51 protein-coding genes and 1 other annotated feature (2 of these 52 cut by a window edge) are annotated in these 57671 nt (G+C 37.0%); of the genes, 10 read left to right on the top strand and 41 right to left on the bottom strand.

Features of this window, described 5'->3' with window-relative positions; genetic code table 11:
• Positions 1-11 carry the end of a type I glyceraldehyde-3-phosphate dehydrogenase gene (gene gap, locus IGJ90_RS06635; protein WP_438767833.1) on the top strand. The gene continues 1000 nt to the left of window position 1, outside the view, so only the last 11 of its 1011 coding nucleotides appear in the window; its start codon lies beyond the left edge, outside the window; its stop codon occupies positions 9-11.
• Between the two features lie 50 nt (positions 12-61).
• Here gap and fur read toward each other — a convergent pair whose 3' ends face one another.
• From fur to IGJ90_RS06575, 12 genes are all read right to left on the bottom strand, one after another.
• Positions 62-511 carry a ferric iron uptake transcriptional regulator gene (fur, locus tag IGJ90_RS06630; RefSeq protein ID WP_002357640.1) on the bottom strand — a complete coding sequence of 150 codons (450 nt, stop codon included), beginning with the start codon at positions 509-511 and terminating at the stop codon, positions 62-64.
• Positions 512-626: 115 nt separating this feature from the next.
• Entirely contained in the window at positions 627-1508 is an 882-nt protein-coding gene (locus IGJ90_RS06625) for a CvfB family protein (RefSeq protein WP_002361792.1), read from the bottom strand.
• A gap of 73 nt (positions 1509-1581) precedes the next feature.
• Positions 1582-3645: a cell division site-positioning protein MapZ family protein gene (locus IGJ90_RS06620; protein WP_438767830.1), complete on the bottom strand. Its 2064-nt coding sequence runs from the start codon at positions 3643-3645 to the stop codon at positions 1582-1584.
• A 151-nt stretch (positions 3646-3796) separates the two neighbouring features.
• Positions 3797-4903, bottom strand: coding sequence for an RNA polymerase sigma factor RpoD (rpoD, locus tag IGJ90_RS06615; protein WP_002360364.1), 1107 nt, complete (start codon positions 4901-4903; stop codon positions 3797-3799).
• A 108-nt stretch (positions 4904-5011) separates the two neighbouring features.
• A complete protein-coding gene (dnaG, locus tag IGJ90_RS06610) occupies positions 5012-6898 on the bottom strand; it encodes a DNA primase (protein ID WP_002366663.1) in 1887 nt (628 codons plus the stop codon).
• Positions 6899-7214: 316 nt separating this feature from the next.
• Positions 7215-9551, bottom strand: coding sequence for a cation-translocating P-type ATPase (locus IGJ90_RS06605; protein ID WP_002366662.1), 2337 nt, complete (start codon positions 9549-9551; stop codon positions 7215-7217).
• 128 nt (positions 9552-9679) lie between these two features.
• Positions 9680-10297 carry a lysozyme family protein gene (locus tag IGJ90_RS06600; protein ID WP_002357646.1) on the bottom strand — a complete coding sequence of 206 codons (618 nt, stop codon included), beginning with the start codon at positions 10295-10297 and terminating at the stop codon, positions 9680-9682.
• Positions 10298-10523: 226 nt separating this feature from the next.
• Positions 10524-12521: an N-acetylglucosamine-specific PTS transporter subunit IIBC gene (nagE, locus tag IGJ90_RS06595; RefSeq protein ID WP_262120421.1), complete on the bottom strand. Its 1998-nt coding sequence runs from the start codon at positions 12519-12521 to the stop codon at positions 10524-10526.
• A 36-nt stretch (positions 12522-12557) separates the two neighbouring features.
• Positions 12558-13391: a PRD domain-containing protein gene (locus IGJ90_RS06590; protein WP_438767827.1), complete on the bottom strand. Its 834-nt coding sequence runs from the start codon at positions 13389-13391 to the stop codon at positions 12558-12560.
• A gap of 309 nt (positions 13392-13700) precedes the next feature.
• A complete protein-coding gene (locus IGJ90_RS06585; RefSeq protein ID WP_438767825.1) occupies positions 13701-15353 on the bottom strand; it encodes a peptide ABC transporter substrate-binding protein in 1653 nt (550 codons plus the stop codon).
• Between the two features lie 17 nt (positions 15354-15370).
• Complete coding sequence (locus IGJ90_RS06580; protein ID WP_002366658.1) at positions 15371-16747, bottom strand: transglutaminase-like domain-containing protein; 1377 nt, start codon at positions 16745-16747, stop codon at positions 15371-15373.
• Between the two features lie 16 nt (positions 16748-16763).
• Positions 16764-17828: a dipeptide epimerase gene (locus IGJ90_RS06575; RefSeq protein WP_002360381.1), complete on the bottom strand. Its 1065-nt coding sequence runs from the start codon at positions 17826-17828 to the stop codon at positions 16764-16766.
• Positions 17829-18102: 274 nt separating this feature from the next.
• Between IGJ90_RS06575 and IGJ90_RS06570 the strand changes: the two genes are divergently transcribed.
• Positions 18103-18447, top strand: coding sequence for a metal-sulfur cluster assembly factor (locus IGJ90_RS06570; protein ID WP_002357660.1), 345 nt, complete (start codon positions 18103-18105; stop codon positions 18445-18447).
• 97 nt (positions 18448-18544) lie between these two features.
• Here IGJ90_RS06570 and IGJ90_RS06565 read toward each other — a convergent pair whose 3' ends face one another.
• Positions 18545-19084: a GNAT family N-acetyltransferase gene (locus IGJ90_RS06565; RefSeq protein WP_438767823.1), complete on the bottom strand. Its 540-nt coding sequence runs from the start codon at positions 19082-19084 to the stop codon at positions 18545-18547.
• 212 nt (positions 19085-19296) lie between these two features.
• Complete coding sequence (locus IGJ90_RS06560; protein WP_002366656.1) at positions 19297-20151, bottom strand: hypothetical protein; 855 nt, start codon at positions 20149-20151, stop codon at positions 19297-19299.
• A gap of 286 nt (positions 20152-20437) precedes the next feature.
• Here IGJ90_RS06560 and IGJ90_RS06555 point away from each other — a divergent pair, with 286 nt between their 5' ends.
• Positions 20438-20971 (top strand): hypothetical protein, encoded by a 534-nt coding sequence (locus IGJ90_RS06555; protein WP_002365632.1) that lies wholly within the window; start codon positions 20438-20440, stop codon positions 20969-20971.
• Positions 20972-20986: 15 nt separating this feature from the next.
• On the opposite strand, the gene IGJ90_RS06550 is transcribed toward IGJ90_RS06555, so the two are convergent.
• On the bottom strand, positions 20987-21979 hold the full coding sequence (locus IGJ90_RS06550) for an alpha/beta hydrolase (RefSeq protein WP_002392399.1): 993 nt from the start codon (positions 21977-21979) through the stop codon (positions 20987-20989).
• Positions 21980-22124: 145 nt separating this feature from the next.
• Positions 22125-23435 (bottom strand): diaminopimelate decarboxylase, encoded by a 1311-nt coding sequence (gene lysA / locus IGJ90_RS06545; protein ID WP_002408527.1) that lies wholly within the window; start codon positions 23433-23435, stop codon positions 22125-22127.
• A 197-nt stretch (positions 23436-23632) separates the two neighbouring features.
• On the opposite strand from lysA, the gene IGJ90_RS06540 reads away from it, so the two are divergent.
• Together IGJ90_RS06540 and IGJ90_RS06535 are read left to right on the top strand one after the other, a co-directional pair.
• On the top strand, positions 23633-25513 hold the full coding sequence (locus IGJ90_RS06540; protein ID WP_002419301.1) for a fructose-bisphosphatase class III: 1881 nt from the start codon (positions 23633-23635) through the stop codon (positions 25511-25513).
• Between the two features lie 154 nt (positions 25514-25667).
• Complete coding sequence (locus IGJ90_RS06535) at positions 25668-26555, top strand: serine hydrolase (protein ID WP_002366651.1); 888 nt, start codon at positions 25668-25670, stop codon at positions 26553-26555.
• A gap of 110 nt (positions 26556-26665) precedes the next feature.
• Here the strand turns inward: IGJ90_RS06535 and IGJ90_RS06530 are convergent, their stop codons facing one another.
• The 12 genes from IGJ90_RS06530 to IGJ90_RS06475 all read right to left on the bottom strand — a co-directional run bounded on the left by IGJ90_RS06530 (position 26666) and on the right by IGJ90_RS06475 (position 37393).
• Positions 26666-27763: a hypothetical protein gene (locus IGJ90_RS06530; protein WP_438767820.1), complete on the bottom strand. Its 1098-nt coding sequence runs from the start codon at positions 27761-27763 to the stop codon at positions 26666-26668.
• On the bottom strand, positions 27764-28273 hold the full coding sequence (locus IGJ90_RS06525) for an RNA polymerase sigma factor (RefSeq protein WP_002366648.1): 510 nt from the start codon (positions 28271-28273) through the stop codon (positions 27764-27766).
• A gap of 137 nt (positions 28274-28410) precedes the next feature.
• Positions 28411-28800, bottom strand: a complete 390-nt coding sequence (locus tag IGJ90_RS06520; RefSeq protein WP_002357671.1) for a hypothetical protein — start codon at positions 28798-28800, stop codon at positions 28411-28413.
• A 74-nt stretch (positions 28801-28874) separates the two neighbouring features.
• Complete coding sequence (locus tag IGJ90_RS06515) at positions 28875-29510, bottom strand: V-type ATP synthase subunit D (RefSeq protein WP_002357673.1); 636 nt, start codon at positions 29508-29510, stop codon at positions 28875-28877.
• 4 nt (positions 29511-29514) lie between these two features.
• Positions 29515-30891, bottom strand: coding sequence for a V-type ATP synthase subunit B (locus tag IGJ90_RS06510; RefSeq protein WP_002357674.1), 1377 nt, complete (start codon positions 30889-30891; stop codon positions 29515-29517).
• Positions 30884-32665 carry a V-type ATP synthase subunit A gene (locus IGJ90_RS06505; protein ID WP_002366646.1) on the bottom strand — a complete coding sequence of 594 codons (1782 nt, stop codon included), beginning with the start codon at positions 32663-32665 and terminating at the stop codon, positions 30884-30886. The genes IGJ90_RS06510 and IGJ90_RS06505 overlap by 8 nt, the downstream gene beginning before the upstream one ends.
• Before the next feature lie 17 nt (positions 32666-32682).
• Positions 32683-32994: a V-type ATP synthase subunit F gene (locus IGJ90_RS06500; RefSeq protein WP_002357676.1), complete on the bottom strand. Its 312-nt coding sequence runs from the start codon at positions 32992-32994 to the stop codon at positions 32683-32685.
• Positions 32984-33985, bottom strand: a complete 1002-nt coding sequence (locus IGJ90_RS06495) for a V-type ATPase subunit (protein WP_002366645.1) — start codon at positions 33983-33985, stop codon at positions 32984-32986. The genes IGJ90_RS06500 and IGJ90_RS06495 overlap by 11 nt, the downstream gene beginning before the upstream one ends.
• Before the next feature lie 16 nt (positions 33986-34001).
• Complete coding sequence (locus IGJ90_RS06490) at positions 34002-34583, bottom strand: V-type ATP synthase subunit E (RefSeq protein ID WP_002365627.1); 582 nt, start codon at positions 34581-34583, stop codon at positions 34002-34004.
• A 16-nt stretch (positions 34584-34599) separates the two neighbouring features.
• Complete coding sequence (locus tag IGJ90_RS06485) at positions 34600-35073, bottom strand: V-type ATP synthase subunit K (RefSeq protein ID WP_002363905.1); 474 nt, start codon at positions 35071-35073, stop codon at positions 34600-34602.
• 27 nt (positions 35074-35100) lie between these two features.
• Positions 35101-37080 (bottom strand): V-type ATP synthase subunit I, encoded by a 1980-nt coding sequence (locus IGJ90_RS06480; protein WP_002366644.1) that lies wholly within the window; start codon positions 37078-37080, stop codon positions 35101-35103.
• A complete protein-coding gene (locus IGJ90_RS06475; RefSeq protein ID WP_002419305.1) occupies positions 37070-37393 on the bottom strand; it encodes a hypothetical protein in 324 nt (107 codons plus the stop codon). Before IGJ90_RS06475 ends, IGJ90_RS06480 begins: the two co-directional genes overlap by 11 nt.
• A gap of 116 nt (positions 37394-37509) precedes the next feature.
• Positions 37510-37557: a sequence feature (sodium ion sensor (DUF1646 type); this cis-regulatory element may regulate processes involved in with the transportation of sodium ions), on the bottom strand.
• 208 nt (positions 37558-37765) lie between these two features.
• On the opposite strand from IGJ90_RS06475, the gene nrdI reads away from it, so the two are divergent.
• Both nrdI and IGJ90_RS06465 read left to right on the top strand, forming a co-directional pair.
• Positions 37766-38209: a class Ib ribonucleoside-diphosphate reductase assembly flavoprotein NrdI gene (gene nrdI / locus IGJ90_RS06470; RefSeq protein ID WP_010715174.1), complete on the top strand. Its 444-nt coding sequence runs from the start codon at positions 37766-37768 to the stop codon at positions 38207-38209.
• Between the two features lie 58 nt (positions 38210-38267).
• Positions 38268-38447, top strand: a complete 180-nt coding sequence (locus IGJ90_RS06465; RefSeq protein WP_002357684.1) for a hypothetical protein — start codon at positions 38268-38270, stop codon at positions 38445-38447.
• Between the two features lie 65 nt (positions 38448-38512).
• Here IGJ90_RS06465 and IGJ90_RS06460 read toward each other — a convergent pair whose 3' ends face one another.
• Both IGJ90_RS06460 and gdhA read right to left on the bottom strand, forming a co-directional pair.
• Positions 38513-39862, bottom strand: a complete 1350-nt coding sequence (locus IGJ90_RS06460; RefSeq protein WP_002357685.1) for a glucose-6-phosphate isomerase — start codon at positions 39860-39862, stop codon at positions 38513-38515.
• A 181-nt stretch (positions 39863-40043) separates the two neighbouring features.
• On the bottom strand, positions 40044-41390 hold the full coding sequence (gdhA, locus tag IGJ90_RS06455; RefSeq protein ID WP_002360402.1) for an NADP-specific glutamate dehydrogenase: 1347 nt from the start codon (positions 41388-41390) through the stop codon (positions 40044-40046).
• A gap of 137 nt (positions 41391-41527) precedes the next feature.
• Between gdhA and IGJ90_RS06450 the strand changes: the two genes are divergently transcribed.
• The gene (locus IGJ90_RS06450; RefSeq protein ID WP_002361770.1) at positions 41528-42814 is read left to right on the top strand and encodes an NAD(P)/FAD-dependent oxidoreductase; all 1287 of its coding nucleotides are present in this window, start codon (positions 41528-41530) and stop codon (positions 42812-42814) included.
• Between the two features lie 40 nt (positions 42815-42854).
• Here IGJ90_RS06450 and abc-f read toward each other — a convergent pair whose 3' ends face one another.
• A complete protein-coding gene (gene abc-f, locus IGJ90_RS06445) occupies positions 42855-44321 on the bottom strand; it encodes a ribosomal protection-like ABC-F family protein (protein WP_002366638.1) in 1467 nt (488 codons plus the stop codon).
• Between the two features lie 245 nt (positions 44322-44566).
• Here abc-f and IGJ90_RS06440 point away from each other — a divergent pair, with 245 nt between their 5' ends.
• On the top strand, positions 44567-45073 hold the full coding sequence (locus tag IGJ90_RS06440) for a hypothetical protein (RefSeq protein WP_002366637.1): 507 nt from the start codon (positions 44567-44569) through the stop codon (positions 45071-45073).
• 25 nt (positions 45074-45098) lie between these two features.
• Here IGJ90_RS06440 and IGJ90_RS06435 read toward each other — a convergent pair whose 3' ends face one another.
• Positions 45099-46493 carry a 6-phospho-beta-glucosidase gene (locus IGJ90_RS06435; RefSeq protein ID WP_002357694.1) on the bottom strand — a complete coding sequence of 465 codons (1395 nt, stop codon included), beginning with the start codon at positions 46491-46493 and terminating at the stop codon, positions 45099-45101.
• A gap of 141 nt (positions 46494-46634) precedes the next feature.
• Between IGJ90_RS06435 and IGJ90_RS06430 the strand changes: the two genes are divergently transcribed.
• Positions 46635-47633, top strand: coding sequence for a LacI family DNA-binding transcriptional regulator (locus IGJ90_RS06430; protein ID WP_002363900.1), 999 nt, complete (start codon positions 46635-46637; stop codon positions 47631-47633).
• Positions 47634-47668: 35 nt separating this feature from the next.
• On the opposite strand, the gene IGJ90_RS06425 is transcribed toward IGJ90_RS06430, so the two are convergent.
• From IGJ90_RS06425 to IGJ90_RS06385, 9 genes are all read right to left on the bottom strand, one after another.
• Positions 47669-48931, bottom strand: a complete 1263-nt coding sequence (locus IGJ90_RS06425; protein ID WP_002357698.1) for an ABC transporter permease — start codon at positions 48929-48931, stop codon at positions 47669-47671.
• Positions 48924-49823 (bottom strand): ABC transporter ATP-binding protein, encoded by a 900-nt coding sequence (locus IGJ90_RS06420; RefSeq protein WP_002366635.1) that lies wholly within the window; start codon positions 49821-49823, stop codon positions 48924-48926. The genes IGJ90_RS06425 and IGJ90_RS06420 overlap by 8 nt, the downstream gene beginning before the upstream one ends.
• Positions 49824-49927: 104 nt before the next feature.
• Positions 49928-50185: a DUF3884 family protein gene (locus IGJ90_RS06415; RefSeq protein ID WP_002366634.1), complete on the bottom strand. Its 258-nt coding sequence runs from the start codon at positions 50183-50185 to the stop codon at positions 49928-49930.
• A gap of 151 nt (positions 50186-50336) precedes the next feature.
• Complete coding sequence (gene uvrC, locus IGJ90_RS06410) at positions 50337-52133, bottom strand: excinuclease ABC subunit UvrC (RefSeq protein WP_002366633.1); 1797 nt, start codon at positions 52131-52133, stop codon at positions 50337-50339.
• 164 nt (positions 52134-52297) lie between these two features.
• The gene (gene trxA / locus IGJ90_RS06405; RefSeq protein WP_002357703.1) at positions 52298-52612 is read right to left on the bottom strand and encodes a thioredoxin; all 315 of its coding nucleotides are present in this window, start codon (positions 52610-52612) and stop codon (positions 52298-52300) included.
• A 97-nt stretch (positions 52613-52709) separates the two neighbouring features.
• On the bottom strand, positions 52710-55076 hold the full coding sequence (locus IGJ90_RS06400) for an endonuclease MutS2 (protein WP_002369462.1): 2367 nt from the start codon (positions 55074-55076) through the stop codon (positions 52710-52712).
• A 110-nt stretch (positions 55077-55186) separates the two neighbouring features.
• A complete protein-coding gene (locus IGJ90_RS06395; RefSeq protein WP_174121076.1) occupies positions 55187-55735 on the bottom strand; it encodes a CvpA family protein in 549 nt (182 codons plus the stop codon).
• 19 nt (positions 55736-55754) lie between these two features.
• Positions 55755-56198, bottom strand: coding sequence for a cell division protein ZapA (gene zapA / locus IGJ90_RS06390; RefSeq protein WP_174121077.1), 444 nt, complete (start codon positions 56196-56198; stop codon positions 55755-55757).
• A gap of 268 nt (positions 56199-56466) precedes the next feature.
• On the bottom strand, positions 56467-57671 hold the 3' portion of the coding sequence (locus tag IGJ90_RS06385) for a heavy metal translocating P-type ATPase (RefSeq protein ID WP_010712414.1). The gene runs 898 nt beyond the window's last position; 1205 of the gene's 2103 nt are visible here — the last part of the coding sequence; its start codon lies off the right edge, out of view; it ends in the stop codon at positions 56467-56469.

Raw genomic sequence — 57671 nt, 5'->3', positions numbered from 1 at the left:
CTAATTTATAATTCCAATGAATAAAAAACTGCCTTGCATAAATTAATGCAAGGCAGTTTTTTTAATGTTTACTTTGACAACTTTGACAAATACCATGAAAAGTTAGGCGATGATCTTTGACTAAAAAATGATACCGACTTTCAACAATTTGCTCTACTTCACCAAGCAAGTCTTCTTCCACTTCCTCAATTGTGCCACATTCTAAGCATAACAAATGGTGGTGAAAGTGTTTGGCGCCTTCTTTTCTTAAATCATAGCGAGCTAAACCATCGTTAAAGCTCACTTTATCAACGACTTTTAAGTCTGTTAAAATTTCTAGCGTTCGATAGACTGTTGCTAGACCAATTTCCGGACTTTTTTGTTTTACCAAGAAGTAAATTTCTTCTGCTGATAAATGATCTTTTTCATTTTCCAATAATACAAGTACGGTTGCTTCCCGTTGTGGTGTTAATTTAAAGCCTGATTCATGTAATTGTTTTTTTGTCTTTTTTAAAGCAGCAGTCGAATCCATTATTACAGCTCCTTGTTTAGAATGATTACAAATTAAGAAACCTAATTTATCAATCAAATTAAAATAATTATAAAAGAAATAACTGTAATTTGCAAGATATTCTCAATTAGCTACCTTAATTTTTTTCTTTTGATTGTTCCAACGAGCCAATTAGAATTGTTTTACCATCTTCTTGTTTAATTAATTTTTGTTTCATTAAATGGCCTAAGGCGCGTTTAAATTGAGCTTTACTAATGCCAAAGGTTTGTTTAATTTCATCAGGGCTTGATTTATCGGTGAAAGGAATTTGGTGATCGTTTGCTCTTTCTAAGAAAGTTAGAATCATTAACGCATCATCGCTGATTACTTCATGACTTCTTGGTTTTAATGAAAGATTCAATACGCCGTCCGGCCGCACGCCAATCACACGTCCCACTACTTTTTCACCTAAACGTGGTTCCTGGAATCGTTCAGAAGGATGGATAAATCCAATGTATAAATCATCAGTTAAAATATACGTTCCTGCAAGTTTCAGACGATACACATGCCCAGTTAAGTTTTGGTTTTGCATTTCAGCATTCCCGCGTTTTGCCATGGCTTTAAAAACTTTTTCATCTGCTAATTCGCCCCAAATGCGGTCTTTACTGTCCACTTTTAAAGTAACCATTACTCGGTCTTCTTTTTTAGGCCAAAGTTCCCGCATGGTTGGTAATTCATCCAACGAAATAACGACATCTTTATCTGGTAAGCCAACATCCACAAAGACACCTAAATCACGTCTCGTTCCTGTGACAGTACCAAAGCCATAGCTACCAATGCGCACAGTAGGAATTGTAGTTGTCAGTGCTGGCTCTTGTTTTTGATTTAAATAACCAAACCCTTCTACAGCCTCCCCTATAGCATGCGTACCTTCTTCTTTTTTTAAACGGAATGTGATGCCATTTTTTTGAACAAAATAAAATTGTTCATTTTCATCGACCACAATGCCGGTAAATGTTGTTGCTAGTAATTCTCTCATTTATCATTAACTCCTCAAGGAAAATCAATCGAACAAAAGATTTCCGCTTTTGTTCGATTGTTTCTATTTTCTTTTATTGCCCTGCATTACGAGAAGCGTTCCCTTTGAACCAACCTGTTTTAGCATTGATTGTAACTAAATACATGTGAACATTTTTCTCTGTAGTGCCTTCTAATAATTTTGATTGATTGTTTGTTGCATAAAGATTGTAGTAACCTTCGCCATTCACAATTTTGGCAGGTTCTAAAGAATATCCACCAGGAACCACATAGCCACGAGCAATCACTGTGTCTAAGACTTTTTCTTTCACACCTGGTGCCCATGTCCACGCTGGATTGCTACTATCAGCGATATCGGCAGCATCTGGCGCATAAAGCGGACTAGTGTACACCCCGTCACTGTTCGGTGCCGTGTAGCCATTCGCTTCTGTTTTTGCTGTTTCTTCCTTCTTAGCGTTCTCTTTTTTCGCGGCAGCAGCTTGTTTCGCTTGTTCTTCTGCTTGTTTTGCTTGCTCTGCGGCAGCTTGTTCTTCTGCAATTCTTTTCTGTTCTTCTTCAACCTTGGTTAACGCTTGGTCAGCTGTCTTGACTTGTTTGACCAGTTCTTTTTTCAGCTTATCACTTATTACTTTATCTACTTCTGCCTTAGCAGCTTGATACGTGTCTCGATTCAGCTGATTGGTAGTTTTTCCATCTTTATAAATGACCTCGACTGCTTTTTTAGCTTTTTGTAATTGGTTGTATTGTTGGTTCGCTTGATCGATTGCTTGGTTCATCAATTGGTCAAATGGATTATTTCCTGTTAATTTCTTTACGGAAATTGGTTGATCAGCAGCTAGAATCGCCGGTTTCAACTCATTGCCATTGACAATCGGCGCCTCAAATAATTGGTTGATTTGTTGAATGGTTTGTTGCTTCTCTTTCAATGTTTGAATTTGTTTATTTAATTGAGAATACTCTTCTGAATCTTTAATTTCCGCGACTTGTTTTGAGAGTTTTTCTGGACTAACAGTCACCATATCTGGTTTAATAAAAACTTGCTCCTTCGTGGTATAAAAGGCTGCTAGTTCATCTTTCAGTGTATCTGTTTTCTTGGTTAGTGCCGCCGCCTCTTGCGCGGCAGCTTTTTGCGTTTGATCATGATACGCCCAAGCACTACCTCCAGCTAATAAAACAACCGCAAGCGCAACAAAAGCCACTTTTTTTGATGGTTTCTTCGGAGCAGGCGCTGGTTGAGTATTCCCAGTTTCATTCATCGGTGGTATCACACCTGAATCTGAAACTTTTTCCTCGGTTGTATCAGCTTCGCTCGGTTCCTCTAGCGACGCTGCACTTGTTAGCCCTTCTTCAGAATCTGAAATGGATTCAGTTGGTGTTTCGGCTTGGGTTAATACTGCCTCACCGCTGTTTTCTAACTCTTGGGTCTCTGCTGTTTCTTCTAATGGATTTTCAGACATTTCTGTATCTGCTCGATGCGCTTGAATATAAGCTTGCAAAGTTTCGTTTGGTGTTACATCTTGATCTTCTATCGGTGGTTGTGAAAAAATTTCTTCTTCAGAAGTAGTAGAGATAACTTCAGTTCCTGAAATCTCTGTTAAAGCTTCCTCTTCTGATTTCACTGTCTCAGATACCTCAGCTGTTTCTTCTTCAACAGTAGTTGTTTCTTCTGTTGTTTCCTCTAAATTAACTGCTTCGTCCGTTGCTAGTTTTTCTTCTGTTGAATGAGTAGGCGTCGCTTCTGTCGCTGGTATCGTTTCCTCCACCGAATCATGAGTCTCCTCACTAGCCCCTTCTTGAAGCGATGCTTCTAGACCAGAAACATCCTCTGAATCAGAGACTATTAAGTTATCTTCTGTCGACTCTTCTTTTTTGTCATCATTACTTTCTTCTTCTGGTGATTCGCCAAACAGTTCCATCACATGGCCTAAGCTCATATCTTTTAACTCAGACCATTCAATATTCTCATTTAATTGATCTTCATGTTGTTCATTTTCCTGTGTTTTAAAATCTATATTTGTTGAAGTCGTTTCCGCTTCTTCTTTATCAACTGTTGTGTCAGTTAGTGAATAGCCACATGTTGGGCAGGTCGTTAATTCTGCATCGAATTCGTTCCCACACTTCGGACATTTCTTTGTCATTCTTCCGCCTCACATTCTGCTAATATTCCATTACTTCTAATTTACCACAACTTGCGCCTTCTTCCAATAACTAGCAATGACATTTAGAGACTTTTTAAAAAACAAAAGCGGCTCTTCTCGCATGCACGAAAAGAGCCGCTAAACGGTATGTTTATTCTAAAAAGTCTTTTAATTGTTTTGAACGAGAAGGATGTCTTAGTTTTCTCAACGCTTTTGCTTCAATTTGACGAATACGTTCGCGAGTGACACCGAAAACTTTTCCGACTTCTTCTAGCGTACGTGTCCGACCATCATCTAAACCAAAACGTAAACGTAAAACATTTTCTTCACGGTCTGTTAAAGTATCCAGAACATCTTCTAGTTGTTCTTTTAACAATTCATAAGCTGCATGTTCAGCAGGACTGGTAGCATCTTGGTCTTCAATGAAATCACCTAAATGTGAATCATCTTCTTCACCAATTGGTGTTTCTAAAGAGACTGGCTCTTGTGCGATTTTTAGGATTTCACGAACTTTTTCTGTTGGTAAATCCATTTCCGCACCAATTTCTTCTGGCGTTGGTTCTCTACCTAAATCTTGCAATAGTTGGCGTTGAATCCGAATCAATTTATTGATTGTCTCAACCATGTGAACAGGAATTCGAATCGTTCTAGCTTGGTCCGCAATTGCCCGCGTAATCGCTTGACGAATCCACCAAGTAGCATACGTAGAGAATTTGAACCCTTTACGGTAGTCAAATTTTTCAACAGCTTTCATTAAGCCCATATTACCTTCTTGAATTAAATCCAAGAATTGCATACCACGACCTACATATCGTTTGGCAATTGAAACAACCAAACGTAAGTTGGCTTCTGCTAAACGTTGTTTTGCTTCTTGATCGCCTTCTTCAATTTTAAGTGCCAATTCAACTTCTTCTGCGGCAGTTAATAATTGAACGCGCCCAATTTCTTTTAGGTACATACGCACGGGATCATTAATTTTAACACCTGTTGGCGCAGATAAGTCTTCTGCTTGGGCCTTTTCCGCTTCTTTTTCATCTTTTTTCAAGCTATGTTCACTTGGGTCTCCATTTTCATCGACCACGCTGATACCAGCATCTTCAACTTTTTGGATCAATTTTTCCATAGCTTCTGCATCCAAAGTATACGGTGTGGCTAATTGATTCGCTAAATCATCATAAACCACTGTTCCTTTAGGCTTGTTTTCTTTGATAAATGCTGCCACTGCAGCTTCATATTTTTTACTTGTTTCTTTTTCCATGAAAGAAGGCCCCCTTCATTTTTCGGTTCACGCTTGAAATAACTGATAAATCACTGGGACTTATCAAAATAAAATGAACAAAACGCTTAGTTCTATTCATTATATTGCTTAAGTAAATGTTCGTTGAGCTTTAAGCTGTCGAGCCAATTGGATAATCTCCATTGTTAATTCGGCTTCAAGCTGTTGGTTGCCCACTCGTTTTGCTTCTTGCTGTTGAATCTTTTTCTGCTCAATTGCCTCTGCAATACTTGATAAGGCAATTACATGTAATAAATCGGCAACTTCTCGCTCAGAGCTTTCTTCCGATAAATTCTGATACGCAATTTCAATTGCTAATTGTTTGGTTTGATTATCTTGCAAGAAATTAATAAAATCGGCAATGTCGAAACTTTGATGCAGTGTCGCATAACTTTCTAGCAAGAAATATAATTCTTGGTATTCATCATGAGCGAACGAAAAATCTGGCAATTGTTGAACGGTTTGCCGTACTCCTTGTTCATTCATTAAACGAAATAATAAAGAACGTTCTGCTTTTTGAACTTGTGTTAACGGTAACTTGTTCTGGACGTGATTCTCTTCAAAAACAGGTTCTTCCATTGGTGGTGGCATCATTTCATCTTGATAAAATTGTTGCCTTTCTTGCCGTTGGACTGAACGTTGCTCTTGCTTCAATTGATTGAATTGTTCTTCTAAACTATGAACAGAAAGTTGAAATTCCTGAGCAATTTGGTTTAAATAACGATCACGTTCCAAGGGAGATTGAACATTGGTTAACTCCCGTAACAATTCGTTCACATAATCCAATTGTTCTTTTTCGTTATTCATGTTTCTAGTTAACCGATGATAATTCATTTTAAAACTAAAAACTGTTTCTCGGCCATGATTGGCTAAATTTTGAAAAGCTTCTGCGCCATATTTCCGCACATATTCATCAGGATCCAGCTTTTCAGGGATGCTGACAATACTCAAGTCAAAATGACTGTTTTCTTGCAATAATTGAATCGCGCGGTTTGTGGCTTTAACACCGGCATTATCGCCATCGTAACAAATAACTACTTCCTTAGCGACCCGTTCCAAACGCCGAATTTGTTCATTGGTCAAACTAGTCCCCATTGAAGCCACGCCACTTTTTACGCCTGATTGCCAAGCAGCGATAACATCCATGAATCCTTCAAAAAGCAAGACTGTATTTTCTTTACGAATTTCTTTTCTGGCTTTATCAAAGTTAAACAGCGTTTCTCGCTTATTAAAAAGTGTTGTTTCAGGACTATTCAAGTATTTAGGCATCTCATCCCCTGGAAAATCAGCTGTTTTTAACAAGCGACCAGAAAAGGCGATGACATTGCCTTGGGGATCATTAATTGGAAACATGATTCGTTGATAGAAACGATCCAAAAACGTACCGTTATCTCTTTGGACAAACAGCCCAGAAGGCTCAAAAAGCGTTTCATCCAGTTGTTCATTTTTAAAAACTTGACTTAAGAAATCACGTTTTTGCGGCGCAAATCCAATTTGAAAGGTCTCAATTAGTTCTTGTGTTAATCCCCGCTCTAATAAATAGTTTAATGCGGGTTCGCCAATTTTAGTATTCACTAAAATATGATGGTAAAGTTCTGCGGCTTTACTATGCAGTTGTAACAAACTCCGTTTTTGTTGGTTTTCTGGGGTATCCGCTACTTCACGCGGCTCTGACCAATCAAAGTCCACAGATAAATGTTCCAAATCTGCAACACGTTTCACGGATTCTGGAAAACTAATGCCTTCAATTTCTTGCAAGAAATTAAAAACAGTTCCACCTTTCCCGCAGCCAAAACAGTGAAAAATTTGTTTGTCTTCTGCTACTGAAAATGAAGGGGAACGTTCTTCGTGAAACGGACATAAACCCATATAATTTTTACCGGATTTTTTTAACTGGACATACTGCCCAATAATATCTACTATATTCGTTCGGTGACGAACTTCCTCAATGACTTCCTGAGGAATGCGTTGTGCCATTGTCCTCACCTCCTAAGAATAGCATTGTGCTAACTCATGTGATTGACCGTTTAAAAAACGCACTGTCATTTCAGTGCGAATTCCAATGGACACATTTACACATGATTTATTGTATCACATAATCTCTGTTTTTCAAGTATCTTGTTTCAACTCAACAAAAAAAGAAAGTATCTAGGACAAAAGTCATCCTGACTCCTGCCCCAGACACTAACTCTTAAAATAATCAGTTAAACATCAAGCTTGCTCCGACTTCCTTCAAGATTTAAAGAAGAACTGCATTTCTGGAGACGAATGCTTTTAGATCAACCTCTGCTTTTTATAAATCTTTAATTGTTTTTCCAGCACGTTTCATTTGTACGAAACCAATTGCTACACGCACCACAATATTAATGGCCATCATAATAAAGAAGAGACCCATTGTTTGCGAAGTTAAGAAACCAATTTCTAAAATGTTGTGGAATAACATAGCTGCTACATAAATACCAATAATGGTACTGAAAACCAAGAAAATGCGTAATGGATTTAAAGGCAGACATGCTCGAACAACAGCCATACAGCTAATTCCAACTAATAAATAATACATTAACGTCGTGGTGTCTAAAGAAGAAAATCCTTGATTTTGTCCAATCAGATAAACAGCAATGATATTCGCTACAACTAAAAGCGCATTAACAGACGCATTTTTCAAAGCCGTTGGTAAAAACTTCCCGACAACTTTTCGTTTGTCCCCTTCGAAAGATAAGAAGAAGGCTGGATATCCTTCAATTGCTAAATCAATCAAGGTCACTTGAATCGGAATGAACGGGAACGCAATGGCTGTTAAGGCACAAATGATTGAGAGAATAAACGAATAAATCGTTTTAATGAAGAAAACGCTGGAAACTCGGGTTACATTATTTACCACACGTCGTCCTTCAAACAAGACATCTGGTAACGTTGTAAAATCAGAATCTAGCAAAACTAGATTAGAAATTTGCCGAGTAGCGCCATCTCCTTCTGCCATGGCGATACTACAATCCGCTTCTCGTAACGCTAAAACATCGTTGACGCCATCGCCGGTCATCGCCACCACATGCTCTGTGTCTTTCAACTCACGCACAATGGTTCGTTTTTGCTGAGGCGATACACGTCCGAACACTGTGTATTGCTGAACCGCTTCTCGCACTTCTGCTTCTGTCGTTTTGGTCGACAAATCAATATAAGACTCATAACCGGGTAGCCCAGCACGACGAGCAATATTTGAAACAGTTACCGGATTATCACCAGAAATTACTTTTAAGTCGATTCCTTCTTCTTTTAGATAAGCCAGTGTTTCTTTGGCATTTTGGCGAATTGGATCATCAATTTCTAGAATCGCTAATGGCTCTAAATAAGGCATTTTTGTTTCGTTTAACGGTTGTTGCTCCGCAATAGCTAACATCAAGACGCGATACCCATTCTCTTGTGCTGTAAAAACAGCTTCCGGCAACCGACTATCGTCTACCAAACGCTCAGGAGCCCCTAAATAAACCGTCCCAATTTCTGGAAATTCAATAGCTCCCCATTTTCGTTCAGAAGAAAAAGCCAAGACTTCTTTTGCGCCAAATCGATTGGATACTTCATAATGATCACGAATTGCTTGCATTGTAATATTATTATCTGTACTTTCAGATAGGTAGCTTCCGATAATCTGCGGGAAGAGTTCTTCATATTTGTCATGCAAGATAATCGCCTTTTGCACTTTCATTTTACCTTCTGTAATCGTTCCAGTTTTATCTAAACACAAAGTGTCCACATGGGCCAATGTTTCAATTGAGTACATATCTTGTACTAGAATACGTTTTTTGGCTAACTTAATGACACCTGTTGTCAGCGCAATACTAATTAATAGTACTAATCCTTTTGGTAACATCCCTAACAAAGCAGCTGCAGAAGCAACAACAGATGTTTTAATGCCAGCATCTCTTAGCCAAAAAGCTTCAACAAATAAAATAATCCCTAGAGGAATAATCACCCAACTTGTAAATTTAGAGACTTTACGAATCGAATTGACTAACTCTGATTGAATTGGTTTATGCACTTTAGCTTCTTGGGTGATTTTCACAGCATAGTTTTCGGCACCAACGTGGATAACACGGGCATAGGCTTGTCCGCTAACAATGAAACTTCCAGAAAGCAAGGTATCGCCGATTTCCTTTTCAATTAAATCTGATTCACCTGTTAACAACGCTTCATTCGCTTCGACTTTACCGTCAATAACTTCCATATCAGAAGGAACTTGTTCCCCTGCAGAGATAATAACAATATCTTCCATAACTAGTTCTTTTGTATCAATTTCTTGTTGTACACCATTTCGAACAACATGAACATTTTCTTTTGCCACAATAGATAATTTTTGAACTAAATTACGGGCATGAATTTCTTGGAAAATCCCGATTGACATGTTCACAATAATAATCGCTAAGAAAGCCAGATTGGAATACGCTCCGACAAATAGTAAACAAACAGCGATTGCAAAGTTTAAAAAGTTGAATAACGTCATGACGTTATCAAAAATAATATCTTTTGTAGATTTCGCTACATTTTCCTCATAATTATTTTGAAGGCCTAACTCTTTCTGCTTGGCAACTTCTTCTGTACTTAACCCTTTTTTCAGGTCGACTTTATTCAACATCCAGCTCTTTCCCTACCTTTTCAATTAATCAGTTACATCCCTTCTAGTTTACTTGCATTTTCATGAAACTGCAAGAAAAGCCTAAAAAATTCCTGTAAGTTGAAAGAATTCTTTAGACTTTTCTCGTTTTAATTTAACTTTTCAATAAACCAACGATTCATTTTGACAATTTCCGCATAGAACATATTGCCACCATTTTGATAAAGGTAACCACCATTGTAAACTAACGCTTGCCAACGATAATAACGATATTTCGTATTTTGGTCATTCCCTAACAACGGTGAAAGGACTTCTCTTGAATATTCTTCTGCTAATTCTGTCGTGTGTTTCCCGCCGCGTTCTTTAACAAACTGAATATAATCCAGTCCATAATTATATGCTTGTACGCCTGTCCATTCATCACAGCCAGCTTCTTTTGCTTTCGCTAACGCTTCCGCGAGAAATTTGACCCCATGTGCGATACTTTCCTCTGGTGTTTCAATCACTTCTTGTTGTCCATAAACACTTTCACTGCTCTGCATAATATCGCCAGATTTCCCTTTAGATTCTGTATAGATAATCGCTAAAGCTAATGTTTTGTATTCAGGTATTTTATTTTTTTTGACTTCTGCTTCTACTTGTTTTTCAAAGGTCATTACCGTTTCAACATTTTGATGTATTTTATAGCCAAGATAGCCAAGACCAGCAACTAAACCAACAAACAAAAGTAGCATGATTTTATAAATTATTTTTCTTACTCTACGCATCGAATCATCCAAACTTTTTCTTTTAAGATACGTTCTATGTTACTTGAAATAACTGAAAAAAGCGAAGTTTTTGTTACTTCTTTAGTTTTATTTAATAAAAGTAACTTTTTTGTGAACAAACCGTAACTTCGCAAGATTGAACGTTTTCACCTAGAATAGAATAACAAGTAATTTTATCGAATTTCATCAAAAAAAGGGCTGCCTTGCGGCTAGCCCTTTTTTACTTTTATTTTACGGTAACATTTCCGATTACATCATTCATTGAAGTCGTTTGACCTGCTTTTTGTAAATCGTATTGAGCAACAATATCTTGATTTGTGAAAACAACAATTAAATCTGATTTTTTGCCAGCTTGTTCTAATGCCGCTAAATCAATGGTTGCAATTTTATCGCCTTGTTTTACAACTTGGCCTTCTTCAACATGTAATGTAAATGGTCCACCTTGTAACTCAACAGTATCTAGACCCATGTGTAATAATACTTCAATGCCTGAATCTGTTTGGATACCTAACGCATGTTTTGTTGGGAAAATGCTAGTAATTTTACCAGCAACGGGTGTTGAAACTTCGCCGTCTGTTGGTACGACAGCAAAACCGTCACCCATCATTTTTGCTGAGAAAACATCATCTGGTACTTCAGAAATAGGAATAACTTTCCCATTCGCTACAGAATATAATTCAGTTTCTTTTGTTGAAACTGGTGCTTTTTCTTCAACAACTGGTTGAGAAACGGGTGTTTCTTTGACTGGTGTTGCTGGCGCTTGGTGGTTATATAATCGTTGCATTTCGTCAGCAACAAATTGTACTTCCGTACCAACGATCACTTGGATATTGGTGTCATCAATGACTTTCACACCAGGAACCCCAGTTGCTTTAATTTTTGCTTGATCCACTTTGCCTGTATCTTTCACTGTTAAGCGTAAACGAGTTGTACAGTTATCAATAGAAGTTACATTAGCATCAGCGCCTAAACCATCATAAATACGACGAGCTAGAGAAGCGAATTTGTTGTCGCCGTCTGCAACATCTGGTGTTTCTTCGCCATCGCCTTCTTCGCGTCCTGGTGTCATTAAGTTAAACTTAGTGATTGCAAAACGGAAACCGAAGTAGTAAATTGCTGCAAAGACAAGTCCTTGAACCACCAACATCATTGGGTGATTTGCGACTGGGTTTTTCAAACTTAAGAAGAAGTCTACAAAACCTGCACTAAAGGCAAAGCCAGCTGTCCAATGCATAAACGCAGCGAATGCTAAAGAAATACCTGTAAAGACTGCATGCAAAACATATAAAGGCCAAGCAACGAACATAAATGAGAATTCTAAAGGTTCAGTAACGCCTGTAAAGAAAGCCGCAAAACCAGCAGCTAACATTAATGAAGCTGTAACTTTTTTCTTCTCAGGACGTGCACATTGATAAATAGCAAAAGCGCCTGCTGGTAAACCAAACATCATTACTGGGAAGAAACCAGCTTGATACATCCCTGTTTGTCCTACAATTGCTTTACCAGTATCTAACGCTTGTTGACCAGCTAAAAAGTTCCCAATATCATTGATACCAGCAACATCAAACCAGAAAACAGAATTCAAGGCATGGTGTAACCCTGTTGGAATTAATAGTCGGTTGAAGAAACCATACAAGCCAGCTCCTACGAAACCTAAGCTAGAGATTCCTTTACCAAAAGCAACTAATCCGTTATAAACAACTGGCCAGAAGAAGAATAAGACAGCTGAGATTGCTAACATCGAAATAGCTGACATAATAGGAACTAAACGTTTTCCACTAAAGAATGATAAAGCCATTGGCAATTTCACACCAGAGAAACGATTATACATTGCCGCGGCAACTAAACCAGCGACAATCCCGACAAAGACATTGTTGTCCATGCTGTTGAAGGCTGGGTTTACTTCAGCAATATCCTTGAAGCCTTTAATGGCTTGGATAGAAGCAGGCGCTAAAACAGTTTTTGGCACTAAATAAGCGACTAAACCAGCTAATGCTGCCGATCCATCTTTATCTTTTGACATTCCTAACGCTAAACCAACCGCAAATAATAATGCTAAGTTGTTTAAGATAGCCAAACCACCATTCATTAGAAAAGTTGTGGCTGGACTAGCGCCGATTGTTCCCACGATCCAGTTAGCAATACCGACTAATAAAGAAGCCGCCGGTAATACAGCAACTGGTAACATTAACGAACGTCCCATTCTTTGCATATACGCTTTCATTATACGTAACTCCTCACATAAACTATTTAATTTTTATTATTTGGTCATTCTTAATCGTTCAATGTGAATCGATAAATAACCAAGTTCTTCATTTGGTACTTGATAATGAAAATTTCTCATTAATAAGACTTGTACTTTTTTTGAGATTTCATAGCTTTCATCATACTTTTTCTTTACGACTTCCAAAATTTCTTCATCTAAAACAGCATATTGATTTTGTTGGAAGCGATGAATAAACAAACGTAAATGATTCACCAAACGTGAATAACTGAGACTATTTTTATCATCATGAATATCAATAGCCAATTCCTGCTCGATTAAATGAATAATTTCAGAAACGATTGTAACTTCACGGATACTTTTACTATTATCAGTACGCCCGCTGCGAGCACTATGGATATGAATTGCAATATATCCCGCTTCATCATAACTAAATGGAATCTCTAAGGTTTGTGTTAAATATTCTACAGCCCATTGAGCAATAGCAAATTCTTCACTATATAAAATCTCAATTTCACTTAAAAGCTTGTTCCGAACAATAATATTATTTTGAATATTTTCAGCTGCAAAAGCAATGTGATCACTCAACCCAATATTAATATGTTCATTCAACTTTTCACCCAATACCGTTTCAGCATGTTGGATAATTTCTTCACTCGCTAAAAAGTATTTGTCTTCAATTTGTGATAGCAATACTTGAAGTTTTTTCAGTCCTTCTGGCTCCATCACAAACATCCGCTCCACCAATTGTCGAGATAAGACATCATTTTTAGTCTTATTAAACCCGACGCCTTTACCGACAGCTACTTTCTCCTGTCCTTCGTCAAGAACAAGTACAGCATTTTGATTTAGCACCTTTTTAATTTTCATAAATGACCCTCTTCTGCAGAAGTAATTCTAACATTTTCAGTGAAAACAACAAAAAAAGCATAGAACAATCCCGTTAAACATGTTGCGTAACCATTGTACACCACATTGTATTACGAAATTCTTCCATGCCTAGTATTATCTAGTCACATGAAAACGCTATTCATTTGTTAACAGTGCTTATTCTAACGAGTATCATTATTTTTGTCAACCTTTTTCAATTATTTTTTTATTAATTGTTGACTATTAACAAAAAAGAAGCTCTTATCGGGAAAAAAGTACCTTCAGCTAAAGGTACTTTTGTTCACTAATTTATTCTTTATAGGCATACTTATATGTGCTCGTTGCACCGAAGTTATGATACTGAATGCCTTTGACACCTGGTCGTATAAGCTGACTACGGGCCTCTTGGTATAAAGGAATTAAAGCGGCATCTTCTTCCACCAATACTTTTTCAGCTTTAATTAATGTTTGCCAACGAGTTTCAGGATCATTTGCGTATTTAGTTGTTGCTTCTTCAATTAGTTGATCAAACGTTGGGCTAGAATAGTTCATACGGTTACCACTAACTGAGCTTTCTAAGAAAGTCATTGGATCCTGATAATCGGGTCCCCACATGCCAACAGACAATTCATAATCCCCTTTTCTCATTAATTCAATCGCATTATTTAAAGGAACTGTTTTGACATTAATAGTAAGACCTGGCAACGTTTCTTGTAACTGGCCTTGGATAAATTCAGCAACTTTTCGGTCACTATCACCATCTCTTGAAAGAAGTTCAATGGCTACATCTCCGTTTAGCTCTGCTTTTGCTTTATCTAAATACTCTTTGGCTTTTTTGGCGTCTGTTTTGACAAGGGCGCCTGCTTCTTGACGAAAATCTTCATTCGTTTCTGGGTTATATACAAATTTTTCTGGAATGTACCCATAAATTTCTTTTGAACCATCTGCTAAAATATTGTCGACTAAACTTTTTTTATCCAAAGCATAAGCTAAAGCTTTGCGGACATTCTCATTTGCAAAAATGGATGGTTTTTCGTTTCTTTTTTGGTTTAAACGTAAGGAATAGACTTTTGACCGTTCGATTGCTTCATAGTCTGGGTTGTCTCGATTTTGTTTAGCAAAATCTCCTGTTAAGACAGCCACATCTAATTCACCTGATTCGTACAAATTATAAACGGTATTGGTTTCTTTAAGAACTTCAAAATGAATCGTTTCTGATTTTACTTTTTCTTTATCGTAATAGTCGGGATTACGCACAAAATCCCACGACATCGCTGACTGATCCCAATTTTTCATTAAAAACGGACCATTAGATACAATCATTTCACTAGAAGTGCCATAGGCTTGTCCTTTTTCTTTCACGAATGCTTCGTTTTGTGGGAAAAATGGAGAAAATGCCAATAAGGACGTAAAATATGGTACAGGCTTTTCTAAAGTAACCTCTAAAGTATAATCATCAAGCGCTTTGACACCCAATTCCTCTGGTGCTTTTTCCTCTTTTGTAATAGCTGTTCCGTTCAGAATCGTTCCTTCTAACAAGAAAAAGTAATTGGCTTGGTTTTTTGGATTCGCTAATTTACGCCAAGCAAAAACGAAATCATTGGCTGTTACAGCATCACCATTAGACCACTGGCCATCTTCTCTTAGTTTAATGGTATATCGTTTGCCATCTTCAGAAATTTCTGGCATCTCTTTAGCGGCAGCAGGTATCAGTTGATCCTTCTCATCTAATTGATATAACCCTTCAAAAACATTGGACTGTGCGTTAATACTGGCTTCATCTTGTGTAAAAATAGAATCCATTGAACCGATTTCCGAGTTCTCCATTAAATTTAAAACTTTTTTCGAGACACTGGTTTTCTCAGTTGCTTTCTCGTCTATTTTTGTTTCTGCTGTTGTGCCACAACCTACCAAGACCGTACTAACAAATAACATAATCCCCATCATTTTTAACTTTTTCATACTATTCCCCCTATGTGTCAATCAAACGGCAACTCTTCCATGGAAAGCCGTTCTTGCGAAACTATCAAGCATGCGTAGGGCAAGCCCTCATTTTCGTACTCAAATTCTCCCCGCTGGTTGTCAATTGGGTCTGCACGCAATTGCATTTTTGCCGGCTGAAAGTCTGCCTGGATCTCACTATTTGCGACCATTCTAAAAACATCTAAATTGCCGAAATAATGATTCCACCGCTGTCTATCCCCGTCTCGGTAAGCACCTCCGCCAAAAGATAAATCCGCAAAGAGCCAGCCGTACGGTTCTATATAAAATTGTGCCCAATCATGACAGCCTGTATAATGTGTAGAAACATATAATCCCGATTGCCATTTGGCTGGTATCCCTGCAATCCGACAAAGCGTGATAAACAAAATCGCTTGCACGCCGCAGTCACCTTTTAAATTAGTTGCAGCATACTCTGAAATATTGGAAATTGTAAAATATTCACGCATGAAAGAATAATGAATCTTTGTCGTCACAAAGTCATAAATCAAGCGTGCCTTTTTTAAGGGATTACTTTCATCGCCCACAATCTCATCTGCTAAATTTCTTAAATAAGGCGTGAATCGAATATGCGGTAACTGTTCCTCTAAATCAAAGCTTGGTTGCATTTTGTCTACGTTATTTTCTTCTAACTGTTGGTAAACCATCCGATTAACATAACAATATTCAACTGTAAACGTTTGATTTTCTTTTAAGATTGTTTCAAAACACAGTGTTCGTTGAGGCGCATCTTCTGCCGCAATATAGGTTGCTTCAGGTGACGCAGCTAGGATTTCAATTTCTGATTGTTGTTGACACGCTTTGGGCAGCGGCAAATGGACACGAACACGCTCACCTGGACGCTCAAATTCTTTTTTCACCTGAATGGTGGCTTTAATTGTTGTTCTCACTTTTCTACCACCGTTTTTTTGCATTTGTTCGATGTTCTCTTTTAGTTCTTTTTTGCGGAGAATTTCTAATTGATTGCTTTCTGCTTCCCGCAAACGTGCAACATATGCCGCATTTGTTTTAATTAAATTGGCCAAAAATCGAAGTTGGAAATACGGTTCACCATCAATATAAACCCAGTCCACTAAACCCGTTTCTTTTAAACGAATTAATTCCTCTGTTTGATAATCCTGAAAAGTGTCTCTCATCATTTGATCAGCTTTTGCAAAGCTATGAGGATACTCATTCATACGCATCATTTTAATGACATCTTTTTCAATTATCAAACGTTCTTTTAATGCCTGCGGAAGTTCTTTTGTCAACCAAAAATCAATGGCAATATCCGCACTTGCAAAATCGCCAAATTCTTTCACCCTTTGAATTTCCTCAGGCAAAGGGACACTAAGATACTTTAAATCATACTTCATTTGCTTTACTCCTTTTTTAATGAGAAATGCCTAATCCAGCTGCTTCTCCTAATTCCAATAATGGTTTTGCTTCTAAGGATACGCCCCCAGTTACGGGCGCAGTTTCTAAACCGAATGTCGCATCTAAATCTGCTCGTGTGATATTCTTTTGAGCAGCAGCTAAATGGGCAGCAGCCGTGATGCCAATGGTTGTTTCTTCCGCCATGCAACCAATCATGCATTCGATGCCTGCTGTTTCACAAATCTGATTAATTTTCAGCGCTTCATGAATGCCGCCACACTTCATTAATTTTATATTGATAACATCGACTGTGCCTTTTTTAACTAATTCCAACGCATCTTGAGCATCAAAACAGCTTTCATCAGCCATAATTGTCGTATTAACTTGTGAAGTAACGTATTTTAGACCTTCTAAATCGCGTCTTTTAACTGGCTGTTCCACTAATTCAATTTGATAATCTGCTAATTCTTGAATCGCTTTAACTGCATCTTTGGGCGTCCAAGCCTGATTCGCATCTAAGCGGAGCTTGATATCAAAGCCAACTGCTTCACGAATCGCTTTTACTCTTGCGATATCAGCTTCAATTCCTGTTCCGACTTTAATTTTTAATGTATCAAAACCTAGTTTGACTTTTTCGACGGCTTTTTGTGCCATCACATTTGGTTCATCAATACCTAGTGTAATATCCGTTATTACTTGGTTATCATAGCCGCCTAACAATTGATAAAGAGGCAGTTGAGCTTTCTGACCCATCAAATCATAACAAGCAATATCGATTGCTGCTTTTGCCGCTGGAGCGAAAGCAGATATTTTATCCATCACTTCATGAATTTTCTCAATATTAAAGGGGTTTAAGCCAATGATTGCTTGGCCAAATAATTCGATCGTTTCAATCGTGCCAGCTAACGTTTCACCGGTAATAAAAATGCCTGGTCCTCCTTCTCCATATCCAACTAATCCCTCTTCTGTTTCAATTTCCACAATTGCACTATCCGCTGATTCTATCGTCCCCAAAGCGATCGTAAATGTTTCTTTCAGTTTAATTTTCGATGCCCTAACATGTACCTGCTTAATTTTCATAAAATCCTCCCTTTGATATTTTCAATTAACTGAAAATTCAGTTTTTAAAAATACCCAAAAATTAAATTTAGATTGTTATCGATCATTCTAAACTCATTGTTTTCTAATGTCAACAAAATAATGAGATTTTGATTAAAATAAAATGAATTTCGAATTTTATGAGCTTTTTTAATAAATCAGTAAATTCCATGACATGTGAGATACTTCTCATTTACAAACATTCTTAAAAAAGGTATGATAGTAAAGAGGCAACTTGCAAAGGAGTAGAAGACGAATGAGTGAACAACCTCAACAACGTTCAACCGAAGAAGTTGAAGCAATTAAAGAAGATATTTTAACTGCATTAGAAACAGTGATTGACCCTGAATTAGGCATCGATATTGTTAATTTAGGACTAATTTATGAAGTTGAATTTGCAGAAGAAACTGGTGATACTGTCATCAAAATGACCTTAACCACAATGGGTTGTCCGTTAGCAGATGTTTTAACAGAACAAATCCATGGTGTTTTAAAAGATATTCCTGAAGTGAATAATATCGAAGTAAAATTAGTCTGGTACCCTGCTTGGACAACGGATAAAATGAGCCGTTACGCACGAATTGCTTTGGGTATTCGCTAGTTATTTCGAGACTAATGATAAAAAACATATGAAAGAACCGATTGGTCCGTTCTTTCATATGTTTTTTTGTTTGTTTAATTTACTTATTTGAAAAAAACTACCTGATGCCATCAATACTTGGCTTTTTCCAAATTTTTGCTACTGGATGGAAGTCTAATAAAAACTGTAGCTGCGTTCCACCGAAGCCTGACGCTCCAGCAAACATGATATGAAAAGTGAGCCCTCTATCCATAATCAGATACCCTGTATCCAGCACGCCATTTCTTTCATAAAACTGATAACGTTTTTCTCTTTGGGCTTCATTCGCTGCATTTTTGCCAATTTCTTCACTCTCCAAAAGAACCCCCTTAGGATAACGTGTCTTCAATAACGCTAACACGGTTGAACCTAATCGTTGGTTTCGGTGGTGCTGATCAATTGCAAAGAAAAAGACATAGGTTGCTTCAGGTGCAATTTGACTATTTAACAAAATCCCCACGTTCTCATCCGCCTCTTGAATAACAAACAAATGAAATTTTCCTGCTTGAGAAGACGTCAATAATTGACCAAACGGCAGTCTCTCTTCTTCTGGAAAAGCTTCTATGTAGGTTGCTTCCCAATAGGCTTGATTTTCTTGATTTAATAATGTGAATTGCATAAAAGCTCCTTTCTAAAATGATTGCTTCGTACTAATAACTTTTGTTACGTACATAAGACCTAAAAATTATTTAAACATACGACTGGTTATCCCTATACGCAATTATTTTTTGATACTAATCTAGTAGTTTAATCGTTCTCTGTTCCTGAGTCAATAAAAGAGCACACGATTCGAGACTTTCAACGTTTAGTGAAAAGTCGATTCTTATTTCATTACAACCGATTCACTATTCGCTGCCCTCTTTTTTCTATTCGTTGATTTACTTGAACTAAATATTCATTTATCTCCTCTATATTCTGAGGTAAGATAAACGAGTCTTTTTTCAAATGATTTTTCCATAGCGCTATTGGTTGATACTGTTCATTTAAAAATGGTTGCATCTCATACGTATGAACGTAGCTTTCCCATGAATGAAACGAAGCTAAAAATATCGAAAGTTGTTCTAAAGAATAATCCCAATAATCTTTAAACGATAAGCTTCTTCCGCTGTTAAATCCTAGTGGAACTACTGTAATGTTTCCAATTGAATGGGTAAGTTCGGCAAAACGCTTTAATTGTGGGTCCTGATGGACTCGATCAAAGTTAGTAAAATTGTCGAGAAGAAATTCATTCCATGTATATTTTTTGGGTACAGGATTTGGTAAATAGCCAGGAAAAACTTGGTCAAAATAAGTTAAATATCGGTCCGAAATCACAGCCGATGTCCCGGAATCATGAGGCGGATACTTGCTATTTACTGCAAGCAAATTCTGTTCAGAAGGTTTTTCTAAATAGCTTTCTTGATTTTCCCCAATTACCTCCGCTGGTCTAAAGAAATCGGGATAAACAAGTTGTAACATAATTTTATACGTTGTCCAAAATGAGTTCATAATATCTTTGTGCACGGTCGCCTTCCCAGTTAACTTTAAAAAAACATCCTCCACAACCTCGTACTTTTCAATATGAACATTCGATGTTCTAGCTTTTAAAATATTTTTAACCGGCTGCTGGTGGTCATACTCTTGACCCAAAAGCAACTTCTTTAAATCATCTTTCGCTGAAATTGTCTTAACTGTAATCTCCGCCACTTTGAATAACTCCCATCCTACGATTTTCTCTATATTCTTTTATATTATTATACTAGAAAAACGCTCCCTCCTGCCCTTTTTTAATCAACAAATCAGCAATTAGAAAACACCAACGAAACAGAAGTGCAACACTAGCATGCGAAAAAATGCGATCGGCAACTTATTTTTTAGACACTCTGTGTGTTTCGTATAGTCGAGGCTGGTTGCGTGTATTTTTTTCAAGAAAATTGAGAACAGCTATGGTATAGTCAAAACTACGATTATTTCAAACACGGAGCGACAGTTTATGGAAATGTACCAAGTAATTAGATATTTTTTAAATGAAATGGAGAAAAAGATTTGGCATGCCTTGTTAACATTAGTACTTTTTTGTCTTTATATTTCCATTTTTGATGTTCCTTTTACAATTAAAAATACATTCATCGGCAGACTACTTTTCCCGAAAGCTTTTATGAATGCAGGAAGTGCGAATCTGATTTTTTATTTGATTAGTTTTTTTGGTTTTTTATGGTCGATTTTCATTTTTGCTTATCTATTGAATAAGACACGCCTCAAATTATTAAATAAAACCTTTCCTTATCTTTTGGAAATATTAGAAGTCTGTATTTTGCCTTTAGTGATTCTTTTTGCTTACATTTATATTTATTTGCGGGTCCATGGCGAAGGTTTCAGCTATATACGAGAATCTCTTTTACAGCAAGAGTTAACTTATTCAATGAAATGGTTCCTTTGCCTTGGTAGTTTGGCGCCGTTATTTTTCTTTTTAAGCACTTTAAATTTAGCTAAACGAGTCAGACAAAAAAAAGACATGGAATCATGAAAATCCATGTCTTTTTTAGTCGGATATTGTTTTTACCGCAGGACAGTTTTCTTCCAAAAATTCAAAAATACTACTGTAATAATTTTCAGGTTCGTAGACACTTGAAGATAAATGTGGTGCTTTAGCAACAATGAGACCTTTTTTTATCCCCTGAGTTGCCGCTAAATTTTCTTCAAACATTGTCATTGGAACAAAGCGATCACCTGTACCGTGAATAAAGAATGTGGGCAACGTATTTTTGTGTAATTGTCTCACGGAAGAAGCAGTTTTCAATTGAAAGCCATAGTTATTTAATGCTAATTGATTAGCAATCGTTAAAATAGGAAAAGCGGGTAAATGAAAAGATTCATGTAGGACATATTTAAATTCATCATAAACAGAAGTATAGCCACAATCCACTATTAATCCGCGGACATTCGTTGGTAACTTTTCACCACTTGCCATCATGACAGTAGCCGCTCCCATGGAACCGCCCACTAAAATAATTTCTGCTTCCATATCAATGGCAAGAACTTCACTAATCCAACTTAATAAATCTAACCGATCCAGCCATCCCATCCCAATTTTATTCCCTGAACTTTTCCCGTGCGCACGCAAATCGGGAACTAAAACATTGTAGCCTTCTTCTGCAAAACGTAATGCAGTATATGCCATATCGCGTTTTCCGTTTGAACGATAACCATGCACACAAATCGCCCAACGATGGTTATCTGGATAAGGAATAAAGCACCGTGCATACAATGTTTCATCTTTAATTTTCAACCAACGATCTTCAGCAAAAGACTCTGTCCAAAAAGCTTCGCCTTCTTGTTTTTGTTGTTCTTCTATTTTAGTATATCTTGTTTCTCGTTCTTGAAAATTATCAGGATTTAATAACCGATGCCCTTTTTTATGATACCAAGGGTTGTCTTTAAGCAACGCAATTTTCAAAAAATAATTGGCAATGTAAACAGAAAAAACAACGCCAATCATTGCAAAAATGATCAGTAACCCGAGGAGCCATTTCATCTGCAAATCACACCCTCTTCTAAAGTATTTCCTTCTTCATTTAATATACTATGGATTTTTCATTTCTGAAAGAAATCACCCTTACATTTTGTTATTTTTTGAAAAAAAACAGCCGTCTCAAAAAGAGGCGGCTACTTTTAATCTATCAACAATCCAACGTTGTCATATCTTCATATGTCTCACGGCGAGCAACTAATTTTGCTTGTCCATCTTCGACAAAAACCACCGCTGGTCGAGGATTTCGGTTGTAATTACTTGCCATTGAATAACCGTAAGCCCCCGTACTACTAATGGCCAATAAATCCCCTGCTTTAACTTCTGGCAATAAAACATCTCGAAGTAAGACATCTCCTGATTCGCAATATTTACCAACCACTGTGACTTTCTTGACTGAATCATGCCCATCACGATTCGCTAGAAAACCATCATAAACCGCTTGATACAAAGCAGGCCGTATATTATCACCCATGCCACCATCTACGGAAACAAAATGACGAACACCAGGAACCTCTTTTTGCGCGCCAACTGTATATATCGTTGTGCCCGCTTCGGCAATTAAACTGCGGCCTGGTTCAATCCAAAGCTCAGGCAGTGGATACCCTAATTGTTCACAATGACCTTTCAAGGAATAAACAATTTTTTCAACAAATGTTGCTGGTGCTAATGGCTCATCTTGCTGCGTGTACTGCACACCAAAACCACCACCCATATTTAAAACACGTGCTGTAAATTGATGGACTTGCCGCCAGTCTTCTAAAATAGTGAACATTTTTTCAACAGCAGCTAAAAAGCCTTCCACAGCAAAAATTTGCGAGCCAATATGGCAATGGACCCCTTGCACATCAAAAGAGGGATTTGATAAAAGGCGAACAAGCGCTTCTGTTGCCTGGCCACTTGCAACATCAAAACCAAATTTTGAATCTTCTTGGCCTGTCAAAATGTAATCATGTGTTTCTGCATCCACGCCAGGACTCACCCGAAAAAGAACTTTTTGTGTTTGGTTTCGTGTAGCTAATAATTCTTCCAACAAGTCAATTTCGTAAAAATTATCAATGACAATTGTACCTATTTTGTTATCCAAGGCGTAACGTAATTCCTCAGGGGTTTTGTTATTTCCATGGAACTCAATTTCCGCTGGCTCCATGCCCCCTTTTAAAGCTGTGAATAGTTCTCCACCAGAGACAACATCACAAGCAATATCTTCTTCCTTTAACACTTGATAAATAGCTAAACAACTAAATGCTTTACTTGCATAAACCACTTTATTTTTGATACCTAATTGATTTAACGTTTGTTTAAAACCACGTGCTTGTGCGCGAATATGAGCGACATCATAGACAAATAACGGCGTCCCGAATTTTTGCGCCAACTTTACGGTGTCACAACCACCGATTTCTAAATGATTTTCCCGATTCATTTTTGCTGTACCAAATAACATGTTTTCCCGCCCCTTCATTTTGTTTTATTAAAAATCATAGCATAAAACCCAGTAGCTTCCTATAATTTTCCACATTTTTCTCTGACTTTCTCCTGTTGCTTTTTTTCGCCAAATAGCCTACAATAATTGGCATACGAATAAAAAACCTTTATTATCAAGACTTTAATCTTTTAAATCAAAATTGGTATATACGAAAAAGAAAGAAGGCAGATGACTTGGCTACACTGAACCGCGATCAACAAATTGAAGAAATTATTAATTTGGAAGCAATTTTGAATTTACCGAAAGGAACAGAACATTTTGTCAGTGATTTACATGGTGAATTTGAAGCTTTTGACCATATTTTAAGAAATGGTTCTGGGCGAATCCGAGAAAAAGTTCAATTTTTATTTAAACAAGAATTAAATGCCCATCAGATGGACGAGCTTTGTTTTATTATCTACTATCCAGAAGAAAAATTAACACTTTTAGAAAATGAAAGCGCCCTCTCTTATGAATGGTGGCTATTAACGATTCGCCGTCTGGTTGAAATCGTCCGTTCTTCTTCGATGAAGTACACACGTTCTAAAGTTCGCAAAGCCCTTCCTGAAACCTATGGGTATATTCTCGAAGAATTGATTTATCAATATGATGAAACAACAACCAAAAACGGTTACTATCAACAAATTATTGAAAAAATTATTTTACTAGGTGAAGCCAAACGTTTCGTGACAGAATTAGCTTATCTAATCCAACGTCTGATTATTGATCACCTACATGTTATTGGGGATATCTATGATCGGGGGCCAGCACCAGATAAAATTATGGACCGATTAATGTCCTATCACTCCTTGGATATTCAACTAGGCAATCACGATATGATTTGGCTGGCTGCTTATAGTGGTTCACTGGCTTGTTTAGCCAATGTAGTGCGTATTTGTGCTCGCTATGGAAATTTAGATTTGTTAGAAGAACGTTATGCTATCGATTTAACCGCCTTAAAAAAATTTAGTTTAGAAACGTATAAAGAAAATCCTGCTTTTGCACCCAAGAAAAATCCCTATCGTGCGTTAACTGAAGCTGAAAAACAAGTAGCGATGCGTGTGCAACAAGCCATTGCCATTATTCAAGAAAAACTAGAAGGGCAAATTATTGGTCGACGCCCTGATTTTAACTTGGCACATCGGCTACGCTTAGATAAGATTCAAGGGGAAACTATTACTTTTGACGAATGTCGTTATACATTAATTAACAGCTGTTTCCAAACCGTTTCTGAAGAGCAGCCTTACCAATTAACACGTGAGGAAAAACAGATAATTGATGATTTATTAACGCAATTTCAGTCTTCGCCGCGGTTAACAAAACACATGCGCTTTCTAATGGAAAAAGCTTCTCTTTACCTTGTGTATAATCAAAATTTATTGATTCATGGCTGTCTGCCTCTGAATGCGGACGGTACTTTTCAAGCTTATACATTTAAAGGCCACTCCTATTCAGGAAAAGCTTTAGTTGACTTCTTTCAGGAAATGTTAGAAGAAGCTTACGCTCAGCCTGCTATTACAGATGACTATGCGACAGATTGTTTATGGTATCTTTGGTGTGGCGAAGGCTCCTCATTATTTGGCAAACGAGCTATGAAAACCTTTGAGCGTTATTTTCTCGCTGAAAAAGAAACACATCATGAAGAAAAGAATCCTTACTACTCTTTGCGTGATACGGTTGAAGTTTGTGAAAGAATCCTAGATGAATTTGAAGTGACTGGTGAAAATCGACATATCATTAATGGCCATACACCAGTTAAACGAACAAAAGGCGAATCGCCAATCAAAGCAAATGGCACGCTTCTCGTAATTGACGGCGGCTTTTCAAAATCTTATCAGACAATTACTGGAATTGCTGGTTATACATTGTTGTACAACTCGTTCGGGTTACAACTGACCGCGCATAAATCTTTTTCTAGTAAAGAAACAGCCATTTTAAATAATCAAGACATTCATTCCATCAAACAAGTCATCGATCGCCCCTTACAGCGGCTATTAGTGAAAGATACCACTATCGGCAAAGAGCTATTAAAGCAATCGCAAGCACTCCAAAAACAAATGAAACAAAACCAGTAGTGCCGTTAAAAAGACGCTTGCGCTCTTATCCGAAAAATGATTAAATGGAGGAGTTGAGAAAAATATCTATTAGAGAAACGGAAAGGGTTTTACATTGAAGAAACAGCAACTCTCACTTTACGGCACCATTTTCTTTCTTTGCTTTTTCCTAATTGTGGGCTTCTTCTTCTCAAGTCGTGGCGAAGATTATGCCAAAGAATCTGAACAAAAAGTTACAATTGATTCCGCCAAACATGAGAAGCATACGAAAGACAAGGAAGAAAATAATTCAGCAAATACAGTATTTTTTGATAAAATAAATGACCTGCTCGTCGCTTCTGTCAAAGAATTTGAAGGAACGGTCGGGATTAGTTATTTGGATTTAGAAACTGGCGAACAGCGTTCCGTGAATGGCCAACATGAATTTTATACAGCTAGTACTATTAAAGTGCCCCTGACGATGCTAGTCGCCGACACGGTTGCTTCTGGTCAAAAAAAATGGACAGACCTGATTCCCTATAACGCCGAAGAAGATTATGAAGAAGGAACTGGGATCATTGCCTATAATATCCAACCAGAATATCCATTAAAAACGTTACAAGAATATGCCATCACCTATTCTGATAATATCGCTAAAAATATGCTCTATGACACATTGGGTGGTGATGCAAAAGCAAAACGAGAAATGTATCAGCGTTATTTGCACAAGTCACCTTCGATTGAAGAACCACAATTTTCTTCGGAAGATGCGCTAGTTATTCTACAAAGATTATATACTGAAAAAGCAACAAAACCAGATTACCAAGCGATTTATGATTCTATGAAACAAAGTGTTTTCCATGAAAGAATGGAAACTCCCACAACTCAAGGAAAAGTTGCTCATAAAATTGGTTCCTATGATGAATTTATTCATGATATGGGGATTTTAGAAACACCTCACCCCTTTGCTTTAGCAATTTTTACTAAAGGACCTGATAATGCTAAGAGTGCTGCGTTTATTGCTTCAGTGACAGATAAGTTATGGCAATTACAGGTGTCTGAATATCCTAATGATAACCATTGATAATGAAAATAAAAGCATCTTTTTTTAATGACAACGCTCAATAAAAAAGATGCTTTTTTTAGTAGTTATATTAATTAAAATATTTGTATTTCCCATAACCTTTTTAGCAATTATTTCTGAGTATTTTTTAACTCCAACGAACCTAATTCTTTTCCTGCTGCATCATCTTCATAAGAATTTCTAACGATTACTTTATATAATGACTTATGATCCAAACTACTTAAGTCAAAAGAAATGTTAATTGTAGCATCTTCCCCTTTATTAAAGCCACTACCAATTTGACGTGCAATAGGTATCTCAAGACCGTTTTTATAAACTGAAATTAGAATCTCACGACTTTTTTTATTTTTTTCTGGATTTGGAATGTCCATAATCAGCGTAGTTTGAAGCGCATCACTTTGGGCCTTAATATTTTTAATTTTTTTCACGTTTTTAATGCTAGGTATCGTTTCTTTCATAATGGGTTGGTAAGGAATTTTAAACGTCCAATCGCCTTGATACTCTAATTCATTCTCAACACTAAAAGATCGGCTACTTGCTTTGATTGCTTCTTTTAATTCATTATCATGCTGTTCTTGATCTTCCCAAGCTAATCGGTAGATATGGAGCGTTAATTGATCTTGACTAACAAGTTTTTGCTTATTGAAAGTTGAAATCACTGAACCATAAAAAACATCCTTCTCAATTCTATATAACGATGTTGAACTTACACCCCCAAATAAATCTTCTTTGCTTCCTTCTCTAAATAACCCTAGTTGAATATCTTGAGAATAATTATTTCTAGCGATTTTTTTCTGTAATAACTCTTTTAATTTTTGATCTTTAATCTTAAATTGATAATCAAACGCCATTTTATTTTTTGTCGATACAAATTTTGTTAATACGATTTCTCGCTCATTTTGTACACTCCGCAATTCTAGTTTTGTTGGAACACCAGAAGATTCTACTGTTTGAACACCTGTATCTTGACTAATCCCCAATACCTCTTCTATGGCACGTCCAATGGGTGTTTTTACTATCAAAGTAAAAGTGGTAGCAATACTAATTAGCCCTATAATTAAATGTTTACGCGATATCTTTTTCTTTGGCTGTCTGTATTGTTTTATTTCTCCCATTAATATCTTAGTTCTTTGTATATTTAAACGTTCCACTGTTTCTAAAGGCATCTTTTTTTCATATTTTAATATATCACTTCGTTTTCTATCCATTTACCATGTCTCCTTTAAATATGTCCTTAATTTTTTTCGACCACGAGAAAGACGAATTTTGATGGTATTTGTTGAAACATCAAGTTGCTGAGCGATTTCTTTTATACTAAAGCCAACATAATAGTACATAACTAGCGGAACGCGATAATTATCAGGTAATTTATGTAATCCTTTATCCAAATCATATAAATCATCAAAAGCAGAAACAGAAGAATAAGTATCCATCCAGTGAGTTGTTTTCTGCTTTTCTCTAAAAATATTTTGAACTTGGTTTAACATTATTTTAAAAATCCATGAATTAAACGCATGTTCATTTTTTAATGTTGTTATTTTTTCCCATGCACATAGTTCAGTTTCTTGTAAACAATCAGCAACGTCGACTTCGTTTAATAGCATTTTATATGCAGCATTGTATAAAACTGTTTCATATTTTTGACAAAGGTGAACAAATGCTTGTCCATCTCCTTTTTTTGCTTTCTGAACTAATTTTTTTGTTGAAATTTTATCCATAAAACACCTCTTTTCATTTAACTAACTATTAGACGTTAAGTATCTGTAAAAGGTTTCATATTTTTATAAAAAAATATCTGGGACAAAAGTCATTTTGACCACTGTCCCAGATACTAAAATCCACAATGAGTAGCTGGCTACTTTACAGACAACAACTTCGTAAAACGTTCTGCCAACATTTGGTGGGCATCAATTTTTTTGGTTCCTTGTGCTTTTGCTGCAAAACTAGCAAAGTTTAAGCCGGCCCCAAATAGTTGTAACGCACCGTTGCCTAAATCTCCCTTTTTAAGAGCTTCAAGCCCATCTTCGATAAATTGGTTACTTTCATCTAAATGACACTCAGGAAGATATTTCACGCCGTGATGATATCGTTTTACATTCAGAATGATTTGCTTCGCGGCTTCTTCTGAAATAGCCGCTCCCAAGTTTAACAGCAGCTCATTGATTGGTTCCACCAAGCGAGCATAGTCACTTTCGTATTTTTGACAATTCAATGCAATCGCTTTGCGGCGTTCTTCATTTTTCATTTTTTCCACTCCCTTTTTTATTAAAAACGAGCACGAAAGCTACCAACTGGCTTCGCACTCGTTTTTTCTAACCATTAATTTTCTTTGTTCATGCTTTTAATTTTAATTAGACGTGTAATTTCGCCACGTTCATTTTCTTCTAATTTCATTTGAATGTAGTAAATTGTTTCTTCTAATTGTGGAATCGTCATATACTCTAAGGCGTTGACACGACGACGCGTTTTTTCAATTTCTTTTGATAATAATTGGCACGTCTTTTCAACATTTGCAAGTGCTAATAATTTCGGTAAAATGCTTGAAATTTTAGCAAAAGCTTGATCAAGCTCGCTGTTTGAATTCACATAGCCATAATCTAAGGGTGCTTCTTGAACAGATTCATCGTAATCAAAAATCATTTTAGGAACTGGCACACTTAAGATGTTCTGTTCAATAATTTCTAATTCAACTTTTTCGGCTGGAATTGCCACTAACTCTTCAATAAAGGCTTCGTTCAACGTTGCGTTTGCCAATACAAAATTTGATAACGCATCCGTCACTTCTTGTTCAACCTGAATACGTAACTCATTGTTTTCTTTGACTAGCGCAATAAACCGTCGCATCAATTCATCTTGTTTGTCTTTCAGCAACTTATGACCTCTCGTGGCCGTAGTTAACTGTTTTTTCAATCGGGAAAGTTCCATACGGGTTGGATTAACATTTAATCGAGCCATTTTTCTACTTCCCTTCAGTTAAATATTGATCGAGCATATCCTCTTTAATTCGTTTTAGTTCTGTTCTCGGTAGCATACTTAATAGTTCCCACCCAAGATCTAACGTTTCTTCAATCGAACGGTTTGTATCGAATCCTTGGTTGACATATTCTTCTTCAAAACGTTGGGCAAAAGCTGCGTAAATTTTATCGACATCGGAAAGAGCTGATTCTCCTAAAATGACAGCTAATTCTTTGGCTTGTTTCCCTTGTGCATAGGCTGAGAACAATTGATTCATCGTCGCTGCGTGATCCCCGCGCGTTTTGCCTTCGCCAGTTCCTTTGTCTTTGAGACGGGAAAGTGATGGCAATACATCAATTGGTGGTTGGATACCGCTCTTATATAGTTCCCGGGACAAGATAATTTGCCCTTCTGTAATATAGCCAGTTAAATCGGGAATTGGATGTGTTTTATCCTCCTCTGGCATTGTTAAAATAGGAATCTGTGTTACGGAACCTTTTGAGCCACGAATTCGGCCTGCTCGTTCATACAACGTTGCTAAGTTCGTGTAAAGATAACCCGGGTAACCACGACGTCCGGGAACTTCACGGCGTGCTGCTGAAATTTCTCGCAACGCTTCGCAATAATTGGTCATATCCGTCATGATAACTAAGACATGCATGCCCTTTTCATAAGCTAAATATTCAGCGGCTGTCAAAGCCATTCTAGGCGTTGCAATCCGTTCAATGGCTGGATCATTCGCTAAGTTCATAAATAAGACTGAACGATCAATTGCGCCTGTTTGACGGAAATCTTCCATAAAATATTCCGCTTCTTCAAAGGTAATCCCAATGGCCGCAAAAACTACGGCAAATTCTTCTTCACTATTTAACACGTTGGCTTGTCTGGCAATTTGTGCCGCTAATTCTTTATGAGGTAAGCCAGATGCTGAAAAAACAGGTAATTTTTGACCACGAACTAAGGTATTTAAATGGTCAATCGCTGAAATCCCTGTTTGGATGAACTCATCGGGATAATCACGAGCGACTGGATTGATAACTTCGCCGTTAATATCTAATTTTTTCTCAGGTAATAATTCTGGTCCATTATCTTTTAAGCGACCTAAGCCGTCAAAAACGCGCCCCATCATATCTGGTGAAACCCCTAATTCTAAAGGATGTCCCAGAAAGCGAACTTTTGAATCACGAATATTGATGTTACTCGTTCCTTCAAATATTTGGACCATCGCTTTATCTCCATTGATTTCTAAAACTTGCCCTTGGCGAATTTCGCCATTTTGCATGCGTACTTCAATTAATTCTTCGTACTTTACGCCTGCCACTTTTTCAACAATCATCAGAGGACCAACGACTTCATTGATTGTGCGATATTCTTTAATCATTCGTCATTCCTCCTTCAGCAATGATTTCTTTTATCGTTGTTTTAATTTCTGCTTGTAAACGATCCAATTTCTCTAATTCTTCTTCTGGTAAATACTTGCTACGAGCAATGCGATCACGGATTTCAACTGTTCCCGCCATTAACTCAGAGAAATAAGTGCCTAAACTTAAGGCTTTTTGACCTTCTTCACCAAAAGTTAAAATCAATTGCAACATTTTCGCTTGTTTTGTTCGAGAAGTGAACGTATCCACGTCATCAAAAGCATTTTGTTGCAAATAGTCTTCCCGTAATGATTTGGCTGTTTCCAACGTTAAACGGTCTTTATCCGACAAGGAATCAATCCCAACCAAGCGAACAATTTCTTCCAGTTGAGATTCCTCTTGTAAAATCCGCATCCCTTCAGCTACCATAGCGGCCCAGTTTCCTTGCAATTCCAAGTCTAAATATTGCCCTACTTCTGTGGAGTAAAGAGAATAACTTTGCAACCAGTTAATAGAAGGAAAATGACGTTTTTGTGCTAACTGGGAATCTAAGCCCCAGAATACTTTAACAACGCGTAACGTATTTTGGGTGACAGGTTCTGATATGTCCCCACCAGATGGCGAAACCGCACTAATCGCCGTAATGCTTCCTTCACGATGATCTTTTCCTAACGCGATGACTTGTCCTGCTCGTTCATAATATTCAGCTAAGCGGCTACCTAAATAGGCTGGATAGCCTTCATCACCAGGCATTTCTTCTAACCGGCCACTCATTTCTCGTAACGCTTCTGCCCAACGAGAAGTAGAATCCGCCATAATTGCGACTGAGTAACCCATATCACGAAAATATTCTGCAATGGTAATCCCTGTATAAATCGAGGCTTCCCGTGCCGCTACCGGCATATTTGACGTATTCGCAATTAAAATCGTCCGATTCATCAAAGACTCACCAGTTGTTGGATCAATTAATTCTGGAAATTCATTTAAAACATCTGTCATTTCATTCCCGCGTTCCCCGCAACCAACGTAAACGACTAAGTCGACATCGGCCCACTTAGCAATTTGGTGCTGAACGACTGTTTTTCCAGCGCCAAATGGTCCTGGAACTGCTGCCGCTCCGCCTTTCGTAATTGGGAAAAAGGTATCAATTACGCGTTGTCCGGTCACCATTGGTACTTTGGGACTTAGTTTTTCTAAAATGGGACGTCCCCGCCGAACGGGCCATTTTTGCATCATGCTAAAACTTTCCGTTCCTTTAGCCGTTTTCACTGAGTAAACTGTTTCATCAATGACAAAGTCACCTGCTTTAATTTCGACAATCGTTCCTGAAACGCCGAAAGGCACCATAATTTTATGTTGAATAATCGCTGTTTCTTGAACCACACCGACGATGTCACCTGCCGACACTTCTTCACCAACTGCCACAGTCGGTTCAAACGTCCATTTTTTCTCACGATCTAACGCATCAATTTTAACGCCACGGCCTAAAAAGTTACTGTGGGTTACTTCTTGAAATGTATCCAATGGTCGTTGAATACCATCAAACATTTCGGCAATTAAACCTGGGGCTAATTCAACAGATAATGGTTCTCCTGTTGAAATAACTGGTTCTCCTGGTCCAATGCCTGTTGTTTCTTCATATACTTGAATCGAAGCGACGTCGCCTCGCATTTCAATAATCTCTCCGATAACGCCTAAATCTCCTACATGACAAATGTCTTGGATACTAGCATCTGACATGTTTTCAGCTAAAATCAAAGGACCTGAAACTTTGACAATTTTTCCAATTTGCACGCTCATTCTCCTTTGCATTATAAAATATTTTGTCCAATTGCTTTTTCAACATTTTTTTCAATCTCACTTAAACCGATTCCGATTGTACCATTATGACTTGGGATTAAAATAATCGCTGGTGTCACTTGTTCTTTGTATCGTTCAATCGTTTCTTCTGCTAAAGTAGAGGCTTCTTCCGTTATGAAAATGACCCCAAACTTATTTTTTGCCATAGTTTCAATGGCTTCTCTAACTTGCATTTCTGAAATGGCATGATGGACCTCAAAGCCAAACAGTTTAAATGGTAAGATTGAATTTTTGTCTCCAATGACACCAATTTTATACCCCATTGACTTTTCGCATCCTTTCTCGAATTTTTTCATTTGAGAACCCACTATGTTTTCCGACCAAAATTAAACGTAGATTTTTCCATTCAACCTCTTTCGCATTCAAAAAGGCTAGTAATGGGAGCGGCCCAAAAGCAACCGTTCGACCGTTTTCATACATTGAGGTCAGGTAATCATCTTTGAGTTTTTCAAAAGCCAATAAATTTAATTCATTGGTTTCTTTATTGATAATCTTTTCTAATAGTTGTCCGTAATTCGTTGTTCTGACAAATGCTGTAAATTCTACAAGTGACTTTTCCGCATAGGTCAACAGTTCTTTCTTTGAGATACTGCCAGCGCTAGAAAGCACGGTTGATAAAAAGTTACTGTTTTGATGTTGAACAATCCCTCTAGCCATCGTTGATAGATTGGTTAAATCAATAAAAGCGATGACTTCCTTCGTTAACTCTTCATAGCCCAATTCATCCGCTAATTTTCGCTGTTGCTGTAAAAATGCTCGATCATAAAGGATATCAATTGCTTGTGGCAAACCGCCTTCTTCCAGATAGGCAAAAACATCACGGATCACTTCTAATAATGCTGGCTCAAGTTCGGAAGAGTTTTTTGTATGAATGGCACTTTTGACTGTGTTTAGAGAATAACGACCATCCTCTAAATAAAGATAATCAAAATCTTTACCTGTTTGCTCAGCTTTCGTCAAAATTTTCAAGTTATGGAAGGTAAAACGCATCGTATACAACGTTACTACAGCTGGTTCTGGAGCCATTTCATATAACCAGCGATAAAGATTTCCCAGCGCTTCAGAAGAATGGTAGTCAAATTTTTCTTCAAAAGTTTCGGTTAAATAAGGTTGATAAACCGTACTTTTTAACATATTTTTAACGTCTTCAACTGTTTCCGCTTCTAAAAGTTGTTGAAACTGTTGCTCAGAAAGCAGCTCCGTTTCTTTTAAACGAATCAGCGGATTAATTTGATGATACGTTGGTTTTCTCATGCTACGTCCTCCCTTCTTAACTGAAAAGTTTTTCTGCTACTTTAAAGCCTTCTGTTTTTTGAATCTCTTCAACTAATGCTGAAAAGAGAAAATTATAATCCAAACCGTCTTTTGCAACGATAAAGCCACTTTCTTTTGGAACAACTTCCTCTGAAAGCTCCCATTGAACAGTAGCATCAGAAAGAGCGGTCAGCCATTCTTGCGTCACTTTCGTTTGAGAATACTCGCCTAAAAGAATGGTTGCTTTTCCTGTTAATTCAAGTGAGCCTAATTGTGCTTTCATAAATTGTTGAAATTCTTCCGCTGACCATTCACTCATCTTTAAGACCACTTCGTCAAATAATTGGTTAAGATATGCTTGTTTTTTATTTAATGCATCCTGACGAATTTCTAGTGTTTGCCGTTGTTGGCGTTGTTTAAATTCTTTTAATAATTGTTGTTGTCGTTTTTCTATTTCATGTTCTTGCTTCAGCAAAATTTCTTGTTGTGCTGCTTGGAATTCTTGATCGATGCGCGTTTGTTCACTGGTGACATAGGCTTCGACTTCTTGCTTTCCTTGCTGCTTAATTTCACTGATGATTTTTTCAATGGCATCCATCCATCTGCCTCCTCAATTATTTGACGTTCAATACAAGTAAGAAGGAAATTACGAACCCTAAGATGGCATAAGTTTCAACCATGGCAGCATAGATAATTCCTTTTGTTGCATGTTCTGGTTTCTTCGCTAAAATTTGGATCCCCGCAGCGGCTACACGACCTTGGGCAATCCCAGAGAACAATCCAGCAAAGGCAATTGGTAAAGCTGCTACAAAATAGTTCAATCCTTGAACCATACTCATATCGTTTCCTAAGTTAATATAAATTAAGAAAGCAATAACGAAACCGTATAGTCCTTGTGTACCTGGTAATAACTGTAAAATTAACGCTTGACCAAATTTTTCTGGCTGCTCCGTCGTTAAAGCTGCTGCTGCTTCCCCAGTAAAGCCAACCCCTTTGGCTGATCCAATCCCAGCAAAAATTGTCGCCATCGCCATTCCTAATACTGCAAAAACAATTCCACCATTATTATTAATTAAGTAATCCATCATCTCTATTTTCCTCCAATAAATAATTTTCTATTTTTTCTCAACATTGACATACTTTTCTTTTGTTTTTAGCGGATTAAACGCCCGGCCACCGCCTGTGTAAAATTTTCCAAAGAACTCAACATATTGCAAACGTGCGCCATGAACATACGCACCTAATAACGATAAGAATATGTTTAACGCATGTAAAACAATTAACAGCAAGATCCCCACGCTAAAACGGGCAACTGGCGGCATGAACTCAACGAGCATATTAAACGCTGAAGCAATACTTCCCCCAGCAATTCCTAACGCCATCAAACGTGTATAACTAACTAGGTCACCGACATAACCTGTCACACCGTATAGTCCATACAGTCCTTTGGCTAAGCCTTTTAATTTGGCCTTCGATTGAATCATTGGAATCACAATAATTGCAATGGCAGAAAGACTAGCTAAAATCGCACCTGCTGTAAATAAGCCTTCATTTTTAACCACTAATTTACCAACGACTAACAATGCTAAACCAAACAAAATCCCTAACCAAGCGTAACTTTCGTTAATACTATCTAAATAGCGCTTTTGTTTTGATAACTGAATCCCATTAATCATTAAACCGACAACCAATTGGATAAACCCAAAAATAACCGATAAAATAAGAATCGTATTTACATCTTCGGTCGTTGATAAAATCGGAAATGGTGATTTGATTCCAAATATTGTTGGCGGTAATGCTGCACCGAAAAACGAACCGTAAATGAAACCCCAAATAATTGTTGGAAATGATAAAATCAAGAAAAAGTCGGCAAAACGTTTCATGCCTCTCGGTAAAACAAATGCTTTCAACGCAATAATAGACAAGAGTAGCATCAGTAAGCCATAGCCAATATCCGCTACCATCATACCAAAAAAGACTAGATAAAACGGCATCATCGCAGGTGTCGGATCAACTTCTTCATATTTTGGTAAGCTATACATCTCTGTTAACATTTCAAACGGCTGCACCAATTTATTATTCGCTAGTTTAACCGGTATATCTGTCTCAATTTCCGCCTTCGTAGGATTTTCAAAAGTAAGAGCTATTTCGTCCTTAGGAACTTTTTCTTCAATCGCTGTCAAAATCTCAGCTTTTTCTTCGACTGGAATCCACGTTTGCAAGATGAAAAATGACGAAGCATTTAACAAATGTTGACGTGCTTGTTCTCTTTGGATAACCGCCAATAAGACTTCTTCAGCCAAGCAAAACGTTTCATAGAAATCATGATAAGAAGCCAGTTGTTGCTTTAAGGTTTTTTCTTCTTTTTGTAAAATTTCATATCGTTCTTTGACTTGTTGATATGCCTCTTTAGGCGGAACATCATAACGGTATTGGAGTGGTTCAAAACTATATTGGTTTAATAACTCGGTTACACTCTGCTGATGTTCCTTCAGGTAAACGAGTGTAAAATAACTATGATGCATACTTTGATAAATTTCTTCAAAATAAACCGTTGGCCATTGAGACAAAGCGCTCAAGAAACTGGCTTTATTGGCTAGATTTATCGAACCATGAACGACATAACTACTTTTTAACTGCTGTTTATGCGGTAAAATATCCAGATATTGCCAGCGGCCTAATAATTCTTCTTCAGCTTCTAATCCTTGACGATCTGTTTGAATTTGTTTCAAAGATTCTTGAATATTCTTTAATTCCGTCAAATAGCTTTGTAATGTTTTTTCATCAAAGGTTTGTTCCAACTCTTCTAAGGTATAGACTTTTCTTTTTATCTTTAACCCTTTTCCTGAAGAACGTGTCAAAAATAAAAGAAGCTCTTGCAATTGTTGTAGCATCGTTTCATATTTACGTAGCTGTTCAGTTGACTGTTCTGCTTGTAAAAAAGAATATTGACTCTTTAAGGCTTGTTCTTCTTCAGGCGAATGAAAAATCCGTTTTACTTCGACAATTTGCAAGCCTTGAATGGCTTGTAGAATTGCTGCTTCTTTTTCGGCAGCGGCAATTATTGTCATTTTTTCCATTTTACTAACTGCCATAAACGTCTTTCACCCTCTCAATAATTGAATCAATGACTTGTTCTTTGTTCGCTTCATAACGTTCGTGAAGCGCTTGTTCAGTGCGCTTTGTTTCATCTAAAAGTTGTTCTTTTTCAAGTTGTAACATCTTTTCTTGCGTTGCTAGTGAATCCGTCAGCACTTTTTCAACAGCTTCTTCACTCTCTTGACGTAGTTCAGCTAAACGTTCTTGCTTATGTTCTTCATATAAACGACAATTCATCTTAGCTTGTTGCCGATGCTCTTCCACCGCATCCTCCGCTGCCTTGATTTGCTCTAGTACTTCTTGTACCATTGTCTCCACCTCCTTAGTTTTTACACCTTTAGCATATAAGAAAAAGGACTAGCGAAATAGAGATACGCTCAGCCCTTTTGTTTTAGGTATGCAAAAAGGCGCAAACTCAAAAATTGTTCTTCTCACCCCTTGAAGAACTGAATCCTTGAAGCTTTCGCCCAACCATTCTTTATTCAATACTCTACCATCTTAGCAAAGTTTTTCGCAAAATTCAATACTTACCCAAATGAATTAAAATAACAAATTTTCACTTTTACAATAGGTAATAAAAAGGCATTATTTTTTTCGCTTTATAATTATTGATCTTGAATTTTTTTCACATAGATGTGCTATACTTACGTAAACAATTAAATTTATTTGGAGGGATCTCTGATGAATATACGATATATTTCAATCTCTGGTAATACACGCTCATTTGTTCAACGTTTAACAGCTTATGCCGAAGAGCAACATCAGCAAAATGAAAAAAATCCTACGATTACTTTCAAAGAAATTTCGGAAAATTCTCCGTTAGAAGTAGAAACAGAACCATTTTTTACTTTTGTGCCTACCTATTTAGATGGTGGCGATGGCATCAACAACGGCAATACCGAAATTTTAACAGAAGTCATGCGAGAATATCTTGCTTTTGAAAATAATTATCGTTATTGCTCTGGCGTGGTGGGCAGCGGCAATAAAAACTTTAACCACCAATACTGCCTGACAGCTAAACAGTATGCGGAACAATTTAACTTTCCCTTCTTAGCTGACTATGAATTAAGAGGTACCCAAGCGGATATTGAACGAATTTATGCTATTTTAAAGAAAAACCAATAAGCAAGTTTCATTACTAAAAAGCTCACCTATGATAGACTACATTTTGAGGTGAAGAAAAATGAGAAATACATGGTTAGCAGAACAACTTCAGTCAATCAGCGAAGAACCCAATTCTTTTATTATCGAGGAAACCATCAAATATATTGAACAATTAGAAGATGATAATGAAAGTCTTCAAGTTGCATTGGAAGGAACCATTTGGAGTCCTAAAAAATGGAACGAACCATTGGAAAAATAATTTAAACAGAAGAAAAGAGCCAGAAACGTAAGTGTTCCTGGCTCTTTTCTTCTGTTATTTACAAATTATAGACGTGCATTTAAATCTTTTGCTAATTCTTCAAATCCTGGTTTACCTAATAAAGCGAACATGTTGCGTTTGTAAGCTTCAACACCTGGTTGGTCAAATGGATTAACCCCATTTAAGTAACCTGAGATACCCACCGCAATTTCAAAGAAGTACATAACATAACCTAATGAATAAGCATCCATTGTTGGCACTTTAACGATCATGTTTGGCACACCACCATCTGTGTGAGCAAGCAACGTACCTTCGAACGCTTTTGTATTGACGAAGTCAATTTCTTTTCCTTGTAAATAGCCTAGGCCATCTAGATCTTCATTTTGTTCTGGAATTGAAATGCTATGGCGTGGATTTTCAATTTTAACCACTGTTTCAAATAAGTTACGCATACCTTCTTGAACATATTGACCCATGGAATGTAAGTCAGTTGAAAAGTCTGCGGCTGCTGGGAAAATACCTTTGCCATCTTTACCTTCTGATTCACCGTATAATTGTTTCCACCATTCAGAGAAATAGTGCATGCCAGGCTCATAGTTAATTAACATTTCAGTTGTTTTGCCTTTACGATATAAAATATTACGTAACGCAGCATATTGATAGGCTTGGTTTTCTTTTAAGTCGCTCGTTGCGCCGTATTCTTTACGTGCATCATTTGCACCTTCCATTAAACGATCAATATCCGCGCCGCTAACAGCGATTGGTAAAAGACCTACTGGCGTTAAAACAGTGAAACGGCCGCCCACATCATCAGGAATCACAAATGTTTCCCAACCTTCCGCATCAGCTTCAACTTTTACTGCTCCTTTAGCACGGTCAGTTGTCGCATAAATACGTTTATTGGCTTCTTCTTTGCCATATTTATTAATTAATAACTCTTTAAAGACGCGGAAAGCAATCGCTGGTTCTGTCGTAGTTCCAGATTTTGAAATAACGTTGACAGAAAAATCACGATCACCAATCACATTGATTAAATCAGCTAAATAAGTTGAGCTGATGCTATTTCCAGCAAAGAAGATTTGTGGCGCTTTCCGTTCTTCTTTGGATAATAGATTATTAAATGAATGTGTCAAAAATTCAATTGCTGCACGGGCACCTAAATATGAACCACCGATACCAATGACTACTAATACCTCAGAGTCAGATTGAATTTTTGCTGCTGCTTTTTTAATGCGCGCGAATTCTTCTTTGTCATAGTTTTCTGGTAAATCAATCCAGCCAGTAAAATCATTACCAGCTCCTGTACCTTCACGTAATGCTTTGTCCACTGCAGTGACTTGTGTTTGCATGTATTCCAATTCATGGTCAGCAACAAATGGTGCTAATTTGGAATAATCTAATTGAATGTGTGACATTCCTTTTCCTCCTCGAAAGTAAACTTACTACATGTATACTTTACGTGTTTTTAGACATTTTTTCAAGCAAATTCTTTTGGATAGACCAATTGTTTAATTTTAACTATTTAATTAGAGATATTTATTCTCTTAATCAAACAAACCAAGAAAAAATGCTAGGAAATCCTAGCATTTTTTGTTATTAAACGAGTCCTTGACTTAGCATCGCTGCCGCTACTTTTTCGAAGCCAGCAATATTCGCACCTAAAACAAAGTTATCTCGTGCCTGATATTCGTTAGCTGTATCACGACAAGTCTCATAAATGTTTTGCATAATTTGATCTAGCATACCGTCAACTTTTTCAAAGGACCAAGCTAAACGTTCAGCATTTTGGCTCATCTCTAATGCAGAAACCGCAACACCACCTGCATTAGCGGCTTTACCTGGACAATAAATTACAGCTGATTTAGCAAAAACGGCGACTGCTTCTAGTGTACAAGGCATATTTGCGCCTTCTGCCACGACTTTCACTCCATTTTTCACTAAAATAGCGGCTTGCTTTTCGTTGATTTCATTTTGTGTTGCACATGGTAACGCAATGTCATACGCTGTTTCGAAATCCCAAACAGATTCTTTATCATAATAAGTTGCGCCTTTACGTGTTTCAACATATTTTGAAATGCGTTCACGATTTTTTTCTTTTAGTTCTTTTACTAACGCCACATCAATTCCTTCTGGATCATAGACAAAACCAGACGAATCGGAACATGTGATTACTGTGGCGCCTAGCTCAGTTGCTTTTTCCATGGCATAAATTGCGACATTCCCGCTACCAGAAACAGCGACTTTTTTGCCTTCAAACGTATCGTTTTTATCTGCTAATAAATGTTTAACAAAATAAACCGTTCCATAACCCGTCGCTTCTGTTCTTGCTTGGCTTCCCCAGTATCCTAAAGGTTTTCCAGTCAACACTCCTGCATCATAGTTGCGCAAGCGTTTATACATGCCAAACAAATAACCAATTTCACGAGCGCCTACGCCAATATCGCCTGCTGGAACATCTGTACTTGGACCAATATGTTTTTGAAGTTCGGTCATGAAACTTTGACAAAAGCGCATCACTTCAGCATCTGACTTACCTTTTGGATCAAAATCACTACCGCCTTTGCCGCCACCGATTGGCAAACCAGTTAAACTATTTTTAAAAATTTGTTCAAAGGCCAAAAACTTCATCACACTTAAATTCACACTTGGATGAAACCGCAAACCACCTTTGTATGGTCCAATCGCTGAATTATATTGGACACGATAGCCTCTGTTCACATGCCAATTGCCCTGGTCATCTTGCCACGGCACACGAAATTGAAAAATACGTTCAGGTTCAATCAAGACACCTAAAACATTTGCTTCAATGTATTGAGGATTTTTTTCTAAAAAACCTTCTACGGTTGGTAAAAACTCATCGACTGCTTGTAAATATTCTGTTTGACCTTGGTCTAATTGGTGAATCTTTTCTTGAATATTTTTAACATATTGTTTTGCGTCCATTTAATCATCCTCTCATTGTTATAGGTTTATTTTAACTGAAAATTCAAAAATTACCATAGTCAAACGTTTATTTTTTCCTTAAATCCAGAAAAAATCCTGTAATTATGGTACACTACCTATTGAATTGGAGGAGAACTATGAAGAAATTTGATGTAATTATTGTCGGCGCTGGGACGAGTGGTATGATGGCCACGATTGCGGCTGCAGAAGCAGGCGCTCAAGTATTATTGATTGAAAAAAATCGCCGTGTTGGGAAAAAATTATTAATGACTGGTGGCGGCCGCTGTAATGTAACCAATAATCGGCCCGCAGAAGAAATCATTTCATTTATTCCTGGGAATGGAAAATTTTTATACAGCGCATTTTCACAATTTGATAACTATGATATCATGAACTTTTTTGAATCCAATGGTATTCACTTAAAAGAAGAAGATCACGGACGCATGTTCCCTGTTACAGATAAATCGAAGTCAATTGTTGATGCGCTATTTAACCGTATTAACGAATTAGGAGTCACTGTTTTTACAAAAACACAGGTCACAAAATTACTACGAAAAGACGATCAAATAATTGGCGTTGAAACCGAACTGGAAAAAATTTATGCACCGTGTGTTGTATTAACAACTGGCGGCCGCACTTATCCTTCCACAGGAGCAACTGGTGATGGCTATAAACTAGCCAAAAAAATGGGGCATACCATCAGCCCTCTCTACCCTACCGAATCGCCTATTATTTCTGAAGAACCTTTTATCCTTGATAAAACGTTGCAAGGTCTCTCTTTACAAGATATTAATTTAACTGTTTTGAACCAAAAAGGAAAACCTTTAGTTAATCATCAAATGGATATGCTGTTTACACATTTTGGCATTTCAGGACCTGCCGCGCTCCGCTGTTCTAGTTTTATTAACCAAGAATTAACTCGCAACGGCAATCAACCTGTCACGGTAGCCTTGGATGTGTTTCCGACAAAATCTTTTGAAGAAGTGCTGAAAAATGTTGATTACATGATTGAGGAACAGCCAAATAAAGTGGCAAAAAATGCCTTTCATTCTTTAATACCAGAACGTCTGCTTACTTTTTATCTAGAGAAACTAGCAATTGAAGAAGTGCCTGCCAAACAACTGACAGAAAAGCAACGTCTTTCCTTTGTGGAACTACTGAAAGACTTTCAGTTCACTGTTACGAAAACATTGCCCTTGGAAAAATCTTTTGTCACAGGCGGTGGGATTTCCCTCAAAGAAGTGACCCCTAAAACAATGGAGAGCAAATTAGTCAATGGTTTATTTTTTGCTGGTGAACTTTTAGATATTAATGGCTATACTGGAGGCTACAATGTTACAGCTGCATTTGTCACTGGACATGTTGCTGGCTCCCATGCCGCAGAAATTGCAGAATACACCTATTTACCAATTGAAGAAGTCTAAACAAAAAGTCGCTAAAATAGCGACTTTTTGTTTGCTTTTTTTATTTATCAATAATTTTCCCGTTTTCTAAATAAATAGTGCGGGTGGCTACTTTTTCCACAAACGTTTCATCATGCGAGGTGAAAATTACTGTTCCTTGATAGGCACTTATAAATTCTTCAAGTGCTTGGATTGTCTCTAAATCAAGAAAATTGGTGGGTTCATCCAATAAGATGATATTATTTGGTTCTATAAATAATTGAGCCAAAGTAATTTTTATGGCTTCGCCACCACTTAGAGAAGATATCTTTGTCTGTAAATTTTCTTGTTGAAAACCTAGACGATATAAAAGTGAACGCACAATCTTTTCAGAATAATTTGTCCGCTTCAATAAATAAGTCAATAGTGGTTCATCATTTTTTAATCGATAATCTAATTGATGATACGTTCCTAACCGGACTTTGGGAGAAAAGTAAATGGCCGGGTGACGGGCTTCAATTTGTTGAAGGAAAGTACTCTTCCCAGCACCATTTTTTCCACAAAGTGCTATTTTTTCGTTTAAAGGAATTTGAACGTTCACTTGGTTAAGAATTGCTCGATTCTCATAAGCAAAAGTTAAATTTTCAATTCTAATTGGATATGGATTGTATAAAGAGAACTGATTATTAGTAGGAAAAATAATTTTTCGCTCTTGTTTTGCTTGCGCAACATCGGGTAATCTGTCAATTCTGGCATTAATCGCTTTCGCTTGTTTTTGGAGTGCTTTTTGTACGGTATCTTTTTGTTTAGAACCAGCTAAACGACTAGGTTGAATTTGCTTTTGTTTTTGTTTTTTTGAAACATGACTAGATTTTTGCGCTTGTGCTTGTTTCTTTGCGTAAGATTCCTGTAATTTTTTCTTTTCCTTTTGATATTGATGATAGACATTATATTGTGTTTGCTGTTCCAATTCTTTTTGACGACAATACGCATCGTAGTTCCCTAAATATTCTTTGACATGTCCATCCGAAACTTCCCAAATTTTCTCTGCTAATTGATTCAAGAAAAAGCGATCATGACTAACAAACAAAACGGTCCCATAATAATACGTTAAATCTGCCACTAACAACTGACGATGTTCTTTATCTAAATGTGTGGTTGGTTCATCTAAAATAACCCCGGTTGGATACTCTGAAAATAATGTTGCTAAGCGTTTTTGGACTTTTTCGCCACCACTTAGTTTTTGATTTTTCTGATTTAGCAAACAGTTTTTGTCAGTTTTCTCTGATTCATTCGTTATTTCTTCAGCTACTTGTGCCAAGTAATGAAAGTCGTTCAATCTTTGAACTTTTCCTTTATCTGATTGAATCTTACCCATAATTAAATTGAGCAGTGCTGATTTTCCTGCGCCGTTTTTACCAATAATCCCAATTTTTTCATTTTCATATACAAATAATTCATCAATTTCTAGAATTGGTTTTCCCGAAAAGTGAATACTTACTTCTTTCAGATGAATACTTAATTTTTTCATTTCGCCCTCTTCTTTCATTTCTGAAACGAAAGAATCTTGGGTACGCAAAAAAGGACAGCCTAATCGCTATCCTTGTAGTTTCGTATAAAAGTACACACGTCACCCATGAATTTTAATTTCAGACTTTTTGATAAGATTTATTCAATTTATTTTGTCAAAAAGTCAATCCAAATTCTGATAGATGCCAACATACAATTATACCTCCTCGTTTAATTACTCCCACATTAACACCTCTGCTTTCTTTTGTCAATTCTGACCCTAAAATGAGAGAATCGGACTTTAGTAGGATACAATTTTACCGAAACTATGGCAAAATAAAGACGGAGGTGAAAACCATGAAGATTACATTGACACGAAAAACATCAGCTTGGGGCGCGTTACGCTATTTTACATTTTATAAAAATGGTGTGCATCAAGGGAAACTTTTTACTAATGTACCTATTGAAATTGAGGCTGATCCTGGGGATGTTTTAACGTTCTATGAAGGCTGGTTCCAATTTTATCGGCGCATTGAAGTTACTGAAGATACCAAAGAAATCACGATTATCAATTCTAAAAAATTGCAACACGTTTTTTATACCTGTGTCGTCTTATTTTTAATTTTAACGCTATTATTCCTTTCCGCACAGAAACTTTCGACATTTATTATTGCTGAAATTTTAATTTACTCTGGTATTCAGTGGCTGTTCCGGCAACAAACCTATCATTTTACTGTCAAGAAAAAAACGGAACCCTTTGCTTCCTATTCTAAAAAAAGTATCGCACACTAAACGAATCTTTAGCGTGCGATATTTTTTAATTACTTTTCATTAATTCGGCCACATATGTGACTGTTTCTGGTTGTGTTTCTTCAATTTTATTAATCGCATCTGCAAAATTCGGTAAATGCGCTTTGTGGGCAATTAATAATTCGTCCAACAAGGTCTTCGCCATGACGCCGCCAGGAACTAATGGATTAATAGTGAAAGCATGCAATGCTGCGCCGTAATCACCATTGATGGCTGCTCGAATAACCGTTTCTTCCATAGCTTTCATATTTTGAATAATTCCTCGTGCTGCTGGCGGAAAGGCCCCCCAGTTGTAAGGTTCATGGCCATGAGCTGTCACAGGTCCAGATACTTCTACAACACAATCATACGGTAAATCAGTAATTGTCCCATTATTTTCAGTAGAAACAACCATATCCGTTCGTTTATCATTATAAATTGATGCAATCATTTCACAAGCTGCATCGCTATAGTGTGTGCCGCCCCGTTCTTCTAATTCTTTTGGTTTGTAATCTAGTTTGGGATCTTTATACAATTCAAACAGACGACCTTCCGTTTCTTTAACCACTTGTGCTCTTGTTTCGCCCCGTTCATACTCTTCGATGGAATGCTTCAACATCTCATCTTCAATATAATAATAGCGATGATAACCACATGGTAACATTCCTAAATCTTTTAACTGTTCATAATGGAACGGCGCATCAAAAATATTTTTCAAATGACTTTCTTGCTCTTGCTTAGGTCCGTAAATTAAATCAATGAGTTCTTGTGTTCGCTCTTGTCCTTCTTTGTCCCAAACGCGGTGCCAATGGAAATGATTAATTCCAGCAAATTTAAAGAATAAGTCTTCTTCTGGAATTCCCAGCATTTCGGCCGCTTGTTTTCTATGACCAATCGGCACATTACATAAGCCAACTGTTTTTTTCCAACCGCCATGTTTAATTGCAGCTTCCGTAACCATTCCAGCTGGATTAGTAAAATTCACTAACCAAGCATCTGGGCAAAGGCGTTTCATATCGTCAATAATAGCTAAAATGACAGGAATTGTTCGAAATGCTTTAAACATTCCTCCCGCGCCATTTGTTTCTTGGCCTAATACCCCATGGGACAAAGGAATCCGTTCATCTTTAATGCGAGCATCTAATAATCCTACACGAAACTGTGTTGAAACAAAATCCGCCCCTTTTAAGGCTGCTTCACGGTCCAATGTTAAATGAACTTCCCAATCTAAACCAGCAGCTTTAATCATGCGCTTCGCCATTGCCCCAACGATTTCCAATTTTTCTTTACCAGCTTCAATATCGACTAACCAAATTTCCTTAATTGGCAGTTCATCTTTTCTTTTAATGTATCCTTCAATTAATTCAGGTGTATAACTAGAACCGCCACCAATTGTTGCAATTTTTAATGCTCCTCTTGTCATCCGTCTTCTTCCTCCTTGATTAAATTGTTATCGTTTACATCTTTAGGATAAATTATGGGAATGTTCCCATGTCAAGCACTATTTTCAAAAAAATGTATGCTATACTTCTTATAAGAATACATTCCACTTTGGAGGTAAAAAATGACGTCTATCATTGATGTAGCAAAAGTTGCCGGTGTCTCGAAATCGACTGTTTCTCGCTTAATTTCTGGAAAAGGATATGTAAGTGCCGATAGTCAAGAAAAAATTCTCAAAGCAATGAAAGAATTAAATTATACCCCGAATTATGTGGCGCGGAATTTACGAGCAGGCGCCACAAAAACCATTGGCTTTTTAGCCCCTAGCTATTTAGGTTCCTTAGGCATTTTCTTGAATCGCTTTATTTCAATTGCCAAAAAATACAATTATTCCGTAACCTTATTTTTTACAGATGGCGATCAGCAGAAAGAAATTGATGCCTTGAACCAATTAAAATACAAACAATTAGATGGCTTGTTTTTATTGACACGAACAAATGAATGGTCGGTGATTGAGCCATACAGCGCGTATGGCCCTTTAGCAACCTGGCATCGTATCGATTCACCTAATATATACTCTTCCTACATTGATCATTACTCTGGTTATTATCGTTCCTTAGAATATTTACAACAACAAGGATACCAAAAAATTGGTCATGTCCTCGGTAATCCCGAAAACTTAAACACGCACGCACGAAAACGTGCAATGAAAGATTTTTATGAAAACACTCAGGCACCTTGGCAAGCTGAGTGGCTGATTAATGATCAGTATACTAACCATTCTGGTCGCAAAATTGCCCATTACTGGCAACAATTAACCGACAAGCCAGAAGCTTTGGCCTTTTATAATGATCACGTAGCAGCTGAGTTTATTTCAGAACTTGAAAATCTAAATTATGCCGTTCCTCGCGATGTCGCTGTCATTGGCTTTGATAATAGTTATGTCAGTGAATTGATGCATATTACGACTGTTGATTATGCCATTCAGTATCAAGCCGAAAACTCATTTATTTACCTATACAACCAATTAAATCAGACGAACATTCCTGAAAAAAAATTAACCGTTCGTCTAGTTGAACGACGAACGGTGCCTAAAAAAGACCCGGCAGATCAGTCACTTTGACTGATTTACCGGGTCCTTTTAGAGTTAAACAAAAATTATTTATGCTTTTGTTCATTTTTTAAAATAGAAATTGACTGTTTTAAGGATTGAATCATGCCGCCTTCGCTGTATACAAGAACGTTTGATTTGTATAAACGAGCAGAGAAGATTGTTAAAATAATTCCAAAAACTGCCAAAATCACTAATGAGACAATTGCTTCCATTGTTGATGCCGTTTCGGTCGCCAAGCGTACTGGCATAATGTATGACGAAATCAGCGGAATAAAGGAAGTCACTTTCACCACGATATTTTGTGGATCATTCGTCCCAAACGTAATGCCAATCATATAACCGATTAAACCAATATACATGATGGGCTGAACTGCTTTTGCTGTATCCTCTGGTTTGGAAACAAGAGAACCACAAAGTGCTGCCAAAACAGCAAAAACGAGAATACCAATAATGAAAAAGCCTAATGTAAAAATAAAGGTTGATGAAAAAATACTTTGTGGTGAAATACCACTTAATAGACTTTTCATAAAATCAAGATTTTTCAATTGAGAATAGCCGAGAACAAACGCCACTCCGTAAATGAAAATTTGTGTTAAAGCTACTAGAATAACCCCAGTTAATTTGCCATAAAAATGGGTTTGCGCTTTTGTACTAGAGAGAATAACTTCCATGATTCTAGTGCCTTTTTCAGAAGCAATCTCTTGGGCAATAATTGAAGAATAACTGCTGATGAAGACAAATAACAAAATTGTTATCCCCATTGCTAACGCCATTTGAATCCCTGTGTTATCTTCTCCTGTTTTTATTTTGCCATTTTCATCAAAACTAATTTTGGCTTTTTTAAATGTTGCTTGTTGATTCAACATGGCAACTTGCTCAGCTGTTAGGTTTAAACGATTGGCATTCGCCATTGTTTGTAATTGGTTTAACATTTGAGGGATTAGCATCTCGGTTGCATTTCCTAAAGAGCGTTCAGAGTAAAGCTGACCAGAAATCTGATTATCTGTAGTGTCCAAAAGTAAATAGGCATCAATTTTCTCGTCTTTTAATTGTTCTTGGGCCTTTTTCTCAGAAGAAACAGCTTTGAAAGAAAAGTCCTCTGTTTTATTCTTTGTCAACTCTTTAACGAGCGCTTGATTTTCCGAAACCAGACCAATGGTAGTATCTCCTGAAAAACCGCTAGCTAGAGAGCCCGCTAAGTAAACAATTCCTACAAGAAGAAATGGCGCTAAAATCATGATTAAGAAAGACAGCGACTTCACATTTTTCTTATAGACATCAGTCGCAATAATCCAAAATTTACTCATCTTGCCCACCTACTTTCATTTTGAAAATTTCTTCCAATGTTGGTGGTTGTTGATTAAACATTGGAATGTAGCCGTTGGCTGTCGCTTTATCAAACAACACTTTGCCCACTTCAGCGTTTTCTAATGTCGCTTCTAAGACGCCATCTTGTCGCAAGTGTGCTTCTTGCACACCTGCTGTAGCAGCAACTTCCTCAACAGATAACGGTGATTCTAAAAATAATTTTGTTCGACCAAATTGTTGTCGAATTTCATGAACCTGACCATCTAAAACCATGCGTCCATTTTTTAACATGACTAAATGGTCACAGATTTTCTCCACATTGTCCATATTATGACTGGAAAAAATGACACAAGAACCTTGATTTTTCAATTCAATAATGCCGTCTTTTAATAATTCTGCATTAACTGGATCCAAGCCACTGAATGGTTCGTCTAAAATAATTAACTTCGGTTCATGAATAAGTGTCGCAATCAATTGAACTTTTTGTTGATTGCCTTTTGATAAAGATTTAACTTTATCTGTTTTTTTGCCTTTAACTTGAAATTTTTCCATCCAAAAGTCAATTTTAGGTTCAATTTCTTTTTTAGTTTTTCCCCGCAACGAAGCGAAATAAATTAGTTGGTCTTCAATCGTAATTTTAGGATATAAACCCCGTTCTTCTGGTAAATAACCAATAATATTGTATTCTTTTTCGTTTAATGGTTGGCCATTCCATAAAACCGACCCGCTATCTTGTGTTAAAAAATTTAAAATCAAGCGAAACGTAGTTGTTTTCCCGGCACCATTTTGGCCAATTAATCCTAAAATTTTCCCGTCCGGTATCGTAAAGGATACATGATCAACTGCTTTAAAATCCCCAAAGGTTTTGACTAACTCTTTTACCTCTAACACATAAACGCCCCCTTCACTTTTTCTAAACCGCTGTTTAGTTACTCATATCGTATCTTTCCTGTGTTGGCTTGTCAATGACAATTGTTATGGAAAGATGTTGCACTTTAATCAGACGCTTTATTTTCTGCTAAACGAAAAAGGCCATCCGTCTCGGTAGAAATATGCACTTCATTTGCGGTCAAGCCTGTGCTTTCATAAAATGTATTTTTAAATTCCTTTGCCGATTTTGATGATTGGCAGGCCCAAATTCGACCTGTACGATTCAGCCATCTACCCAATTCATTCATTAAACGCTCATCAATCAGTAATTGATTTGGTACTTTTTTAAATTTTATTTGATAAACGGGTGTTAGTATTTTCATGATCAGACGTCCTCTCTTTTAAGTTAGTATTAGTATATCACGAAAGAAATCGTTATCATATTTTCTTGAGAGTTCAACTTTTCATGAAAAAATTGAATAAAAAAACCAGACAAATTAGGAAAAGCACCTAATTGGTCTGGTTCATTTTCATTTATTTTTCTATCTCAGAGGTTGTTTCTTGGTGCAAATGACGATACACATTCTTTGCGACAGTTTCAGGTAACCCAGCTTTTCTTAATTCTTCAACACTGGCTGCCGTAATATTTTTAAGCGATTTAAATTCTTTTAAAAGATTTTTTTTGCGTTTCGGTCCCAAGCCTTCAATGTTATCTAATTTGGAAGCAAAACTATTTTTACTACGTAATTGACGATGGAATGTGATGGCGAAACGATGGACTTCATCTTGGATTCGTTGCAACAAGAAAAATTCTTGTGAGTTTCTTTCCAATGGTACAACTTCTAAGTTTGGACCAAATAAAAGTTCACTCGTTTTGTGCTTGTCGTTCTTGGCTAATCCAGCTACAGGAATATCGACTCCTAGTTGATTGGCTAACACATCTTTAGCAACATCGACTTGGCCTTTACCACCATCGATTAAAATTAAATCAGGAAAAGGCAAGCCTTCTTTTAAAACTCGTGAATATCTGCGATAAATGACTTCTCTCATGGAAGCGTAATCATCAGGACCTTGCACAGTTTTTATTTTATATTTTCGATACTCATTTTTAGCTGGCCGTCCGTCAATAAACACAACCATCGCAGAAACAGGGTTTGTTCCCATAATATTTGAATTATCAAATGCTTCAATTCGAATGGGCGCAGGTATGTTCATCGCATTGCCTAATTTTTCAACTGCGCCAATTGTTCGTTCTTGTTTCCGTACAATCAAATCGAATTTTTCATTTAAAGCAACTGCAGCATTTTTACTGGCTAATTTAACCAGTTTTTTCTTTTCTCCCCGTTGCGGCTGCAAGATTTTCGTAGCTAATAAAGCTTCAACGCTTTCTTTATCAATGTCATCAGGAATCAAGACTTCTTTTGGCACAAAATGCTCATTCTCTTGATAAAATTGTCCAATAAAAGTTAAAAATGCTTCACTGGCATCATCATAAAATGGAAAAATCGATACATCCCGTTCGATTAATTTTCCTTGTCTGACAAAGAATACTTGGACACACATCCAGCCTTTATCAACAGCGTAGCCAAACACATCACGATCAATTAAATCCACATTCGTCATTTTTTGGCGAGTCATAACTGTTTCAATCGCTTTGATTTGATCGCGAAATTCTGCAGCTTTTTCAAATTCCATATGTGCAGCTGCATAAGCCATTTTTTCTTGTAAGCGGTCCTGAATTTCTGTATGTCCACCAGAGAGAAACCCTTTAATCTCTTCCACCATATCTTTGTAGACTTGCGGATCCACATCAAAAGCATAGGGACACAAACATTGTCCTAAATGATAATACAAACAAGGTGTTTTTTGCGATGGATTACATTTTCGCAAAGGAAAAAGCCGATCTAACAGTTTCTTTGTTTCATTCGCTGCATTTACATCTGGATATGGCCCGAAATATAACGCTTTGTCTTTTAAAACCTTTCGAGTAATCATTAAACGAGGATATTTTTCGTTTGTGATTTTGATAAAAGGATAGGTTTTATCGTCTTTTAACATGATGTTATATTTGGGATTATTTTTATGGATTAAATTAATTTCTAATAAAAGTGCTTCAATATTCGATTCTGTCACAATATATTCAAAATCATCGATTTCACTGACTAATCGTTCTGTCTTAGTATCATGGCTACCACGAAAATAAGACCGGACACGGTTTTTCAAAATTTTGGCTTTACCAACATAGATAATCGTGCCGTTTTTATCTTTCATTAAATAACAACCAGGTTGATCAGGAAGCAGTGCTAATTTATTTTTTATTCGTTCGTTCATACGATACTTCCTTTCTAACAAAATGCTTCGTCTATTATACACCTCTTTTTGTAATTAAACAAAAAAAGCCGCTACTTTATGTACGAAAGAAACAGCCTGAAAAGACAATCGCTAATGATTTCTCTTCAGACTGAATCAGACTATTCGTAATGACTAATCAACGTTTATAAGTGTTTGGCAATCATTGCTTGCAATTGGTCTTTTGTATGAACACCGACTGCTTTTTCAACAACTTCGCCATCTTTTTTCAATAGCAATGTTGGGATGCTCATGATTCCAAAACTTGCTGGTGTTGCAGGATTTTCATCCACATCCATTTTGACGATTTTCACTTCGTCTTCATCATATTCTTCAGATAATTGTTCTAAGATGGGTGCTTGCATACGACAAGGGCCACACCAAGTTGCCCAAAAGTCGATTAAGACTAATCCTTCATCTGTTTCTGTTGCAAAATCTTTATCGGTAATTGCTTGTGTCATTTCACAAACCTCCTACTCTTTACTCTTATTACATGCTTAGTATAACACGTCATCTCTAAGATAGCGAGTGTTCTGCTTACTTATTGTAAGTCCTTGTTTATTGGAATTTTACGACAGTCGCACCATTACCACCTTGGTTTTGTGGTGCAAATTCATAGCTTTTCACACTGCGGTGATTTTTTAAAAATTCCGTTATTCCGGTTCTTAATGCACCTGTTCCTTTGCCGTGAACAATGGTTACTTGTGGATAGCCCGCTAGAATCGCAGCATCAATGTATTGGTCAACTTCTGCCAATGCTTCTTCGTAGCGTTTGCCACGTAAGTCTAGTTGTGTGCCAACATGACTGCTTTCTGCAGAACGAACCGTTGTAACTCTTGGTTTTGCTTCTTTTTGTGGAGCGACAGGCGTCATATCCTCTTCAGATACGTTCATTTTTAAAATGCCTAATTGGACTTGCCATTGTCCTTTGCCGTTGTCTTTTAATAAGGTCCCTCGTTGGCCGTAAGTATTGACAATTACTTCATCGCCAGCTTTTAATTTTTTCTGTTCTTTCGCCTTCTTCAGCACTTTGTTTTTAGCAAGCTTGGTTTCTTCATGGTGTAATTGAGAAAGTTGTGTTTTCGCATCAATTAACTGATGTTCTTTGACACCACCTTGTTGGCCACTTTCCAATTGCATTTTGCGAATATCAGAAATAATGGTTTCTGCGTTTTCTTCCGCTTCTGCAATAATTTTATTTGCTTCTTTCCGCGCTTTTTGTAATTCTTTTTCTCGTTCTTCAAAAAATACTTGATAGGCTTCTTTTAGTTCCTTATGCAAAGCGGCCGATTCATCGACATAGTGGCGAGCTTCTAAGTATTCAGTTTCGGCCATTTTGCGACGGTTTTCCAGGTCTTCAATCATTTCGTTTAAATCTTGACTTTCACCGTCCATTATTTGTTTTGCAGCTTCAATAATACTGTTATCTAATCCAAGACGTTTCGAAATTTCAAAAGCATTACTTCGGCCAGGCACGCCAATTAATAAACGATAGGTTGGACTCAAAGTATCTACATCAAATTCCATACTGGCATTGATTGTTCCAGCTCGATTATAGCCATACACTTTTAATTCAGGATAATGGGTTGTTGCCATCACATAGGCTCCTTTAGCACCCAATGAATCTAAAATGGCAATCGCTAAAGCGGCCCCTTCTTGCGGATCTGTCCCAGCACCTAATTCATCAAATAGTACTAAACTTTGATGATCGACTTTCTTTAAGACAGACACGATATTCGTCATATGTGAAGAGAAAGTACTTAAACTTTGTTCAATCGATTGTTCATCCCCGATATCCGCAAATACTTCTGTAAAAATACCCATTTTACTTTCTTCTTCAACTGGAATAGGTAATCCAGCTTGACCCATTAATTGTAAAAGACCTAACGTTTTCAGAGTAATGGTTTTCCCGCCGGTATTAGGCCCTGTAATCACAATTGCTTGATATTCTTCTCCAATCACAATGTCATTGGCTACAGCTTTTTCTGGATCCAATAGTGGGTGCCGGGCTTGTTTAAAAACTACATGATTTGCTTGACTAATTTCTGGAACAACTGCTTTTAGCTCTTTTCCTAGTCGCGCCTTAGCATTAATAAAATCAAGTTTACCGATGACATAAGCATTATGCGTAATTTCTCGGCGATAAGGGACCAACTCAGCCGACAGTTCTGCCAAGATGCGAGTAATCTCATTTCTTTCGGCAATTTGTTGTTGTCGCAAGCGATTATTCATTTCTAAAATTTGTTTAGGTTCAATAAATAAGGTTTGTCCTGAAGCACTTTGGTCGTGAACCACGCCACCAAAAATATTTTTATATTCTTGTTTGACTGGAATCACGTAGCGTTCATTTCGCATAGTAACAAGGGCATCACTAAGGTAACGTGCGTTTTTCCCACGAATAATACTATCTAGTTCTTCTCGAATGGTCTGCTCACTACGTCGAATATTTTGCCGAATTGCCTTTAAGGCTGGCGAAGCTTCATCTGTGACGTAGCCATCATCATCAATGGCTTGTTTGAGTTGGCGATTTAATTCAGGCAAAACTTCTAGTTGCTCTCGCCACATATATAAACGTTCAAAATCCACTTCATTTTCACTTAACTCATCAAAAAAACGAGTCAGTTCTGAAGTAGTCGACAAGACACGGCCTACTTGTGCTAATTCTATGCCATTTAAATCCGCACCAATTTCAATCCGTTTCATGTGTGGTTGGATATTTTCTAATTTAGGAATGGGGATTCCACCACGTAATCGTTGAACTTTTAAACCATCCTGTGTTTCATTTAGCCATGATTGAATTTTATTTTCATCAGCAATCGGTAATAATTCCGAAACTTCGTTTGTCCCCTGAGCTGTCACAATAAATTGCAACAACTGTTGTTTTACTTTATCAAACCCTAATGTTGATAGAATACGCTGATTCATTTTTCCACCTACTTTTCTAACTTTTTCATTTGTTGAAAAGACTGAGACATAACATAAGAAGTTTCGCTTTGCTCACTTACTTCTTATCTCTATCTCAGTCCCATTCAGCTTTATTTCGTAATTGGTTCAACCCATAATTCATATGCTTGTTTTGTTAGAATTGGGGTATTTTTTACAATGCCTCGTGCCAAGCCACTTGACCGAAACTGATTTTGGACAATATCTGACGGAATCATTGACGCCGTAGCTAACACTAGAAAAAGACCCACGTATAACACAAGAACACTTAATACGCCACCTAATAGTCCATTTACCTGTTTCAAAACTGGAATAAATGTTAATCCATGTAAAAAGATAGCTAAAAAACGAACGACTAACCAGCCTACAAACAGCAATAATAGAAACGCAACCGCTGAATAAAAGGCTTTGTCTAAGTCTAAAGAAATCTCTTGATTAAAAAAGACAAGCTTTGACGTTGGCGTAACCGATGGATATGGAATATACAATTCTAAATGAGAAGCGACCTCTTTGTAATAGGTTCGAGCAACAAAATATGAAATTAAGTAACCTACCGAATAGAGCACTTGTAAAATCAAGCCTCGTTTAGCTCCTGTATAAAATCCAAAGGCTAAAAGTAATAAAATAAGTATTGTTAACATCTTGTCATCCTTTCAGGAACTACTCCGAAACACCTTTATTTTGAATCTGCTGTTTTCGATTTTCATTCAAAATTTGTTGGGCTTCCACATGATTATGAATTTCTACATCTTCTTGTCCATTCTTTTTCAAAACATCCCGTGCTTCTTCTTCGATAATTTCCATTCGGCGCACACGATTCTCTAATTCAGCCAAACGAATGGTTTTCTGTTTTAAATCTGCTACTTGTTTTTCCAATTTTAAAGCATATTCTTGTTTTTTTAGTTGATCTGAAATTGCATTAATTGCTAATAAAACAGAAGCTTGTTCCGTATCAGTTTGCGGAGAAAGATGTTTAATTTCCGCCAGTTGTTCGTTGACAATTTTTGTGACTAAATCCATATGTTGTTTTGACTCTTGGCCAATAATTGTATACGTATGGTCTGCAATGATTACTTTATATCGTGTTTTTTCATTTGATGCCATGTTGAGGTTCCCTCCTGTAAATCAATCCATTCTTGCTTATTGTACCATGAAAAAAAAGCGAAGCGCAATTTTCGTACAAATTCTCTCTTATTATATGCCACAAAGCGAAAAATTTAAAGATTTCTTTACAAGAACTCTGGCAATTTAAGAACGAATAGAAATTGTGTAGGAGAAAAAGCGTGGAACAAAAAGTCAAAGTGATTTTTGTCCCACGCTCAAACTCTGATAATCAGCTAAAAATGTTTGTTTCAGCTGTACTTTTTAAGGCTTAGTTATTATCTTGCATCTTTTCTACACGTAAACAACGCATAGCATTTAAAACAGCGATAATAGTTACACCAACATCAGCAAACACTGCTGCTTGCATTGAAGCCAAGCCTAATGCACCTAGTACCAAGACAATGATTTTAACAGCAATTGCAAAGATAATGTTTTGTTTAACAATTCTCAATGTTTTTCTTGATAATTTAATCGCAGAGGCGATACGACTTGGTTCATCATTCATAATCACCACATCTGCAGCTTCAATTGCCGCGTCACTTCCTAAACCACCCATGGCAATCCCAACATCAGCCCGGGCTAAAACAGGTGCATCATTCATACCGTCACCAACAAAGGCAACTTTGTTTTTAGGTGAAGATGCTTTTAACAACTCTTCTAAACGATCCACTTTGCCATCTGGTAAAAGTTCTGCATAAACTTTGTCAACACCAACTTCTTTTGCAATAGCTTCTGCAACTTGTTGATTGTCTCCAGTCAGCATAACAGTTTGTTTGACCCCTTCAGCCTTTAATTCTTTTATTGCTGAAATGGCGTCTGGTTTCAATTGATCCGCAATCACTAAGTAGCCTGCAAATTGATTATCAATAGCGACAAAAATTAAAGTTCCCGCTTCCTTCACTTCTGGTGCTTCGATACCAAATTGTTTCATTAACTTCGCATTACCGACTAAAACTGTTTTACCTTCAATTGTGGCTTTGATACCGTGTCCGGCAACCTCTTCAATTGCTGTTGCTGGAACAGTTTCTTTGCCATAGCTTTCTTTAATAGAAATAGCAATAGGATGAGTGGATAATTGTTCTGCTGTTGCTGTTAAACGTAACAACTCTTCTTCAGGTAAAACAACACTAGTTATGTTTTGAACCACAAAATTTCCTTTTGTTAGCGTACCAGTTTTATCAAAAACAATTGTTTCCGTATTCGCTAAAATTTCTAAATAGTTACTTCCTTTAATTAAAACACCTAGTTTGCTGGCTCCGCCAATTCCACCGAAGAAACTTAAAGGAACAGAAATGACTAAGGCACATGGGCAAGAAATAACCAAGAACGTTAATGCCCGATAAACCCATTCATTAATAGAAGTATCAGGGAAAATAAATGGTGGAATCACTGCCAATAAGACAGCTAAAACAACGACAACTGGTGTATAGTAACGAGCAAATTTAGAAATAAAGTTTTCTGCAGGGGCTTTTT

It is taken from the genome of Enterococcus sp. AZ129 (assembly GCF_051714505.1).
GTDB classification, from domain to species: Bacteria; Bacillota; Bacilli; order Lactobacillales; family Enterococcaceae; genus Enterococcus; species Enterococcus faecalis.
Note: the sequence above shows the minus strand (reverse complement) of the source record. Positions and strands in the feature narration are given on the sequence as shown.

Bases quoted from the DNA above. Each gene is read 5' to 3' on its own strand.
- fur (WP_002357640.1), bottom strand. From the start codon at position 511: ATGGATTCGACTGCTGCTTTAAAAAAGACAAAAAAACAATTACATGAA.
- IGJ90_RS06625 (WP_002361792.1), bottom strand. From the start codon at position 1,508: ATGAGAGAATTACTAGCAACAACATTTACCGGCATTGTGGTCGATGAA.
- IGJ90_RS06620 (WP_438767830.1), bottom strand. From the start codon at position 3,645: ATGACAAAGAAATGTCCGAAGTGTGGGAACGAATTCGATGCAGAATTA.
- rpoD (WP_002360364.1), bottom strand. From the start codon at position 4,903: ATGGAAAAAGAAACAAGTAAAAAATATGAAGCTGCAGTGGCAGCATTT.
- dnaG (WP_002366663.1), bottom strand. From the start codon at position 6,898: ATGGCACAACGCATTCCTCAGGAAGTCATTGAGGAAGTTCGTCACCGA.
- IGJ90_RS06605 (WP_002366662.1), bottom strand. From the start codon at position 9,551: ATGTTGAATAAAGTCGACCTGAAAAAAGGGTTAAGTACAGAAGAAGTT.
- IGJ90_RS06600 (WP_002357646.1), bottom strand. From the start codon at position 10,297: ATGCGTAGAGTAAGAAAAATAATTTATAAAATCATGCTACTTTTGTTT.
- nagE (WP_262120421.1), bottom strand. From the start codon at position 12,521: ATGAAAGCGTATATGCAAAGAATGGGACGTTCGTTAATGTTACCAGTT.
- IGJ90_RS06590 (WP_438767827.1), bottom strand. From the start codon at position 13,391: ATGAAAATTAAAAAGGTGCTAAATCAAAATGCTGTACTTGTTCTTGAC.
- IGJ90_RS06585 (WP_438767825.1), bottom strand. From the start codon at position 15,353: ATGAAAAAGTTAAAAATGATGGGGATTATGTTATTTGTTAGTACGGTC.
- IGJ90_RS06580 (WP_002366658.1), bottom strand. From the start codon at position 16,747: ATGAAGTATGATTTAAAGTATCTTAGTGTCCCTTTGCCTGAGGAAATT.
- IGJ90_RS06575 (WP_002360381.1), bottom strand. From the start codon at position 17,828: ATGAAAATTAAGCAGGTACATGTTAGGGCATCGAAAATTAAACTGAAA.
- IGJ90_RS06570 (WP_002357660.1), top strand. From the start codon at position 18,103: ATGAGTGAACAACCTCAACAACGTTCAACCGAAGAAGTTGAAGCAATT.
- IGJ90_RS06565 (WP_438767823.1), bottom strand. From the start codon at position 19,084: ATGCAATTCACATTATTAAATCAAGAAAATCAAGCCTATTGGGAAGCA.
- IGJ90_RS06555 (WP_002365632.1), top strand. From the start codon at position 20,438: ATGGAAATGTACCAAGTAATTAGATATTTTTTAAATGAAATGGAGAAA.
- IGJ90_RS06550 (WP_002392399.1), bottom strand. From the start codon at position 21,979: ATGAAATGGCTCCTCGGGTTACTGATCATTTTTGCAATGATTGGCGTT.
- lysA (WP_002408527.1), bottom strand. From the start codon at position 23,435: ATGAAGGGGCGGGAAAACATGTTATTTGGTACAGCAAAAATGAATCGG.
- IGJ90_RS06530 (WP_438767820.1), bottom strand. From the start codon at position 27,763: ATGGATAGAAAACGAAGTGATATATTAAAATATGAAAAAAAGATGCCT.
- IGJ90_RS06525 (WP_002366648.1), bottom strand. From the start codon at position 28,273: ATGGATAAAATTTCAACAAAAAAATTAGTTCAGAAAGCAAAAAAAGGA.
- IGJ90_RS06520 (WP_002357671.1), bottom strand. From the start codon at position 28,800: ATGAAAAATGAAGAACGCCGCAAAGCGATTGCATTGAATTGTCAAAAA.
- IGJ90_RS06515 (WP_002357673.1), bottom strand. From the start codon at position 29,510: ATGGCTCGATTAAATGTTAATCCAACCCGTATGGAACTTTCCCGATTG.
- IGJ90_RS06510 (WP_002357674.1), bottom strand. From the start codon at position 30,891: ATGATTAAAGAATATCGCACAATCAATGAAGTCGTTGGTCCTCTGATG.
- IGJ90_RS06500 (WP_002357676.1), bottom strand. From the start codon at position 32,994: ATGGGGTATAAAATTGGTGTCATTGGAGACAAAAATTCAATCTTACCA.
- IGJ90_RS06495 (WP_002366645.1), bottom strand. From the start codon at position 33,985: ATGAGAAAACCAACGTATCATCAAATTAATCCGCTGATTCGTTTAAAA.
- IGJ90_RS06490 (WP_002365627.1), bottom strand. From the start codon at position 34,583: ATGGATGCCATTGAAAAAATCATCAGTGAAATTAAGCAGCAAGGAAAG.
- IGJ90_RS06485 (WP_002363905.1), bottom strand. From the start codon at position 35,073: ATGATGGATTACTTAATTAATAATAATGGTGGAATTGTTTTTGCAGTA.
- IGJ90_RS06480 (WP_002366644.1), bottom strand. From the start codon at position 37,080: ATGGCAGTTAGTAAAATGGAAAAAATGACAATAATTGCCGCTGCCGAA.
- IGJ90_RS06475 (WP_002419305.1), bottom strand. From the start codon at position 37,393: ATGGTACAAGAAGTACTAGAGCAAATCAAGGCAGCGGAGGATGCGGTG.
- nrdI (WP_010715174.1), top strand. From the start codon at position 37,766: ATGAATATACGATATATTTCAATCTCTGGTAATACACGCTCATTTGTT.
- IGJ90_RS06465 (WP_002357684.1), top strand. From the start codon at position 38,268: ATGAGAAATACATGGTTAGCAGAACAACTTCAGTCAATCAGCGAAGAA.
- IGJ90_RS06460 (WP_002357685.1), bottom strand. From the start codon at position 39,862: ATGTCACACATTCAATTAGATTATTCCAAATTAGCACCATTTGTTGCT.
- gdhA (WP_002360402.1), bottom strand. From the start codon at position 41,390: ATGGACGCAAAACAATATGTTAAAAATATTCAAGAAAAGATTCACCAA.
- IGJ90_RS06450 (WP_002361770.1), top strand. From the start codon at position 41,528: ATGAAGAAATTTGATGTAATTATTGTCGGCGCTGGGACGAGTGGTATG.
- abc-f (WP_002366638.1), bottom strand. From the start codon at position 44,321: ATGAAAGAAGAGGGCGAAATGAAAAAATTAAGTATTCATCTGAAAGAA.
- IGJ90_RS06440 (WP_002366637.1), top strand. From the start codon at position 44,567: ATGAGAGAATCGGACTTTAGTAGGATACAATTTTACCGAAACTATGGC.
- IGJ90_RS06435 (WP_002357694.1), bottom strand. From the start codon at position 46,493: ATGACAAGAGGAGCATTAAAAATTGCAACAATTGGTGGCGGTTCTAGT.
- IGJ90_RS06430 (WP_002363900.1), top strand. From the start codon at position 46,635: ATGACGTCTATCATTGATGTAGCAAAAGTTGCCGGTGTCTCGAAATCG.
- IGJ90_RS06425 (WP_002357698.1), bottom strand. From the start codon at position 48,931: ATGAGTAAATTTTGGATTATTGCGACTGATGTCTATAAGAAAAATGTG.
- IGJ90_RS06415 (WP_002366634.1), bottom strand. From the start codon at position 50,185: ATGAAAATACTAACACCCGTTTATCAAATAAAATTTAAAAAAGTACCA.
- uvrC (WP_002366633.1), bottom strand. From the start codon at position 52,133: ATGAACGAACGAATAAAAAATAAATTAGCACTGCTTCCTGATCAACCT.
- trxA (WP_002357703.1), bottom strand. From the start codon at position 52,612: ATGACACAAGCAATTACCGATAAAGATTTTGCAACAGAAACAGATGAA.
- IGJ90_RS06400 (WP_002369462.1), bottom strand. From the start codon at position 55,076: ATGAATCAGCGTATTCTATCAACATTAGGGTTTGATAAAGTAAAACAA.
- IGJ90_RS06395 (WP_174121076.1), bottom strand. From the start codon at position 55,735: ATGTTAACAATACTTATTTTATTACTTTTAGCCTTTGGATTTTATACA.
- zapA (WP_174121077.1), bottom strand. From the start codon at position 56,198: ATGGCATCAAATGAAAAAACACGATATAAAGTAATCATTGCAGACCAT.